Origin of the sequence: Alteromonas sp. C1M14 (genome assembly GCF_018860965.1) — a bacterium.
Classification (GTDB): Bacteria; Pseudomonadota; Gammaproteobacteria; order Enterobacterales; family Alteromonadaceae; genus Alteromonas.
The window spans coordinates 403,700-461,370 of the sequence record NZ_JAHKQF010000002.1 but is presented as its reverse complement, the minus strand read 5'-3'; the positions used below and the strand labels follow the sequence as shown (position 1 = coordinate 461,370).

Below are 57,671 nucleotides of genomic sequence, written 5' to 3'. Positions count from 1 at the left end.
TGTTTGCAACCTTTGATCCGGTAGCCAATAAAATAAATTATAGGCAACGCTTTGGGTATAAAGATAATTACTTTAAAGAAGAACTTAGCCCGACTACTTTTAATCGGTTAAGCGAAAAGTCCGACCTACAGCAGTTTAACCTCGATTATCCAATAACAAGAGAGCCATATTGGCCCACTGACTATAAAGATAGTGACAATACAGTTATGAATGCAAGAATATGGAAAGTTTCTCATAGCCCGAATTCGTTCAATGAAGACACCTTAAGTTGGCTTTCAAGTAACTGTCTCCTATCGGTGCATCAAGACACGGGAAATCGTAGCGCGGACTGCTTTAGGGCGATAAATATAGGAGATATCGTTAACCTTGGCCATGGAAATACTGTTTATCGGTTAGTCAGAGTGATTTCTGATATTGAGTATGTATCTGGCTCTGAGTTAGATGAGCAATGGATGATGCGCAGGTACGAAATCATTGAGAGTCTGGAGCAACCGGTCAAATATACTTACGAGGATAAGTACAAACGGTGGTCGCCGCGCTATAACGGCACATCTTGGGAAGTACCCGTCAAAGAGTATTCGTTGTTTGAGCAGGATATCTTAAGACGGTATTACGATTTAACGTTATCTGATTTGGGTATTGAAATGGAACATGCTAGCGATGAAACGCAAGAACCTACTGCTTCGAGCCAAAACTTGGACATGCCTTTAAACCAGATCTTGTTTGGTCCGCCTGGCACCGGCAAAACCTATCGAACAATAGAATTAGCAGTCAGAGCCGCTGAGCCTGACTTTACGCCACAAGGGCATAACCGAGATTTACAGCGTCAGTCCTTTAAAGAGAAATACGATGAATTGGTTTCGCAAGAACGCATTCGCTTTGTAACATTTCACCAAAGCTATGGGTACGAAGAGTTTGTTGAAGGCCTCAGCGCTAAAACTGAGGGGGATCAGATCAGTTATTACGAAAAAGACGGTGTATTTAAAGCCATTTGCGATGACGCCAAAAAATACCGCGTAGCTAATAGCACATCAGCTGTTGCAGAGTTTGAAGCGCGGTGGCAACAATTTTCAGATAAATTAGCAGAGTCTGAATCAGGAATAAAAATTAATAATCTAGGTGGCACAACTCATTTCACGATAACGGATGTAAGCAATAATACTATTCGTTTTGATAAGAACCGAGGGAGCTCTGTTCATTCATTATTCGTCAAATCCTTAAGGGCGCTTTACAACAATGAAAAAGAAATAAAGGGCGGATTGAAACCCTACTACGGGGCACTTATAAAATACCTTTCTGAGCTCTCGGTTGAATCTGTTGAAGGTAAAAGTGAGCGCAAAAACTTTGTTTTGGTCATCGATGAAATCAATCGTGGCAATATTTCTAAAGTCTTTGGAGAGTTAATAACCTTAATTGAGCCGTCAAAGCGACTAGGCCGCGATGAGCATATTAAAGTAACGCTGCCTTATTCTGGATATCCTTTCTCTGTACCCGACAACTTGTATTTGATTGGCACAATGAATACTGCAGACAGATCGTTGGCGTTAATGGATACTGCCCTGAGGCGTCGATTTGATTTCATAGAAATGATGCCCGATACCAGCGTTCTGGAAGATGAATCAGGGAACGCCTATTCAATCTTGGTTGATGGCAAACGGATCGATTTAGTAAAGCTTTTGAAAACACTTAACGAGCGTATAGCTGCGCTTTACGATAGAGAGCATACCCTCGGGCATGCTTTCTTTATGCCTGTGATTAACGCGATAAAGCTTAATGATCACGTTAGTGCATTAGCTGAGCTTGGAAAGACATTTCAGAATAAAATTATCCCGTTACTTGCTGAGTACTTCTTCGAAGACTGGCAGAAAATTCGTTTAGTGCTGGCTGATAACCAAAAAGAACAAATGGGCATCGAACCCATTATCCCAAGGCAGCCGGTCAACTACCATAATTTGTTTGGTGAAAAAGAAGAATTTGGTGAGTTTGACGATCAGCTTTACGAATATCAGGTAACCCCTGTTGGAGTACCAATATGGGATGAAGCGGAAACTTACACCGTAATGTATTCTAGTAATCAGGATGCAGGGTAATTTAACGTGGCGTTTGTAAAATCAAATCAGAAACGGCATAGCCTGACAGTGTTTGAATACGGTTTGATTAGTGCCAGTGATAAGGCAAACACAGTTGCTCGTGTACAAAAGATATCTTGCCAGGCTTTTGAATATTTAAAAAAGATCTGCTTAAGCGATGAAGTTGATTCTGCTTATTTGAAACTAAAAGTCGCTAATGGCATGGAAGTTTTGCAAATGCAGAACTACGCCGGAGTAATCATTTGTCCTGATGGTACTCAGATAGAAGTACTACCCAAAATCGCAAAATTGGATACGAATGCCGACAATGCTGAAGAGGCACGACTGTCGCTTTTAATGATGCTGAAAACCTTAAAGCACTTTCGTCATATCGAAACCGAAGTCGCCAGTATTAAAAAACAAAAAATGCCTTTGCTAGAGGTCTTTATCGCCCAATTCTTGGGTTCAGTGAACCTCCTTGTTAAAAAGGGCATTAAAAATGACTATGTTCGTGAACAGAATAATAGTGCTTTTTTGAAAGGCAAGTTACTTCACAGTCATCAACTTAAGCATAACTTTGTTAATCGGCATCGGTTTTATGTGGAATATGATGCGTACGAGGCGGATCAGCCTGCCAATAGGTTGATTCGCTCTGCGCTTCAAGCAGTATCAAAGTGGGCGGTAGTCAGTAAAAATAAAAAACTTGTGCAAGAGCTTTCTTTTGCTTTTGAAGCTGTGCCATACAGCTGCGATTATCATAGTGACTTCTCGGCAATTAAATTGCACCGGGGCATGCAGCATTACGATGTACCTCTTAAATGGGCAAGGCTGATTCTGGAAGGTTTTTCACCTCAGTCGATGACAGGCAGGCATGACGCTTATTCATTGTTGTTTCCCATGGAAGCAGTGTTTGAAAGTTTCGTTGCTAAATACCTGGCTAAACATGTTCCAAAATCAGCAAAACTCACCAGTCAAGTGCAAAGAGAATCATTAGTAAGTTATGGTGCACGGCAATATTTCCGCTTGAAACCGGATTTGTATTTAAAAAGCTCTGGTGGAACGGCAACCATAATGGATACGAAATGGAAGCTAATTGATCAGAGCAAAAGCTCAGGTTCTGATAAGTTTGGCTTATCGCAAAGTGATTTTTATCAAATGCTAGGGTACGGGTATAAGTACCTCAACAGTGAAGGTTTGCTTATCCTTATTTACCCGCGTACCGAGTCATTCCAAGCGCCATTGGAGCATTATTTTTCTTACGACCCAGAACATAAGTTAAGGCTGAAAGTCGTGCCTTTCGACGTAAGGCCAAACTGCCATGAACGTATCGCCTTTAATGAGCTGGGATTTATTTGAGCTCTGTTGTGGCAATTTTAGGGCGATAGAAAATTCCTTGTGTTGAACCTTTTCCTTTTAGTTTTGTCATTTCAAATATGGAAGATAATCCGGCGACCACACCGGTTACCTTGGCTGAGCCATAAGTACGTGGATCAAAATCGGGTTTAGCCCTCTTCAAAAAGCTACCAGCAGGACCTACGTTAACCCAGCCATCATCATTCTGATAAAGTTCCCACGCTTTTAAAAGAACTGGGATGAGTTCTTCTGCGCCATTGGCAGAAACAGCATTATCCGCCTTTGGTGTATCACTATTTGATACCGGTTCAGCGCCTAAGTTTTCGGTGAAGATGAAATCATCACAGGCATTACGAAACGATACCGGTGTTTTCTTCTCTCCCACACCAAACACAAACTTTTCCGACTCTCTTAAACGAGAGGCCAGCTTGGTAAAGTCGCTGTCACTGGAAACCAGTGCAAAGGCATCAATTCGGTCTGAATAAAGTAAGTCCATGGCATCAATAATCATCGATGCATCGGTAGAGTTCTTTCCGGTGGTATAGGCAAATTGTTGAATAGGCTGGATCGCCAGTTCATTAAGCGGCTTCTTCCAGTTCTTTAAGGTCTCGGCAGACCAATCACCGTAAGCCCGTTTTATTAGTACGTGACCGTGCGCTGATATTTCATCCAGTATGGGCGATAATTTGGTTAATTGTGCATTATCCGCATCAATCAGTACAGCCACTTTTTTATGAACATCCAGGTCTTTCATCTCTATCCTTGTTTACTCGGTATAACGGCATTTCGGAAAGTTGGAACACCCCCAAAACGTATTACCATTATTAGGGCCACGTTTCGCCGTTCTTTCTACTAACTCACCAGAACATTTTGGGCATACCTTGGGTTTTTCAATAGTCATTTGAGGTGAAACCTGCACATCATTTACCAGTGCTAATAGTTTAGGACCATCAATCAGCTCAATAGATTTGCCTGCTGCAAAGTCGATTGCTTGTTGGGTAAAGGTGCCAGAACTAATGATAATAAAGTGGTTAGCCTGATGCGCAGTCAGCACACCAAACATTTCCCGCACCACATTTACGCCAACCTTTTGCGTTTTCCATCGTTTGCATTGCACCAAGGTAAGGAGGTCACCTTTTCGAAGTTCTAAATCAATGCCGCCATCAGCACCATACCCGCCTTCAGTTACACTGTATCCTTGCCTGCGATAGGCTTCGGCCACCAACTCTTCAAAGTTACGCCAATGCAATTCACGCACACTTTGAATATTGCGCTGGGTATCCAGTTGTTTAGCCCTACGGCGAGCATTTAAAAACGCAAAGGGGGCGGCAAGCAATATCATGGCAGCAATATAAGGGGCGGGGATCACAAAGGCTTTAAATACCATGGAGGTGATTTGATTATCGGTTTGAATGGATGGCAACACATGCGCCATCATCACATAGGCAATGACGGATACCAGAACCGACATCCACCAGGGTAATTCTACCAGCAGGTCAATAAAAGTGGCTTTGTTTTTTGGCATTCACAAACATCCTTGTTTTAACTACCAAAAGTATACTATCTTGCGATGGTGAATAAGGTATAGATCTCTATTATGTAGTATAAGGCTACAGCCCCGCTGTTAGAAAAAATAAGCGTGTCTCGCAAGACCGCGTATTAGCTATAACCCATGTCAAATGTTGCGTAACGAAGTAGTTTACTTATGTGGAAAAGTATCTTTCTACGGTCACTTAAACCATAAATCGACCAGTCTTATCTGACGTTTTATTAATTTAGAATTATGTGTGATGAGAGGAAACAATGTCTCAATAATCAATTGCGCAAATTCAAAACATGGTTTGTATTGTTACACCGAATGTAAAGCCAACTACTATAAGTGCAGTAAATCAGCATCCTTTAAAGTAAACATAAAGACTAGGCAGTGTACTAGGATTTTGTGGTGCTGGCTAAACTATCGTGTAATTGCTTTTGTACTTCTTTTAATTTATCAGTTTTGTTGATTACTCCTCAATTTTCTCATACTCTAGCTCTGATCACAGTTAGAGAAAAAGTAATGAGTGACGAAATATTGACAATTCAAGAGCTTGCTAGCTATTTGAAGCTTAATGAAAAAACAGCTTATAGATTAGCCAGTGAAGGTAAACTACCTGGCTTTAAGGTAGGTGGGTCTTGGCGTTTTAAGAAAGAAGATATCGAACAATGGATACTGCTAAAAAAGCAAGAAAATAAGAATGTCAATTAGCATAACACCACATCAAGCGAAGTATTTCGCCCATGAATTAACCATTAGACATGCCGAGAACGGCGTGGACAAGCTATCGCAGTCTTTGTTTGATGCAAGTGTAGACTTAAACCCACATCAAATTCATGCAGCTCTTTTTGCGTTGAACAATCCTCTTAGTAAAGGGGTTGTCCTTGCAGATGAAGTTGGTTTAGGTAAAACAATCGAGGCTGGTTTAGTTCTTTCACAATATTGGGCTGAACGTAAACGTAGAATTTTGATTATTTGCCCAGCCTCCCTTAGACGACAATGGGCTCAAGAGCTTGCCGACAAATTTAATTTACCCTCGCAAGTGTTGGATGCAAAAACTTGGCGCAACTCAGTCAATCAAGGACAGCCGAACCCATTAGCCAATAGCCTAATTTCTATTATGTCGTATCATTATGCTTCTCGAATGGAAACGCAGCTCATGCTGGAACCATGGGATATAGTGGTTATCGACGAGGCGCATAAACTTCGTAATGCCCACCGTCCGAGTAATAAGATGGGGCAAGCTTTACGAGAAGCGCTAGAAGGAAGTAAAAAACTATTACTAACAGCAACGCCATTACAAAACTCCTTAATGGAGCTATTCGGCCTGTCTACAATCATTGACGAGCAAATTTTTGGCGACGAGCGAAGCTTTAAACAGCAATTTGTTAATAATGAAAAGGCGTTAGTTCATCTTAAGAAACGCTTGTCTGGCTTTATCCAACGAACATTAAGAAAAGATGTATTGGAATATGTTCGTTATACCCAACGACAAACAATCACCGTCCCGTTTCGCCCTTCATTAGCTGAAATAGAACTTTACGAAGGGATCAGTGCATTATTAGAAAAGGAGGAAAGCTACGCACTCCCGAGGAGTCAAAGACATCTAACAGGTCTGATATTAAGAAAGTTACTCGCTTCTAGTTCGTATGCTGTCCTTAACACTTTAGAAACAATTAAGCGAAGGCTTGTTGAGTTAAAAGTTCAATCAACATCAGAACTAAATCTCATTAATGAGCTTATAGATGGGGATGATTTAGACCAAGAATACAGCGAGTACTCTGATGATTCTGTTTTAAGCAGAGCTGAAAGTGATATTGATTTCGAATTGCTTGATGCTGAAATTAATGAGCTTGAACAGTATATAGAACAAGCCAAGAGCATAACTACGGATAGCAAAACAAACGCATTGCTCTCTGCGCTAACACAAGGTTTCAATAAGATGGAAACCTTAGGAGCTCCACGAAAAGCCATCATTTTTACAGAGTCAAAACGAACACAAGAGTATCTAGCTAGGTTTTTGGAAGCGAATGGTTTTGCTGACAAGCTGGTGACTTTTAGCGGTAGTAATAATCACCCTGAGGCCACGCGTATTTATCATCAGTGGTTAATTGAGAATCAAGAAAGTGATAAAATAACGGGCTCGCCTCAGGTCGATCGAAGAAGTGCGTTAATTGATTTTTTCCGTAATGAAGCGGAGATTATGATTGCAACCGAGGCTGCCGCAGAAGGTGTTAACTTACAGTTCTGTTCTTTGCTAATTAACTACGACCTACCCTGGAACCCACAACGGGTAGAACAAAGGATTGGGCGTTGCCATCGTTATGGACAACAATTTGATGTAGTTGTCATTAACTTTCTAAATGAAGCCAATAAAGCAGATCAACGCGTTTTAGAATTACTTACTGAAAAGTTCCATCTCTTTAACGGTGTATTTGGTGCTTCCGATGACATTTTAGGAAGTATTGAATCTGGCATCGACTTCGAAAAGCGCATCCAACGTATATATGAAACTTGTCGCCTCTCGGACGAAATCGAAGCAGCTTTTGATCAATTACAAAAAGAACTTGAAGCAGAAATAAACCAAAAGATGCGAGAAACCCAGCAATTACTTTTGGAAAACTTTGATGAAGACATTCATGACTTGTTAAAAATTCAACTGGATCAGGCTCAGCAAAGGTTGGATAAAGTTGGCCGATGGTTTTGGCAATTAACTTCCTTTGAGCTTTCAGACAAAGCAAAATTAAATGAAAATCTTCATAGTTTCGAGTTATTTGAACCTTGCAACGGTGTGGCTACTGGCCTCTATCAATTAGTAAGAAGAGGAGCGAATAGTAACGCAAACGATAAATTGCACAACGCTCACATATATCGCATCACCCACCCATTAGGTGAATGGGTTATCAATACAGCCTTAAATCGTAGCTTAGAGTCGGCAGATATCATATTTGATTATTCATCGCATCAAACAAAAATCAGTATGCTAGAGCCATTTATTGGGTGCTCTGGTGTATTGAGGCTACTTAAATTTAGTGTTGACTCTCTGGAGCGAAGTGAAGATCACCTATTATTCGCAACCATTGATAGCCAAGGTAATTCACTCCCTGCCGAAGTTGCGCAGAAACTAATGTTGTTGAGTGGGCAAATTATCACCGAAACAAGTGAAGCAGAGTTAAAAATTCAAAATTCAAAGCAGTATTCACAATTATCGTTGGAACTTGAAGAATCTCGCTTGGCTATAGAAAAACAGGTTAACGATCGCAACCTTACCTTTTTTGAGCAAGAGGTGAATAAGCTTGATACTTGGGCAGACGACTTAAAAGATGGTTTAGAGCAATCTATTAAAGAGCTTGACAAGCAAATCAAACAAGTTCGTCGTGAAGCTAAAATTGCACCAACTTTAGAAGAAAAGTTGAACTTACAAAAACAACAACGGCAGCTTGAAAGCTTAAGAAATAAAAGCAGGCGAGAGCTGTTCGACCGACAAGATGAAGTAGATGATAAAAGGGAGTCACTGATTACTACCCTAGAAGGGAAATTAAATAAAAAAACTTCCCAAGAAATATTATTTACGATTCACTGGAAACTTTTATAAGGAAATTTCAATTGGCAGCATTACAACCACAATTTATTATTCCGCTGAAAGAACTACTTCGGCAGCGCTATGTTCCGCATTTGCCACCATTGCTTGGGCAAGGTGGGCGGGAAGATCTACCCGAAAAGCAAATTGCACGTGCGTTCAGTGCGTATGTGTTGCAAACACGTTTTGGCATAGATGCAAAGCTGGCTGCGCAGTTAGTATTAGACGACTACAACGACCAAGGCATAGATGCGCTTTACTTTGACGAAAAAACACGTACCTTATTTATTGTGCAATCAAAGTTTAAGTCCCGCGAGCAATTTCTGTTACCTGAAGCCCAAACAATGATGACGGGCGTTGAATTATTGCTCGATAAAAACTTTGATGTATTCAATCAAAACTTTAACAATAAACACGAATATATTGAAAGTGCGCTAGATGAGTGCGATAGCATACAAGTACTGATTGCATATACGGGGAGTGGTATAGCGGGTACAGCAACCAATGAAATGCAACGCAAGCTTGCTGCATTAGTTGAGCGTGGTGAAGCGCAATTACAAATGCAGGTTGATGAGTTTTCTGCACAGGATGTTGAAGAAGCTTTGCGTGAAGAGCAAGCTATCTCAGCAGTAAATGAAAAAGTAGCAGTTTATAAATGCTCAACAACCACTGAACCTAGAAATGCAGTGTTTGGTGTAGCCAAAGTCAATGAGCTAGTCAGTCTACACCAAAAGCATGGCAAAGCACTTTACGAGAAAAATATTCGCTACTTCATCGGTGCTGGCCGACGTGGGGTCAACAGCGCAATCAAGCAAACATTGCTCGACAACCCAAAAGACTTCTTTTTTTTAAACAACGGTATCACTATGGTTGGTAACCATGTGGAACCAAAGCGTTTACAAAATAAAGGTGGTCCTCGGAACATTCATGTACTGGGACTATCCGTCGTTAACGGTGCACAAACAATAGCCAGTGCAGCGCAATTTATGCGTGAAAATCCAGATGCTGATATCAGCGAAGCCCAAGTGATGGTAACTATTATCAACACAGGTAACGATACATTTCATAAGCAAGTAACTAAAGCTCGTAACTTGCAAAATCCAGTCGATTTAGCCAACTTTGCTGCGCTGGATGATACCCAGGAACGTTTACGTCAAGAGATGAAAATGTTCGGTGTGGAATACCTTTACCGCCCACAGCAAATCGCAGCGGCCGGTATTCGTAGCATTGCTATTGATACTTTGTCAAAAGCATTAGCCTGTATGCAAGCCAATGTACGTGTGCCTTATCAACTAAAGGTTGAGCCAAGTAAGTTTACCAACCCAGAAAGTGCTGAATACCAGGCTATTTTTAGTTCAGATTTACAGGGATCTATCGCCATTAACGCAGTGAATTGCTACTTGGCGATACAAGGTTTATGCACTGCAGCAGAGCGCAGTAATCTAAGCCCTGAAAAATTGGTATACCGTCATTTTACCTACTGCATATCCACGCTATTAATGGCGCAGTTTAAAAACACAATTTCCGCTGTTGAAATTACCTCGCAAGAAGCATTTGAAAGATTAATTAGCCGAGCCTTTGATGAACTTCGTCAGCAATTCTTTGATAGTTTTAGGACATTAGCATTCGGTAGTGTGCCGCACGCTTATTTTAAACGCCTTAGCGATACCGCAAGGTTAATGCAAACAGTGTGGATTCTTCACTTAAACTTGGCAGAACACCGAGCAGTGATAGCAAAACAAGAGCGCCAAGACGCGAACGATCCACACAACCAGAATTTATTCAGTTTCTTAGCTGATAAGGCAAAGCGGCAGCAAGCCCAGCCGTCCGTAAGGCAAAGACAACCTGCTTAAAGTCGACATTCAAGGCTTAGAAAAATAAACGAGATTAAAGAAGATAATCAATGAGTAAAACAAAATTAGAACTCACATGGATTGGCAAAAACGAGCGTAAAAAGCTTGAACCACGCATTTTGTTAGAAAACCCTAACAAATCATATCATGCCAGCCAAAAAGTTACCGAAAACGATATTTTCGATAATAAACTGATTTTTGGCGATAACCTGTTAGCTTTAAAAGCTTTAGAGCAAGATTATGCCGGCAAAGTTAAATGTGTTTTTATCGACCCACCATACAATACGTTTAGTGCTTTTAATCATTACGATGACGGTGTTGAACATTCAATTTGGCTGAGCATGATGCGCGAGCGACTGGAATTACTCAGAGACTTGCTACAAGAAGATGGAGTTCTTTTTATTAGTATTGATGACAATGAATCACATTACTTAAAAGTTATTTGTGATGAATTGTTTGGCAGAAATTGCTTTGTAAGTAATATCGTTTGGAGAGCAGCAGATTCTTCAAATAATGATGCTAAACAGTTTTCAATTGATCACAATCACATACTTGTTTATTCAAAGAATCCCGGTTGGCTATCTTATGCTTTAGAACGCACTGAAGCTGCGAATGCCCACTATAAAAACCCAGATAATGATCCTAGAGGACCATGGTTCTCAGGTAATGTATCATCACCTAAACCGCGACCAAATTTAACTTATGACGTAACCTCACCGTCAGGAGAATCAATTTCACCGCCCAAGAATGGTTGGCGATGGAATAAAGAAAGAATGGCAGCAATGATTGAAACTGGTGAAATTTCATTTACGCCAGATGGAAAGAAACTGTTCAAAAAAACTTATTTAGCAGATCAAAAAGGGTTAGCGCCTTCATCTCTCTGGGATGAAATAGATGATACTGGTCACAATAGACAAGCTAAATATGAGTTGAAAAAACTTTTTCCTGATACAAAAACGTCTGATCTTTTTGCCACACCAAAACCAGAGCGCTTGATAAAAAAAATCCTCAATGTCGCCACTAGACCGGGGGATCTTGTTCTTGATTCCTTTGCCGGTTCTGGCACAACTGGTGCTGTCGCTCATAAAATGGGCCGGCGTTGGATCATGGTTGAATTAGGTAATCACTGCGATGATGTGATAATTCCAAGGTTAAAGCAGGTTCTGAACGGAACGGATCAAGGCGGTATTTCTAAGTCTGTAAACTGGCAAGGTGGAGGTGGCTTTCGTTACTACAAACTTGCACCGTCTTTGATTGTTAAAGACAAGTTTGGCTTGGAAGTGATCAATAAAGAGTATAACCCAGAAATGCTTGCCGAAGCAGTTTGTAAGTTGGAAGGCTTTACTTATGCTCCATCAGAAGTTGACTGGTGGGATCATGGTTACTCAACTGAGACAGATCATATTTACGTTACCACGCAGAGTCTGTCAGTTGAAAAGTTAGAAGGGCTTTCTGAAGAAGTAGGCAGTGACCGAACTTTACTCGTAATGTGTGGCGCATTTCGCTGCGAAGCGAATCGCTTTGCTAATTTAACTCTGAAAAAATTGCCTAAGACTATTTTAGCTAAGTGCGAATGGGGACGTGACGACTATTCTCTGAATGTTGAAAATTTAACCGATGATTCTTCAGCAGATGATAACGATCAAGAACAACATTAACTGCTTAAAGGATAGAAAAAATAATGATTATGGATTTATCAAGCCTCAAACCTGAACAGTTGCGCTCTATTAATGATGTGATTAGTCGCCTAAGTTTACGTAAACCTCAGCAAGACTCGATACGAGCTTTAGCCGTAGCAGTTGCCGCGTCTGAGCATAAGTTACTTGAACCTAGCCGTGATTTACCTGAAGTGCTTGAAACTTTAAAAGTTCAATTTCCAACACTCAGCGACTTTGAACGTGACTTTCCATCCTTGTGTTTTGCCTTAGCTACGGGTGTGGGCAAAACTCGCTTAATGGGAGCCTTTATTACCTATTTGTATCAAGTGCATGGCATACGCAATTATTTTGTTCTCGCACCTAACTTAACCATTTATGAAAAGCTGATTAAAGACTTCTCACCGGCATCACCCAAGTATGTTTTTAAAGGCATTAACGACTTTGTGTTAGCGCCGCCAGAAGTAATCACTGGTGACAACTATGAAAGCCGCGGCGCACAAGTGATGGGTGATTTTTTTGGCTCAGTACGGATTAACGTATTCAATATCGCCAAAATCAACACAGAGGTGCGTGGTGGTAAAGCTCCACGTATTAAACGCTTGGCCGAAACCTTAGGTGAAAGCTATTTTGAGTATCTATCGAATCTGACTGATTTAGTGCTGTTAATGGATGAGTCGCACCGCTACCGCGCGGATGCAGGTATGCGCGCGCTGAATGAACTTAATCCGCTATTCGCACTTGAGTTAACGGCGACACCGTTCACTGAATCCAACCGTGGCCCAGTGCATTTTAAGAATGTGGTTATTGATTATCCATTGGCCTGTGCAATGGATGATGGTTTTGTTAAAGAACCCGCAGTAGTCACTCAACGTAACTTTGATGCAAGTCAGTACGATAAAGACGAACTGGATACCATTAAATTGATGGATGGTATTCGTCTACACGAGCAAACCAAAGTAGATTTAACTACTTATGCTTATGAAAACGATACTAAGTTGGTTAAGCCTTTTATGTTGGTTATTGCGCGTGATACCACCCATGCAGCAGAACTTTTAAGCAAGCTCGAAAGTGTGTTTGATGGTCGTTACGCTGGCAAGGTCATTCAGGTTGATAGCAGTAAAAAAGAAGAAGAAACCATTCAAGCACTGCTCAACGTTGAGCATGTGGATGAGCCTACTGAGATTGTAATTCACGTAAACATGCTCAAAGAAGGATGGGACGTAACCAACCTGTACACCATAGTACCGCTGCGTGCTGCTAATGCACGAACCTTAATCGAACAATCGATTGGCCGTGGTTTGCGTTTGCCTTATGGTAAACGTACTGGTGTTGAAGCCGTCGATACCCTAAGTATCGTCGCACATGACAAGTTCCAAGAGATTATTGATGAGGCCAATGACCCGAACAACCCGCTTCGCTTGAAAACGCGTGAACTAGATCGCATAGAAGACGACGTTACCAAGCAAAGTGTCCAGGTGAAATCAAATTTAGAGCAACAACTTTCTGGTTCAGGCGTAACTGCAGCCGGACCAGATGGTAACCGTGATGTACAAGAACCTAAAGCAACCTATGCCACGCCGAACGAACAAGCTGTTGCCCGCACAGCATTGAACGTTATAAAGCAATATCAAACACGCCCTATCGATGCACCAACCAGCAAAGCTCTGATAACGACTGAGGTAAAGGCACAGATTACCGAGCATGTAAAAGCTCAGTTAACTCAAGAGCAACGGGAGTTATTTACCAAAGAATCACTGGATGTTGATGCGATTGTTGAGCAAGTCACCCAACTGACGGTTGATAACACCATAGATATTCCGCGTATTATTGTTTCACCATCAGGAGAAGTGCGCACCGGTTATCATCCGTTTGATTTAAACATTACAGTAATTAAAGACCTAAAGCCTATCGACCGAACGCTATTACAACATAGCTTGCAAGACAATCATCAAACTATTCGTGGAGAAGGGGATTCGGGTAACTACGAACCAGTAAAGCAGAACTACATTTTAAAGAAATTGTTCGACTACGACGATATCCCTTACGATGAGCAAGCTGAATTTTTGTTTGACCTAGCAACTCAAGCAGTCAATACACTGGCGTCTGAAAACGAGGAAGATGTAGTTGATAACATTCTGCAAAACCAAAGTGATGCAATTGCGAAGTTAATTCATGCGCAACTAAACAATCACTTCTTTGAAGAAGCAACCGAGTACGTCGTTGATGTGCGTAGTGGCTTCAGTACCTTACGAGACTGTGCGTACACTATAGCGCAAGATCAGCCGCTGCAAAACTACCGTGATACAGTGCGTGATGTTAGTCGCATCAAACAAATGCTCTTTAATGGTTTTAGCCGTTGTTTATACCCATTACAAAAGTTTGATTCAGACACTGAACGCCGCTTTGCAGTGATATTAGAACGTGATTGTGAAAAGTGGTTTAAACCAGCTAAAGGTCAGTTCAAGATGTACTACAAGCGTGGAAATGAGCACCCTGAATATGTGCCTGACTTCATTGCAGAAACAAGCGAGTATGTATTAATGATTGAGACTAAGAGTACTCAGCACCAAAACCAAGATGGAAGTTGGAATGAGGAAGTCACAGAAAAAGCACGTAGTGGTGTGAAATGGTGTAATCAGGCTAGTGATTATCTTGCCAAACATGGTGGTAAACCATGGAAGTACTTGTTAATTCCGCATGACTCAGTTAAAGAAGCTAACTCGCTAGACTATTTTATACAGCAATGTGGCTTTGAGGAATAAAAAAGGACTTAACTTCATCATTACAGGGAAGAATAATGAAAATGAATATAAGACAACAAATAGTTGACTGGTTGCATACAAAGCCATTTTGGCAACAGTGTGCAGCCGACATTATCTTAAGAAATAATGCAATAACTCCTGATGTGATAGCGCAACTCAAGGAGTTGGTAAAATCTGCAAGGGGGCAATCAACAGACTCTAGAGTCGATTTTTCTTTTTTTCACGGATACAGTGAGAATAATGATTTTGCTAAGATCAATTCAATAAGTGATGTTGAAGGAATAGATAATATTTCATCTTATCGCCCTCTAAAGTTTGGCCCAAATATGACTGTCGTATATGGCCATAATGGTTCGGGAAAATCTGGCTACACTAGGATTTTGAAGAAGCTCTGTGGACACCCTAGCGCATCAGAATTGAGGCCAAACATATACCAACCTTTACCTGCGGTAAGTAAATGCAAAGTAAGTCTAGCCCACGAAGGAAAAAACCATGAACTTGAATGGCAGGCGAACGAAAATCCAATCAAACTGCTTGAAGCTGTAGATATCTTTGATGCTGTATCTGGACAGTTTTATCTTGAACAAGAAAATGAAGTTTCTTATGTTCCATTGGATGTGTCGTTTTTTGAACAGCTCGTCGCATTATTTGATAGCGTAAAAGATGCCCTTGAATCGGAGAAGAAGCAGTTAAATTCCAATCTTCCGACTAAACCAAGTCAATACTCTGAAACAAAGCACGTTCAGGCGATGTATGGACGTTTACACAAAGACGCGGCCGAACAAAAGCTAGAAGACTTTTTTACTTTTACAGATGAAGATGAAAAGCTGAAAGGTGATTTAGAACAGCGTTTAAATACAGATCCTAAAAAGTTAGTTACTTCTAAAAATAATTTAATTAAACAGCTTGAAGTTACTCTGACAAAAATTAAAAAGGCTGCTGAATTAGTAAATACGCAAAGCTGCTCTTCATTCGTCAGCCTATACCAAGACAAAGAATTAAAGCGTAAAGTTGCATCAGAAGGGGCGCAGGCTGTTATAGATGGCTCTGATATCAAAGGTGTAGGAACTGCAACCTGGAAAGCGTTATGGCTAGCGGCAAGAGAATTTTCTACAGCTGAGGCTTATAAGAGCGATGAGTTTCCTTATGTTGATGATGATGCAAAATGTGTCTTATGCCACCAAAATTTAACAGCTGAAGCTAAACTCCGATTTCAGTCATTTGAATCATTCATAAAGGGAGCACTAGAAAAAGAGGCAGCCTTGTCCGATAAAGCTTTTTCTGATGTTGTGGCGTTGCTTCCCAAAGAAGCCAAAGCCGAAGAGCTTACGACTCAATTGAGCGCAGCAGGACTGAATGAAGAAAAATGGTTACCTATTTTTCGACAGACATGGAGCCTAATAACTAAGAGAAGCGAAGCTTTAATAAAAAGACCAAACGAAAACCTTGAACCGTTTGAATATGATTCCAATATTTTTAATGACCTTTATACATTAGTTGATAAGTTAAAAGCTGAAGTCGTTCAGCATGAAGAAGATGCAAGAAACTTTAACTCAATAGCCGTTCAGAGTGAATTAGTATCGCTAAAAGCAAAGCTCTGGTCATCAAGTTATTTACCGCAGATAAAACAGGAAGTTATCCGTTTACAAAAAATTGAAAACTACGGTCTATGGATAAAATTAACATCAACTATAGCGGTAACTCGTAAAGGTAATGAAGTAGCTGCAAAAATGATTACTGAGTCATACGTTTCAAGGTTCAACGATGAACTTAGCTTACTCGGAGCATCACAGATAAAAGTTGAATTAGTTAAAGGGAAAGGTGGTAAGGGCAAAGTTAAGCACAAATTACAACTCAGTGGTGTGACCCCACAATATTCAAGAAAGAAAACAAGTGAAATTTTAAGTGATGGTGAACAAAGGGTTGTTAGTTTGGCTGCTTTTTTTGCCGACGTAACAGGTAAACCCCATATGGCTCCATTCGTTTTTGACGATCCCATCTCTTCATTGGATGTAGATTATGAGTGGGAAGTTGCTCGCAGATTAGTTGAATTGTCTGATTCCAGGCAGGTGCTCGTGTTTAGTCATAGGCTATCGTTACTTGGAGCATTGGAAGAGTTAAGTAAGAAAGCGTGGAGTGATACTGATAGGAAAGTAAAATTTTCACAAGTATGTATTGAAAGTTTTAATGGAAAACATGGTTGTGTAGCAGAAATGGATGGCTTTTCTGTGAACACTAAAGCCGCCAACAATAAACTTATAAGCTCACTTGGTGAAACAAAGAGTGCATTTGAAAAGCACCAGGATCAGGCTGTATTTAAACTACAGATTCAAGGTATTTGTTCAGAGTTTAGAAAGTTGGTTGAACGCACAGTTGAAGACGATTTACTTGATCAAATCGTCAGAAGGCATAGACGAGGACTACAGACTGATAACAGACTAATTAAGTTACCCAGAATTGGCCTGGCCGATTGTCAGTTCCTTGATGGGCTAATGAGCAAGTATTCCTGCTATGAGCACAGCCATTCAAGAGAGGCTCCAAAGTTTCTCCCGTCGTTTGATGAACTAAATAAAGATTTAGAAATGTTGAAAAAATGGAGAGAGACATTTAAGAAGCGACTAGTTCACATGAACTAGCTCAGCTCAGGCCTGATCTTAAAAATCTCGAAAGTATTACTGTTTTTCCAAATGAATTGCCAGAGGTATATTCAGAAAACCATCATGTGAATTAGTAATACTTTAAGCTATCAAAGATTAAATATCTCTGATAAATATACCTCTCTTTGTAGCCTCATCAATATGATCACTCCAACATTGCATCATCTCTCATCTCTCATCTCTCATCTCTCATCTCTCATCTCTCATTTCTCATCTCTCATCTCTCGTCTCTGCCGAAGGTACGTAGCTCGGTTATAGGCAGCGCGAACTTCATTTGAGTCAGAATGGGCTAGTGCCGCTTCTACTATATCGTAATTAAAATCGCTTTCATTTAACGTCGTGCTTGCTAAGGCTCTTAAGCCGTGCGATACCAAGCGCCTCTCAAATCCCATGCGTTTAAGTGCAGAGTTGGCTGTTTGGGCATTAGTGTGCATTTTTCGGTTTCTATCTGCTGGGAATATGTATTTAAGTGTCCCACTAATTGGTTTAATCTCTGCTAATAGGCCTAACATTTGAGTAGAAAGTGGTACTGAATGCGGTTTCTTTTTCTTCATTCGTTCGGCTGGTATATTCCAAAGCTTTTCATCCCAGTCTATTTCTTCCCAGCGAGCACCGGCAGCTTCTGAAGGTCGTACCATCGTGTGTAACTGCCATTCAATCAAGTAGCGTGTTACTTTTTTAATGCTCGCTGAATGTATAGCTTTCATTAGCTCGGGAAGCTCTTCCGGTTTAAGCGTAAGCATGTGCTTTTTCTTAGGTGAGCTGAATGCTTCTTTTATGCCAGCCAGTGGATTAGCATCAATAAACCCTACATTCGTCGCATAGGTCATGATTTCATTAACCCGTTGGCACAAACGCTTGATTGTTTCTAAGTTACCTTTAGCAGCAATGGGGTTTAATACTTCTATTACCATTGGAGCTTTAAGTTTTCGAATAGGGCGCTTACCTAATTCCTTGAACAAGTGGTTTTCAAGCGAGCGCCAAATATCGTCACCGTAGTCTTGTGTTACTTGCGTTCTTTTAACTTCCATCCATTTAGCTGCAACCGACTCAAAAGTGTTTTCGAGCTCTGCCTTCTCTGACATGATAGTGTCGGCTCTGTGCTCTTGGGGATCAATGTCTTTGGCGAGTAACTCACGTGCTTGTGCAGCTTCTTTTCTGGCATCAGCAAGCGTAACGTCGGGATAGCTGCCTAGGCTTAAATTAGCGCGCTTTTTTGTGTAAGGGCGAGAGTAATTGAATAACCATAGTTTAGCGCCGCTGGGGCGCACTCGTAACTGTAAACCACCGCCATCGGCAAGGTTGTATTCTTTGTCTTTTGGACGTGCCTTTTTTATTTCTGTATCACTTAAGGGGCGGGTGGTTCTGGCCATTGTAACATTGTCTCCGTACACATGATTTTGTGTTACTAATAGTGTTACTAAAAAGCGTGGATTTTACAATATGTCCTCGGACGTAACGGGACTGAATTGGTGTTAAGTTACTGAATTTAGGCAATAAAAAAGACGTCCTAGGACGTCTTAGTATTTGAAAGTGGTGGAGCTGGCGGGATTTGAACCCGCGTCCAGAAAATGTCTACCTTTGGTACTACATGCTTAGTTTGTCTTTTCTTTAACTACTTTAGACCCCGACAAACAGGGTTCCTGGTAGCTGTCCTGATACTATTTCGCGGTTCAACCTCAGGAAAGTTTCCCTCGCTAGTCTACTTATATGACCTTCCAAAATCCTGGCTAGCAGACAGAGCTTAGGTGGAAGGGCCTATACCGGTTATTAAGCGGCTAGTGCGTAGTTTTCGTCGTTTGCGACTATTTAATGCGGCTTTTTTAAGAGGCCAGCCGCACCTCTGCATGCACCTCCGGCTTCCTAGATCCTGTCGAATCCTAATCAGCCCCTTGGGTGTTTCGTCTGTTACCAGACTAAGTAAAACCTACTGAATGGTTTACCCTATTCAATATTGGGCGGATTCTAACGCAATCAAGGGGGGATAACAAATTTATTAAAGGCTTGATGGAATAATTGCTTATTCTGTATCCAATCGTTGATGTAACGCATATTTGCGCAAAAAATTCGGTTATTTAACAAGATTCTGTTGACGATTTGGATTAAAGTAACCCTTGCATCACTGAAAGAAACGGACACATGCAACAGAATCAATCCGACATATATTCACCCTACACGCTACCTTGCGGAATAACGTTAAAAAATCGACTTGCAAAAGCGGCCATGGAAGAAAATATGGCAGGCATTAATATGCAGCCGGATCATGGGCTCTTTTCTTTATATCGATATTGGGCCCACGGTGGGTTAGGGATGATTATCACCGGCAATGTTATGGTGGATGATCGGGCGCTCACCGGGCCTGGTACCGTGGTAATGCCCTTGGTGGGGGAACTTGACGGCTTTAAGCGTTGGTCTTCGGTCATTAAGTCGGGTGGTGCCAAAGCCATTATGCAGCTTAATCATCCAGGTCGACAAATGCCCAAAAGCATTAGTTGCACAGCCTTAGCACCTTCGGCCATACCATTAAAGTTAGGTCGTTACAGTAAAGGTTTTGCTCGCCCCGTGGCGATGACCTGCGAACAAATTCATGATGTTACTCATCGATTTGCCCAAGCGGCGAAAAGAGCCAAAGAGGCAGGGTTTGACGGTGTCGAAATTCATGCTGCTCACGGCTATCTGTTGAGCCAATTTTTATCGCCGTTGTCCAATCAGCGCCAAGACGAGTGGGGCGGAAGCCTTAAAAACCGCGCACGGTTATTACTCAACGTGGTATGCCAAGTACGAGCCCAATGCGGTAATGATTTTATCGTCATGGTTAAACTTAATAGCGGTGATTTCCAGCGCGGAGGGTTAAGTCCAGATGAAGCCAGTGTTGTGGTTGATTTGCTCGATAAACTGAACGTGGATCTACTGGAATTATCCGGTGGCAATTACGAATCGCCGGCAATGCAGGGGCGGGGAGAAAAGGAATCCGAACTGGGTAAAAACGCTTATTTTTTGTCTTTTGCAAAGGAAATAAGTAGTCGTGTGACCATGCCGATCATGACCACCGGCGGCATTACTAGCAAACGAACGGCGCAGAAGGCCATCGCTGATGGCTGTGCAGTCGTTGGGATGGCGAGTGCCCTAGCTTTTACGCCCGATTTAGTGAAAAAATGGCAACAGAAAGAAGACTACCTAGGTGTGAACCCTACATGTAATTGGAAAGACGATACGTTGGCATCGTTGGTTGTTATGGCAAAAGTAAGAAGACAATTACGCCGACTTGGCAACGATTTAACCACCATGCGAAACCCCACTAACGTGTGGAGTTTATTGCTTGATATACTGCATCGACACAAAATGATTTCGCACTACAAAAAATACCTGCATAAACAAAATCATCAAGTGGCGATGCCGGCGCGTTCCGTTAAACGTTATGTTTCATCACACGCTGTTTCTGACGTTCCCAGTCGCGATCTTTAAGTGAGTCACGTTTATCGTGCTCTTGCTTACCTTTCGCAAGGTACATTTCCAGTTTAACCCAACATTTTTTCCAGTACATCGCAGTGGCCACAACAGAATAGCCCTGTCGCTCTCGTGCGCCGATGAGTTTATCGAGTTCCCGTTTATTAAGCAGAAGCTTTTTCGCTCGTTCCGGTTCGCAGACTACGTGGGTAGAGGCCTGATTAAGCGGCGTAATGCGACAGCCTACTAAATAAGCCTCGCCATTTTGCAAAATAACGTACGCATCGGTAATGTTAATTTTGCCTTGGCGAATACTTTTTAATTCCCAGCCTTGCAAGGATATCCCAGCTTCAAACTTTTCTTGAAGATGATAGTCGTGGCGCGCTTTTTTGTTAAGCGCGATTGTACCTGTGGTGTTTTGCTTTGATTTATTCTTTTTCATGCCCGCCATTATACATTTTGCAAAATGATTGTCTTTTACTTTCCGAGTGAGGAAGAAAAACCGTTGGTTACTGTAACCTGTGTTAACCGGTATATGGGGTAATTTGGGTAAACTTAAAGGGTAGGTGAGGATAAAGTCTCGTGATAAACTTATCTAATCAGATGTATAAATAACGTAAGTGATAATCTATGCCGAGTATCCAACGCAGCGCATTAGTGGCGCACAGCGCTCAGGCCATGTTTGATTTGGTCAATGACGTTGCGTCATACCCTGAATTTCTTCCTGGCTGTACAGATAGCAAAGTTCTGGAACAGCATGATGATAAAATGAAAGCCTCTTTGCTGGTATCGAAAGCAGGTGTGAAACAATGGTTTACCACGTTGAACACCTTACATGCGCCAAGTCGTATCGATATGCAGTTGGTTGATGGTCCTTTTAAGCATTTGAAAGGCGGTTGGACGTTTTCGCCACTCTCAGACACCGCGTGCAAAATCGAGCTACAACTCGATTTCGAATTCAATAATAAGTTAACCCAATTTGCTTTTGGTAAGATTTTCAGCGGCCTTGCATCAAGCATGGTCAAAGCCTTCACCGAGCGCGCCAAGCAGGTGTATTAATGGAAAAGTTGTTAACGGTGGAAGTGGCTTATGCATTACCTCATAAGCAATCATTAATCGAAGTGGCAATAGGTGACGGTGCAACGGTGGAAGAGACCATTAATGCATCAGATATTTTGACACTGTATCCCGATATTGATTTATCGAAAACCAAGGTAGGGGTGTGGAATCGGGTGGCTCGGCTGACTGAGCAAGTCAAAGATGGCGATCGTATAGAGATTTATCGCCCCTTAATTGCCGACCCGAAAGAGATAAGAAAACGGCGGGCAGAAAAAGCGGTGGAAGAAGGCCGCGCTGATAAAGTAACCGGCGGCCGTCCTAACGCGCTTAAAAGTAAGAAGTAAAAGCTAGCGGTCTCGTAACGACCCCACTTCAAGGAACGGAGCCGCGTCGATATCTTCAGCATCCATCATCGCTGCAATGCGCTGCATTGTAGCGACCATCTGGCTTTGCTCCCAGTCTTTCATATTATTAAAGCGATCTATGAAATGTTCCTGAAGTGGACGAGGGGCATTTTCTAACGAGGCTTCCCCTTTCTCGGTAAGATAGACACCCACCTTTCGTTTGTCCGTGGTACTGCGTATACGGGTTACCAACTCACGAGCTTCAATGCGATCTAATATATTGGTAATTGTGGCCGGGCTCAAATTGATGCTGTCGGCAATTTCGCGCACCATAATACCCGGTCGTTCTTGAATGTTCTGCATTACCAACAGCTGTGGCCCGGTCAGGCCCACATCTTTGCTCAATTGTTTGCTTCGTAAATCTACCGCACGTATTACTTTACGTAGGGCAACGAGCAACTCTTCTTCTTTTCTCATCGCGGGTTCCGTCATATAAAATCAGGTTACACTAACCTGTGTAAAAAATGCTGATGCTTATGATAATGATCAATAACGTCATTAATAACGGCCAACTTCGACCAACCCATAATGTCGTATCCCTGACCACCTTCACTCAGGTGCACATCGGCGCGATAGTACGTGTCATCTTCCTCTGTGTCTAGCGTACCGTTGAGATCCGGCTGCGATGTTGGGGTTAAATGTACAGCATATATAAAATCGGGCTGATCATTAATGCGCACAGTAAGAATCAAGGCTTGATCGAGCTGCGTAATATCCACAGTAAATTGTAATTGCTCAAACTCAGCTTTTACATCATTAAATGCAGGCTTTACCGTGGTGTCAATAAAACGACTGACACTTTTACGGTTAGGAAAGGAAACAATGTTTTCTAACCGGGTTCGCCAGTTTTTATCGCCTTCGCCCTGAGGTGACTGTAAGGCACTGATTTGTAGACTTTCTCGCTTATAATCTTCAACGCGTAATGCTTTTAGCAAGCCATAAATAGCAACTAACAATATGATGGAAAAGGGTAGCGCAGCCACAATAGTCATGGTCTGTAAGGCGTCTAAACCGCCAGCAAATAACAGTACAGCAGCCACCACTCCAACGGCTACAGCCCAATAAATTCGCTGCCATAAGGGGGTGTCGTTGCGCCCATTAGAGCACAACATATCCACCACCATGGCGCCAGAGTCACATGAGGTAACGAAAAAGATAATTACCATCAGTACAGCAAGTAGGGTGAGCACCTCACTGAATGGGAAATATTCAAGAAAAACGAACAAAGCAACGGAGGTATCTTTGTCCACCATCGTGGCGAGCCCAATTTTACCCTGCACCAGTATTAAATCGATAGCTGAGTTTCCAAATACCGTCATCCACAATAAGGTAAACACAGTCGGTATAAGTAGCACTCCAATCACGAATTCACGGATGGTTCTGCCATAAGATATCCGCGCTATGAATAAACCAACAAACGGTGCCCACGCCAGCCACCAACCCCAATAAAAGATGGTCCAGCCACCAATCCAGTCGGTTTTTTCGTAAGCGAAGAGATTTAAGGTGTTGCGCACTATGTCTGACACATAAGCGCCCATATTTTGAATATAGGCTTGCAACAAAAAGACCGTAGGGCCAAGAACAAGTATAAAGATTACTAACGATACCGCTAACAGCAAATTGGCCTCTGACAATCGGCGTATGCCTTTATCTAGCCCGGTGGTGACAGACACAATTGCAATGGCTACCACGCCCATCATAAGCAGTATTTGCACCGTGGTGTTTGAAGGAATATGAAATACATAGGCCAGCCCCGCGTTAATTTGCGCAGCGCCAAAGCCTAGGGACGTCGAGACCCCGAAAATGGTAGACGTCACGGCAAAAATATCCACCAAATGGCCAGGCCAACCATAAATCTTGTCACCAATGATTGGATACAGTGCCGAACGCAGGGTCAAAGGCAGTTGATGCCGATATGAAAAATACCCAAGTACCAGTGCCACCGCGGCATAAATTCCCCAGGGGTGCACACCCCAATGGAAAAACGTGGTTTTCATGGCTTCTTTTACCGCCGCAATACTGCCGGGATCTGCCGTTGGCGGAGCAAGGAAATGCATTACTGGTTCTGCCACACCAAAAAACATCAAGCCGATCCCCATTCCAGCTGCAAACAACATGGATAGCCAGGTGAAACGACTAAACTCAGGCGTGGCATGGTCGGGGCCAAGACGAATGTCGCCGTAGCGTGAGAAGCCTAATATCACTACAGTGAGCAAGATAATGGCAACAGTGAGTATATAAAACCATCCACCGTTCTCGGTTACTGATGCCTGCATAGATTGGAAAAATGCATTTGCCGTTTCAGGAAATAAGGCGGCAAAAATCAGGATGATAAGAATAGTAATAGACGATGTGATAAATACCGGTTTATTCAACATGGCTTTATCGGCCGTGTTTTGAGTCACTGTGTATCCCCTTGTAAAGAAATTTACCTATCGTACTAAAGTACCATCATTACGTAGAAAAAAATCATGATGTTGATAGATAATAAATACTGCTATAATAATTAGAGTTGAACGTTATTTTTCGGTATTTTTGTACGCTTATCGCTCTTGATACCTGAAATATTTAACAAATAAAAGAACAAAATTGTTAGAAGCAAAGTATATCTTCTTGTTGGGTCTAAATAAACGACCTGAAAATAGCTCCACCTAAAATATTTACTCATCGAAGTAAAAAATTGTTTAACAAAGGAACACACATGCAAAAAACTCATTTAAGCTGTGCCATTTTAGCGGCACTGGCTTCTTCTTCGGTATATGCCCAAGAAGAACAAAGCAAAGCGAAGATTGAGACCATTGAAGTTACTGCAACTAAACGTACTGAATCTATTCAAGACGTGCCAGTGGCAGTAAGTGCTCTTAATGGTGACACTCTAGAAAACTTAGGTATAGACAGTTTTCAAGATTACGTCGAATTTCTCCCTAATGTTGTATTCCAAGGTACCGGTCCTGGACAAAACGAAATTTACATTCGTGGTGCAGCAACCACCCAATCGAACATTATGTTGTCGTCTGTTCAGGCCTTACAGCCCTCGGTTGCTTTTTATGTTGATGAACAGCCTGTTTCCATGGCGGGGCGTAATTTAGATGTATACGCCACCGATATCCAGCGGGTAGAGGTATTACCTGGACCCCAAGGCACATTATTTGGTGCCAGTTCCCAAGCGGGTACGGTTCGTATGATCACCAAGAAGCCGGATCACAATGCATTTGCTGCTGGCTTTGATACCAATATTGGCTTTACCCGTGGCGGTGAGATGAGTAATGCGGTGGAAGCCTATTTCAATATGCCGATTACTGATGACTTAGCGGTACGTGTTGCCGCTTACAACGACCGCCAAGGTGGTTGGATAGACAATGTACTCAATGTACCAGGGGAAGGTGGGTATATAGGTAGTGCTCAGGTTATCAGCAGAATTTCAGGTGGTGTATTAAGTGATCCGGTGGCGATGGATGCTAACCGAATTACTAACCCTGATATCTCTACTGCTGCGCAGGCTGATGTGGTATCTCCAAAAAATGATGCACTGGTTGAAGATGATTATAACGATGCGCTGTACGCCGGTGCCCGTTTTGGTTTGTCATATCATATCAATGATGACTGGGATTTGTTGGTACAGCATACGCAACAAACCCTAGAGACCGAGGGTGTGTTTGCTTATGATCCCACCCTTGAAGGGCAAAGCTCCACAACCCGTTTCCAACCTGAAGAAAATACCGATGAATTTGGTTTAACCACTTGGACCCTTGAAGGCCGTTTGGAGAAGCTGGATGTTGTTTACACCGGTGGCTATCTTGACAGAGAAATTGATACCCTAGCCGATTACACGGGCTACACCAACGGTGGTCTGTTTTCTGCGTATTACGTGTGTAACTACAATTCAGGGGATCCTGAGTCGGAAGACCGTTGTTTAGATCCTACTAAATTTTATCAAGAAGACACCACTACCACGCGGATGACCCATGAACTGCGGTTTAATACCACCATGGATGAACCATGGCGTGTTACTGCTGGGTTATTTTATGACGATCAAGAAGTGGCGACCATTGGCCAGTTCAACATTGCCAGCACTGAAAAATTCGATAATTTAAGCACCACCTTAGTGGGGACAGAAGGCATTAATAGTGATGGCGGCCCATTCCCATCAGATATTAGCTTCGTTAACGATATTACCCACACCATCGAACAGATTGCCGTGTTTGGTCAATTTGAGTACGACATTACCGACACCTTAACAGCAAGTATTGGTGCCCGTTGGTATCAAATTGATGACGAATACAAGGGCTCAACGTCTACTGTAGACGTTTCCCGTCGAGTGAAAGCCTTTGGTTCTTTAGATGCCGATGAGCTTACCGCTGTGGGTGAAGATCCTGCGTTAGTTGCAGAAGCGATTGCAAATAACCAACTTGAAGTTGGCTTGCTTGACTCTGACGGAGTCTTGACCGTAGACGATACCATCTTCAAATTCTCCTTAGATTGGAAAGTTCATGAAGATATCTTGTTGTTTGCTAATTACTCAGAGGGCTTCCGTCCACCGGTAACAAACCGTGTAGGGGGTGGTCTAGCCTCTAATCAGTCGGGTAAATTTGAAAATTTCCGTATTCCCGTTTATTCCACTACAGATACACTGGATAACTACGAAATTGGTATGAAAGGTGATTTCTTCGATGGTCAAGTTCGTGTGAACGCCACCGCTTATTATTCTGAAATCACAGATTTACAAACGTCCCGTTTCGACCCCACTAATATTTCCTTCTTGGTGTTTACCGATAACGTAGGTGATGCTGAAATTCGTGGGTTAGATGCCGACATCATGTGGCTGGCTTCGGATAATTTGGTCATAAGCAGTGCCTTTAGCCTCTTGGATACCGAGCTAACACGGGTTAACTCAGAGCTTGAAGGTATTTCTTCAGGGGTAGGGTCTGAATTGCCGTATTCTGCTAAGTTCTCAGGAAATATTAACGCCCGCTATTTCTTTGAAGTAGCCGGTGGTAAGCAGGGTTATGTGAATGCCTCTGTAAGTTACACGGGTGATCGTCTTGCCGGCATGGTAATGGACGCTTATGTAATGGAAGATGCTACGCAACTTATTTATGGCACAGGTTCAGGGCTTGAAATTGAAGACGAAGCTGCGGTCTACGAAGGTGTGACTTACACCGATGCAGACGGTGAAAGCTTCCGTGGTGGTCGTTATGTCCAAGAGGCCTATGTGCTGACTAACATTGCCGTGGGTGTGACCAACGACGAATGGAAAGCGGAACTGTACGTGGATAACGTGTTTGATGAAAATGCGATATTAAACATCGACACCCAACAGTTTACACCTAAGGTGGTGACAAACCGACCTCGTACCATTGGTATGCGATTCTCTTACGATTACTATTAATCGTTACTTTGCATAACCATACAACGGCAAGCTTTCGAGTTTGCCGTTTTTTTCGTTTTGGGGCATGCTCATACAATGACAGAAAATACCTCTTCTTTACTTAATGATGCTAAGCAGGCATTAATGCAATCGCGGTTTAGCGATGCCATCAACTTATGCGAACGTATCTGCGCATTACCAGACACCCATTCCCATCATAAAGATGCTCTTTATTTGAAAGCGGTGGCCCAGCGCTTAAATCGGCAGATCGGACAGGCGCTAACAACCCTAACGGCGTTATTGGATCGCTATCCAGATTATGGTCGAGGGTATCAAGAGCAAGGATATTGTTTTAAACAATGTGGCGAAGAACGCAACATGGCATCGGCTTTTTATCGTGCAACCCGTTTCAACCCAGCGTTACTGCCAGCATGGCGAGAACTAGAAGGCTTTTATCAGCGTAATAAACAATCCCAAGCGCTCACCCTTGCCAAACAACATATCGCCCATTTAGCGTCTCTTCCCAAACCCCTTTTAGGTGCATTAGATCTTATGCACGACGGCCAAGTTCACAAAGCAGAAAAGGTGTGTCGAGATTTTCTTAAACAGCATAAGCATCATCCTGATGCCATGATGTTATTAGCAGAAATTGGACTAAAACTAAAAGTTTACCATGATGCTGAATTTCTTTTGGAAAGCTGTGTGGCGTTGTACCCCGACAACGATGCCGCGGCGACCGCCTATCAAAGTATGTTAGGGAAATTGGGTAAATATCCTCAAGGGGTGGCATTAGCCCGCCGCAGGTTAGCAAAGAATAAAGACAGTGTGGCCATTCAAGGGGCCTTGGCTAATGCATTAGTCGGCCTTGGCGAGTTAGATGAGGCGGTGGCACTTTACCGTACCATCATTAAAAAGCAGCCGAGTCATATCGCGCTAAGAGTACAACTTGGTCATGCACTAAAGGCAAAAGGTGACAGCGCCGAAGCGATTGATGCCTATGAGCAAGCGGTAGCCTTGGAACCTGACTATGGCGATGCGTACTGGAGTTTAGCCAATACCAAAACGTATTTATTTGACGAATCGATGATTGCGCAGATGAAGCATTATGAAAGCGCCCAAACCACTTCATTAGATGCCCAGATTCATCTGTGCTTTGCGTTAGGTAAGGCCTACGAAGACCATCAGGATCATGCTTCCTCTTTTCATTATTATGAAAAAGGCAATGGCCTAAAACACCGTACACAACAATTTGATATTAAACGCACAGAACAGGCCATACAGGCGCAAAAAGACGCCTGTACGCAAAAAATGTTTACCCATAAATTGGGGTGCCAGGCACAAGATCCTATCTTTATCGTCGGTTTGCCTCGGGCGGGGTCCACCTTACTAGAGCAAATTTTAGCTTCCCATTCCCAGGTAGATGGCACCATGGAATTGCATGATATTTTGTCTATTGCGTCCAGCCTAAGTAACCAGTCTGTGCCATACCCGTTTAATTTGGCTTCATTAAGTGATGAAACCTGCGCGGCACTAGGCAAACAATATATTGAGCAAACAAAAGCCTATCGTGGCTCTGCGCCCTTTTTTATCGATAAAATGCCAAATAACTTTATTCATATTGGATTAATTAAACGCATTTTGCCTAATGCGAAAATTATCGATGCACGTCGAGATCCTAAGGCCTGTTGCTTTAGCGGTTTTAAGCAGCTTTTTTTCGATGGCCAAGAGTTCAGTTACTCGCTCACCGACATCGGTCGTTACTACAACAGTTATGTTTCACTGATGGAGCACTGGCATAACCTATTTCCCCAACAGATTTTAACGGTACAGCATGAAGCGGTTATCGACGATCTGGAAGGGCAGGTGAGGCGTATTCTTGATTATTGTCAGTTACCGTTTGAGCCGGCGTGCTTAGCGTTTTACAACACCCGTAGAGTGATCAAAACGCCCAGTTCCGAGCAAGTTAGACAACCAATTTATCGCTCTGGTATGACCCAATGGGAAGGGTATAAACCCTTCCTCGGGCCGTTACTCACGATCATTGATAACAACGAAAGTACCTAGTATTTGCGTCGTTGTAAGCCCGTTTCGGCCAAGATCTTGGCCGAAATTTCTTCAATGGAATAGCGGGTTGAATTTAAAAAGGGGATCTTTTCTCGCCGATAAAGGTTTTCCACTTCTCGTAACTCCATGCGACACTGCTTAATAGACGCGTAGCGGCTATTGGCTTTGCGTTCAGAACGGATTTGACTAAGACGCTCGGGTTCGATGGTAAGACCAAATAACTTGCGTTTAAACTGCCTCAACGCCGGTGGCATTTTAAGAATGTCGCCGATGTCTTCTTCGGTAAATGGGTAATTTGCGGCTTTAATACCGTACTGTAATGCCAAATATAAGCTGGTAGGGGTTTTGCCAGAGCGAGAAACACCCACCAAAATAATGTCGGCTTCATCATAGTTTCGAATACTACTACCATCATCGTTAGCTAACGCGTAATTTACCGCTTCAATACGAATATCATAGGTCTTCTCATGAATACTGTGAGTGCGGTGCTTCTCGGGTTTAGACGGCACACCGAGCACTTTTTCCACGGGCGCAACAAATTGATCGAGAAAATTATAATTAATTCCCACCGAACGGGCGATAATTTTCCTAATTTCCACATTCACAATTGTATAAAAAACGAGCGGCCTCTCTCCGGTATCTTGAAAACTTTCAGATATTTTTTCTAAAACCTTATAGGCCTGTTCTTCGTTTTCAACGAAGGGGATCGTGGTGTGGTTGAACTGGATGGGGAATAGAGACAGCAAGGCGTGGCCGAAGACTTCGGCAGTGATGGCAGTACCGTCTGAAATATAATATGCCGTGCGCAAAACAGATCCTTAATTTTGTAGTAATTTTCTTACGAAATGAAGAAAGATTTTACTTTCAATTTTTCCCCATTCTAAGATGAAACAGTCGAAAAGCTAGTCTGCTTTGAACCAAGTAGCAGCATCCTCGGCAACTAACATAACGGGTCTGGGTAAACTAGGCCACATGAATTTAGAAAAAGCTGGAGGCTTTGCGGTGCAAGAATATGTACTTTGGTATCAAGAATTGGGGATGCATGATGTAGGTCGCGTTGGCGGCAAGAATGCATCGTTGGGTGAAATGATTTCAAACTTAGCAAACGCAGGTGTTCAAGTACCGGGCGGATTTGCAACCACTGCTGAGGCCTTCAATGAGTTTCTTGATCAAAGTGGCTTAGAAGCGCGCATTCATGAAGTATTGGATTCACTGGATGTAGACGACGTTAATGCCTTGGCCGAAGCTGGTAAAGAAATTCGTCAGTGGATCATTGATACGCCGTTTCAGAGCGAATTAGAAAATGCTATCCGTGGTGCGTTTGAAAGTTTACAAGGCGACGCAGGTAACGAGGCCTCTTTTGCTGTGCGCTCTTCAGCGACCGCAGAAGATATGCCAGATGCGTCATTTGCAGGGCAGCAAGAAACCTTTCTTAATGTAAAAGGTTACGAGTCCGTTCTGGTTGCCATTAAGCACGTTTTCGCTTCCTTGTTTAACGACCGAGCCATTTCTTATCGTGTACACCAAGGTTACGATCACAAGGGTGTGGCCTTATCAGCAGGCATACAGCGCATGGTGCGCAGTGATGTGGCCTCTTCTGGTGTCATGTTCACCATCGATACTGAATCAGGTTTCGACGATGTGGTGTTCATTACCAGTTCTTTCGGATTGGGTGAAATGGTGGTCCAAGGAGCCGTTAACCCCGATGAATTTTATGTCCACAAGCCTACGTTAGACAAAGGTAACCCAGCCATACTACGCCGCAATTTAGGCAGTAAGCTGATCAAGATGATTTATTCTGATGATCAAGCCCACGGTAAACAGGTTTCCATTGTGGATATCGATAAAGCTGACAGTATGCGTTTCTCATTAAACGATGAGGAAGTGCAAGAGTTGGCTAAACAAGCCATGATCATCGAAAAGCACTACAAGCGTCCAATGGATATTGAATGGGCGAAGGATGGGACTGACGGTAAACTGTATATCGTGCAGGCCAGACCCGAAACCGTACGTAGTCGAGAAGACAGCCAATCTATTGAGCGCTACCAGCTAAAAGACAATGGTAGCATCGTGTGTGAAGGTCGTGCTATCGGACATAAAATTGGCTCAGGCGAAGCGAAGGTTTTAGGTTCCATTGAAGAAATGGACAAGATCCAAGCTGGTGATGTGCTAGTCACAGACATGACGGATCCAGATTGGGAACCTATCATGAAAAAAGCCTCTGCGATTGTGACCAACCGAGGAGGACGTACCTGTCATGCTGCTATTATTGCCCGTGAATTGGGGATCCCAGCGGTTGTAGGTTGTGGCAACGCCACCGACTCCATTAGCAACGGCGATAAGGTGACGGTTTCTTGTGCTCAAGGCGACACTGGGTACATCTATAGCAACGAGCTGGAATTTGATGTGGTGACATCTCGTATTGATGCCATGCCTGATTTACCGTTAAAAGTAATGATGAACGTGGGTAATCCAGATCGGGCATTTGATTTCGCTCGCTTGCCGAGTGCTGGCGTCGGCTTGGCCCGTCTTGAGTTTATCATCAACCGAATGATCGGCGTTCACCCTAAAGCGTTGTTGAATTTTGATGATCAAGCTGAAGAGTTAAAAGAAGAAATCAGTGAAATGATTGCGGGTTACGAATCGCCCAAAGAATACTACATTCAGAAGCTTGTAGAAGGGATTGCCACCATTGGTGCGGCGTTCTCGCCGAAAAAAGTTATCGTACGTATGTCCGATTTCAAATCCAATGAATACTTTAATTTGGTCGGCGGTCACCAATACGAGCCAGACGAAGAAAACCCTATGTTAGGTTTCCGTGGTGCTAGCCGCTATATTTCTGAAGACTTCCGTGATTGTTTTGCCCTTGAGTGCGAAGCGGTAAAACGGGTAAGAAATATAATGGGCCTCACTAACGTAGAAATTATGATCCCCTTTGTACGTACTCTTGAAGAAGGTCGTCAAGTTATAGAGCTACTAAGAGAAGAAGGGTTGGTGCAGGGCGAAAATGGCCTTCGGGTTATTATGATGTGTGAATTACCGTCAAATGCCTTACTCGCAGACCAGTTCCTTGACATCTTTGATGGCTTCTCCATTGGCTCGAACGACTTAACCCAGTTAACGTTAGGTCTTGATCGTGATTCAGGGGTGATTGCCCACTTGTTTGATGAACGAGATGAAGCAGTAAAAGCGTTACTGTCAATGGCCATTAGAACGGCGAAGAAACGGGGCAAGTATGTAGGAATATGTGGTCAGGGACCGTCTGATCACGAAGATTTTGCCGCATGGTTAGTGGAAGAAGGTATCGATTCCGTATCCCTTAACCCAGACACAGTGGTTGAAACTTGGTTATACCTTGCTGAAAAGCATGGATAAAGACTAAAAACTAAAAAAGCCGCTTCATTGAAGCGGCTTTTTTTTATCGTAATTTGCGAGCTAAAAGAAAACTATCGAGCTTGCGCGCACCGCGCTGCATGCCCGTTTGCACGTGTTTTAACCAAACTCTAGCACGGGGGATATCGTAGCTAAGTACCACCAGACCAGCCAAGACTAACAAGGTGGAGCCTGGAATGACCGTCAGTACAACGCCTGCCAAAGCGAGAATGGCACCCAAGGTAATGCGTAGCGGTTTTAACATAACGGTGTCCTATTTCATCAGTTACGTCTAGAATAGGGGATCTAGAATAAAAACCAAGTATAAACCTGTAAGAAAGTGTAAAGTATGACAGAACAAAACTCTCAAGAAATCTCCGAGCAAGCCCGCGGCGACTGGGTTAGAAGCCAGTTGCAACATGCCAGTAAACATCTGGCTGAAAACGGCGTTGTCGTCAATTCAGTGGATCATGGAAAGAGCCGCTATCTCATGCCGTATTTTGCAATATGGCATGTTAAATCATTAGAAAATAAAGCTTATTGGGCGCTAAGCGGCGATTTACCCGCTGACTTTATTGCGGGTGATAATGCCAATACTGCCCAAGATGCGTTGCGTCATTTTGCCTTAAGTTGGCAGATAAAAGCAGAGAATATTGAACGCTCCAATGTGGCAGATGAAACCCAATTGAAGTTTGCCGGTATCTTACGTAATCGGGCGGAAAAAATGCACGACTTTGCTGAGCACGATAAATTGTGGCAGGCCTCGTAAGGCCCGCCGCATTAATGGGGTACGAAATAAAACTAAGAGATCATTTCCCAGTACCCCTTATTAATGAGTAATGCCAGTATACTCAGCAATGATTCTTGCTCTTCGCTGTTGCCAAGCCAGGCTTCATCTATTGGCGCTCCCCGTAGAATTTCCCACATCACCTGCTCAAGAACCTTTGGGGTATGAAATGCCTCGCCGTTAACGTAGAAAGTAAAATTTGTACTATTTTGGTTTTCATTAAACACGGGTTTACAGCCGAGAAGTCGGATAATTTCGCCGCCATTTTCAAGCAAAGTACGTACTTCGTCAGTTGTAACAGGCACAGGTGTATCGCTTTCTGGCAGGTGCTGCATGCTAAGCAAACTCATAAGCGCGTGGTCACTGTCTGGTGAGCTAATAAGGTCAATTATCATTTCACGTAGCGTACTGACTTCTGTGGGTGAAATCATACCCGGGTGACGGGGTTGGGTTAGGTTTGGATCGCTGTACCTAACGGGCTGACAGTGTGCCGCGGTCAATTCATCGGTGACGTGCTGTAATATCTGGTGCTGATCCGGTGCGCGAAAGCCAACGGAATAGGTCAAACAATCTTCTAAAGCCTGGCCATCGTGAGGCCAGCCCGGAGGGATATACAGAATATCGCCGGGCTCTAATACCACGTCTATTTGTGGGGCAAACCCCGCGATTTGTTGTAGATCCTTATGGGGATAACGAGGGGTGTAGTTGCCGGGTGCCCCCACTTGCCACGCCCGTTTTCCTTTCCCTTGAATAAGAAAAACATCGTATTGGTCGGTGTGAGGTCCCACGCCAGCCCCTTTAACGGCGTAGCTTATCATCACATCATCCATTCGCCAGTATGGAATAAAGTTAAATGCTTCCATCAGCCCGTTGATGTCGTCACTGTAACGGTCGACACCTTGCACTAGCAATGTCCACTTACCCTGACAAACAGTGTTGTAGTCATCGAAGGGGCCATGATAAACGTGCCATTGTTCGTCGTCATGAACACTGACAATACGACTATCTACGTCGTCTTCTTGAGCTAGCCCTGCTAAGTCGTTTTCGTCTATGGGATCAGAAAAGGCGGTTAATCCTTGGCGAATAACCAATGGTTTTTTTTGCCAATATTCGTTAAGAAATGTGGCAATATCAAAGTCTGACGATAATGTATACATGATGCGTTTAAGATGGTTCCATTAGGAGTGTGTGGGCAACGAGGTTATCGCCCACAACGAAGCTCTCAGAAAATGCGAGGGAATCGGTTTTACTATCTAGAATTTGTCCCCGGGTTCTTGCGCATACCGAAATGGTGCCGGGGGTACTGGCTTGTTCAAGCCGAGACGCGCGGTTAACGGTTTTACCCCATATATCAAAATGGGGTTTATGTGCGCCAATAATACCTCCGGTTACCGATCCGGTGGCAATGCCAATACGAATATTACAGCCGAGGTTTCTTTTTTCTACCAATGAGTTAAAACTGCGTAGTAGCGCTTTTGCAAATAAACACATGGTAACGGTTTGGTCGGTGTTTTCCTCAGGGGTGTGTAAATAGGTGAGCGGCACGCCGATGGCTGCCATGTATTCATCACCGTTAGTTTTGATTTTTTCTATCCCAAGGCGCAGTGCATGGGCATCGAATAAATGATAGATATCATCGAGAATGCGCACGATATCAGCATCATCATAAGTCTCACTCAGAGTGGTATAGCCTTGTAAATCAGCAAACAATACCGATACGTTATCGATTTTCTCGGTATGGCCTAGCGGCCAATGCTCGTTAGGCGAACCAGGGGCACTGGGTAACATACTTCGTAATAATGCACGGTTTCTTTTTTCAGATAGCATTAAAGCTTCGGCTTGGCGTTCTATTTTACCCCGCACTAGTCGCAGCATGATGATGCCACTGACTACAAGGATCACCCCATTGGCTAGCCGCAAGGTTGCGAAAGTATGAGTGGTATTAAAAACGATCATGGCTTCAACCATGAGGTATAGAGCGGCATAACTGTATTCTGCTATTCGACGGGCGTTTTTTTCATGGCGTGAAAACAGAAAACCACTGGTGATCATACCCACGAGTAAAAACTGTTGTAGCCCGGTGTCTTGATGCCAAAGTAACGATAAGAGGGTAAAGAGCGCCATACAACTGCCCACAAAAATAAACCGCGCCGATTTCGCTGCATACGGGTTTTTTTGATAGGTAAGAATAAGAATACTGATGAAAAGTAAGCCGTGGGTGGCAATTAAAACCAAGATAGAAAAGGAGAAATCTTTAAGTAGAAAGACAACCGCTAGGGTATAGAGCACCAAACTAGCCACAATGGCTGCCGATAACCGTCTTATAAGTTTGATAACTGTTTGATTCGCGATTTCTTTAAATGTATTCACACAATCCCTGGGCGAAAATGACGAAGGCTGCGTTGGCAGCCTTCATATTAGAAATACCTGTTGGTAAATCATATACCCTGAGAATTAATCCGGCAACTGGTCTACTAAACGGATTGCATCGCCAATATAGTTGGCAGGGGTCAAGGTTTTCAATTCCGCTTTTATATTATCAGGCAGGGCGAGGCCATCAATAAATTCTGCAATAACGTGAGCGTTAACCTTTTTACCACGGGTGAGTTCTTTTAGTTTTTCGTATGGTTTCTCAATACCATAGCGACGCATTACCGTTTGGATTGGCTCTGCTAGCAACTCCCAGTTATTATCCAACTCGCGGGCTAAACTGGCTTCGTTTACTTCAAGTTTACTGATGCCTTTTAAGGTGGCTTGATAGGCAATAACTGCATAGCCAACCCCCACGCCTAGGTTTCGCAATACGGTGGAGTCTGTTAAATCTCGTTGCCAACGGGAAACCGGTAATTTTGCTGCAAGGTGATTAAAGATTGCGTTGGCTAAACCTAAGTTACCTTCAGAGTTTTCAAAATCAATGGGGTTCACTTTATGAGGCATGGTTGATGAACCGATTTCCCCAGCAATGGTTTTTTGTTTAAAGTGTCCCAAGGCAATATAGCCCCAAACATCACGGTCGAAATCTAACAAGATGGTATTAAAGCGAGCGACGGCGTCAAACAATTCAGCAATATAGTCATGGGGTTCAATTTGCGTGGTGTATGGGTTCCACGTTAGGCCTAAACTCGTCACAAATTGTTCTGCCACGCTGTGCCAATCGGTTTGCGAATAAGCAGAAAGGTGGGCGTTATAGTTACCCACAGCACCATTAATTTTACCTAGCAGGGTAACGGCGGCTATTTGATCACGCTGACGAATCAAACGCATGGCAACGTTGGCCATTTCTTTACCCATGGTGGTAGGACTGGCTGGCTGACCGTGAGTTCGGGCCATCATAGGAATGGTTTTATATGCTTTTGCTAGTCGGGTTAGTTCACTTATTAGCTTGTCGCAATAGGGCAGAATAACCTGGTCACGGGCTTCAGTTAGCATCAGGCCATGGGACAGATTATTGATATCTTCAGAAGTACAAGCAAAATGGATGAATTCACTGACTGCGTTTAGCTCGGCGTTATCTGCCACTTGTTCTTTTAAGAAATACTCCACCGCCTTAACATCATGGTTGGTGGTGCGTTCGATTTCTTTGATGCGCATGGCTTCATCCACACCAAAAGACGCAACAATATTATCAAGTACGGCGTTGGCCTTTTCGCTAAACCCAGGAACTTCGTCAATGGCCTGATGTTTCGACAACATCTGTAACCAGCGAACCTCAACTTGGACACGGTATTTTAATAATCCGTACTCGCTAAATATGCTACGCAATTCAGTGCTTTTGCTTGCGTAACGTCCATCCACAGGGGAAATTGCGGTTAACTGAGTCAGTTCCACCTTTAGCTCCTCAACTAATTAATTAATCTCAATGCCATTGTGGCACTGTGTAAAATTTGTTTACGACTAAACAGAATTTGGCGACGACGGCCACCCATTTGACGCCACATTACCCCAGCTCTAACGCCGGCTAGTAAAAGGGCTCTTACCCGTTGCTGATTAAGCGGTCGGCTAAGATACTCGGTATTTCCAGCAACCTGAATTTTGGGGGCCAATGGGCTGATTATATCGCTGTAAATGCTGGCCAATGCGCCGATGATCTGTGTGTTATCAAATTCCACATGAGCAAGTTGCCGTTGCACATGGGAGATACGTTGGCTGAGTTCTGCTAATGCATCGGTTTTAGCACTGAGTTTACGTTCAAGACTTAACAGGCTTGCCACATAACGGGTAAGTTCAGCGTCTTTATTACTGCTGCGACCAGATAATTGGGTTACGATTGAACGGTAGCCCACGGTGAGGTTACTCAGACGTCCAAAAACATGCTGTGGCGATTCCGGTTCGGTAACCAAGATACTGGATAGACTAGCTTCACAAGCTTCTGCATCCACGTTACCGGTTCGAGCAACCTGCTGGACCAATGCAGCTGCCTGACAAACGCCCGCAAGCGCGATATGTTGCTCTATTTTAGGATCTAACATCAGCGCTGATAACTCTCTATTATGCCACCACCGAGACAGACTTCTCGCTGATAAAATACCGCAGATTGGCCTGGCGTGACGGCTTTTTGTGGGGTGTCGAAAATGACCTCAATATGATCATCGTCTAACGGCGTAATGGTACAAGGAATATCCTGCTGACGATATCGGGTTTTTACAACCGCTCGCATGGGGGCTGTGACATTTTGACGATCTACCCAGTGCAGTTGCTTCGCTACTAACCCTTTTGAATAGAGGCGAGGGTGGTCAGCACCTTGGCCCACAATCAATACGTTACGTGCGACATCTTTGTCTACCACATACCATGGGTCGTCACCATAGTCGGCCAAACCACCAATATGGAGCCCTTTGCGTTGCCCTAAAGTGTGGTACATGAGCCCTTCGTGTTCACCGATAACATCACCATCGGCAGTTTCTATTATGCCAGGTTGAGCGGGGAGGTATCGCGACAGGAAGTCTTTGAATTTACGTTCACCGATAAAACAAATGCCCGTGGAGTCTTTTTTATCTGCGGTCACTAGGCCTTGTTCTTCGGCGATTTCCCGTACTCGAGGTTTTTCTAGCTCCCCAACCGGGAACAGGGTTTTGGCGATATGCTCTTCACCCAGGGTGTAAAGAAAATAACTTTGGTCTTTGTTGCCGTCTAAGCCCCGAAGCATTTGCCAGTGACCATCGGTGAACCGACGGCGTACGTAATGGCCTGTGGCAATAAAGTCTGCACCTAGATCTTCGGCAGCAAACTCAAGAAAGGCTTTGAATTTGATTTCTTTATTACACATGATGTCGGGATTAGGGGTGCGTCCCGCTTTATATTCTTGCAAAAAGTACTTAAACACATTATCCCAGTACTCAGCTGCAAAATTAATGGTGTGTAACTCGATACCCAGTTTGTCAGCCACTGCCTGTGCGTCAGCTAAATCCTCTGCGGCAGAGCAATACTCATCATCATCATCCTCTTCCCAGTTTTTCATGAAAAGGCCTTCTACCTGATACCCTTGCTGCTGCAATAAATACGCAGAAACCGACGAGTCCACACCGCCTGACATACCAACGATGACTTTTTGTGAAGCAGGAGATTGTTTTTCAACTGATGACATAGCTACTCTTTACCGGGTTTTAGTTTAAGTCTGAACAATGAAACAGGGCGCGGATTCTATCAGATATCAATACATATGGCACGGCGGATCATAGGGTTATCTGTTCTAATATGTACTGTTTTTTTATGCTTGATAACCGTGCTGAATCACAGGCATGGGTGGCTTAAAGCGTGATGTACTCACCGTTTCCAATTCCGTCTATGGTCCAGCTACCTATTCGATAACGAATGAGCCGCAGGGTAGGGTAACCAACATGGGCTGTCATGCGACGCACTTGGCGGTTTTTACCTTCCGTTAGGGTAATAGACAACCAAGTGGTCGGAATATGTTGCCTGAAACGGACAGGCGGTGTGCGAGGCCACACAGACGGCGTCTCGATAACAGAGACTTTAGCTGGCCGAGTAAGGCCGTCTTTCAGTGTTACCCCGTGGCGCAGCGCGTCAAGAGCCTTGGCGTCGGGCGTGCCTTCTACCTGAACCCAATAGGTTTTTGAGGTTTTTTGCTTTGGGTTTGCTAATCGGTGTTGTAGTTTGCCATCGTCAGTTAGTACCAGTAGCCCTTCGGAGTCGCGATCTAAGCGTCCTGCGGCATAAACACCGGGCACAGGAATATAATCTTTGAGGGTTTGCCTGCCAGCTTGATCCGTAAATTGGGTAAGCACGTTGAAGGGCTTATTAAACAGAATTACTGTGCTGTTGGCTTTCACGGAAGACTCCTAAATATCGGGGCGTTTTACCAATTTGGTAGATGCATATACAAAGCAGTGCTTATAAGGTTTTTTTTAATAAAAGCAACAAAGGCGCAAAAAAAATCACCAAAAACCCGCTTTTTTAGATGGATCTTTATAGGTAATACGATGGTATGACTTGTAACTCATACGTTCGACCCTATACTATTGTGCGCGGTAATTCTGCATTTATATGCATTTATAAGCATAAAGCAGAGGTAATCTCACATAATCAGTCGAGATCGTGGGCGAGGGATCTCGAAAGACGCGCACTATAACCGTGTTTGTGATGGTTACACTTTTACCGAGATGTTCAGCGCACTGCGTAGCTGAGCGAAATGGATTAAATCTGGTAGCTCTTTACCGACAACTTTGAGGTATATAATGACCAAAGCTAAGTCGACTATCATCTATACCAAGACTGATGAAGCGCCAATGCTGGCGACATACTCTTTCCTGCCAATCATTGAGAAATTTACTGGTGCAGCTGGCATTGACATTGAACTGAGTGATATTTCTCTGGCCGGGCGAATCCTTGCCGCTTTCCCCGACTATTTGAACGACGATCAAAAAGTAACTGATGCGTTGTCTGAGTTAGGTGCGCTTACACAGAACCCTGATGCGAATATCATCAAGTTGCCTAACGTTAGTGCGTCTATTCCTCAGTTGCGTGCAGCAATTAAAGAATTGAATGCCAAAGGTTTTAATGTTCCTCCGTTTCCGGAAGATCCGAAAACTGACGAAGAAAAAGAGATTCGCGAGCGCTATGGAAAAATCCTTGGCTCTGCGGTAAACCCTGTATTGCGCGAAGGTAATTCAGATCGTCGTGCACCTACGGCGGTAAAGAATTTTGCTCGTAAACACCCGCATTCAATGGGTGCCTGGAGCCAGGCTTCTCAGTCTCACGTAGCGCACATGCGTGAAGGGGATTTCTACTCAAGTGAAAAGTCTACTACTGTGGATAAAGACGGTTACGTCAGCATTGAATTCACAGGTAAAGATGGTACTAAGAAAACCTTAAAACCACGGGTTGATTTACTCGCCGGCGAAGTTATCGACGGTATGTACATGAGTAAAAAAGCCTTGTGTAAGTTTTTTGAAGAACAGATAGAAGATGCGAAAAACACTGGCATCCTATTTTCTTTGCACGTAAAAGCCACCATGATGAAGGTGTCTCACCCCATCGTATTCGGTCACTGTGTAAAAGTATTCTATAAAGAACTCTTCGAAAAATATGGTGATTTGTTTAAAGAGTTGGGTGTAAACCCCAACAACGGTTTAGGTAGCGTGTACGATAAAATCTCCACATTGCCTGAATCTCAGCGTTCTGAAATTGAGCGTGACATCAACGCGTGCTATGCGGATCGTCCTCCCATTGCGATGGTAAATTCAGACAAGGGTATCTCTAACCTTCACGTTCCTTCAGACGTTATCGTTGATGCCTCTATGCCTGCAATGATCAGAAACAGTGGGCAAATGTGGGGACCGGATGGAAAATCTCATGACACCAAAGCGGTGATCCCTGAGTCTACTTACGCCACCATTTATCAAGAAGCCATTAACTTCTGTAAGACGCACGGTGCGTTTGACCCAACCACGATGGGAACTGTACCTAACGTTGGTTTGATGGCGCAAAAAGCAGAAGAATACGGTTCCCATGACAAAACTTTCGAAATAGAAAGCGATGGTAAAGTGGAAATTGTTGATCAGGACGGCAATGTACTGATTGAACATGAAGTGGAAGAGGGTGATATCTGGCGTATGTGTCAGGCCAAAGATGCCCCGATTCAAGATTGGGTGAAACTGGCGGTAACCCGCGCCCGTCAATCAGGTATGCCAGCGATTTTCTGGTTAGATGAAGAACGTGCTCATGACGCCCAATTGATTTTGAAAGTTGAAAAATACTTAAAAGATCACGATACCAATGGTTTGAATATTCAAATCATGTCCCCTGTACGAGCGATTCGTTACAGCATGGAACGGGCGATTCGTGGATTAGACACCATTTCTGTGACAGGTAACGTATTACGTGATTACCTCACCGACTTGTTCCCAATTCTTGAATTAGGCACCAGTGCAAAAATGTTGTCTGTAGTGCCATTAATGGCAGGCGGCGGTCTGTATGAAACCGGTGCCGGTGGTTCAGCGCCTAAGCACGTGCAACAATTCGTAGAAGAAGGGCATTTACGTTGGGATTCACTGGGTGAGTTCTTAGCGTTGGCAGTTTCGTTGGAAGATATGGCTATCAAGCATGACAATCCAAAAGCGAAAGTCATTGCCACGGCATTAGATAAAGCCACTGAAAAACTGCTTAATACCGGTAAGTCGCCACAGCGTAAAGCGGGCCAACTGGATAACCGTGGAAGTCATGTATGGTTAGCGCTGTACTGGGCAGAAGAAATGGTTAACCAAACTGATGATGCTGATCTTGCTGCACAATTTAAAGCGACCCATGAAGCATTGGTGGCTAACGTAGACAAGATTGTTGCAGAAATCGATGCGACCCAAGGCAAAGCAACGGATATCGGTGGTTATTATCTTCCTGATGAAGAGAAATTGGCCGCTGCAATGTCACCTAGCGAAACCTTGCGTGAAGTGTTAGCAAAATAAGTTTGACGCTTTTAATAAAAAAACCGGCCTTGGGCCGGTTTTTTTTTACCTAAATTAGGGTGTTTCTTTATATTGTAGAAAATAAAAAGGGCCTTGTACTGCAATCAGTAAAGGCCCTGGAGTATCAGGTATAAATTTTAACGTTCTGGTTCGTCTACAACCCCGATGTTTTCAGCGTGAAGGCCTTTAGGGCCTTGCTGTACATCGAAGGTTACTTCCTGGCCAGCCTTGAGGGACCGATACCCTTCCATTTGAATGGTTGAGTAGTGTGCGAAGATATCTTCACCACCGTCTTCAGGAACGATAAATCCGAATCCTTTTGCGTTGTTAAACCATTTAACTTTACCTACCGCCATACTTCGACTTCCTCTTAATCCTTGAACTCATAATACTATGCCCCCACAATAGAATTATTGGGAGCACGATGGCTATGTGCGTCACTCACATGGCCATAGTAAAACTGTAGATATTTTAACCATTGCATGTCAAGCCTATTTTGCAGATTATTTAAAATTAAAAAATGCTGCGATTCGGCGCTAAGGCACTATTATTGTATTATGAGTAGAGACAACGCCATTAGTATTGATAAAGAAAAACAGAAACAGGCAGAGCGTCAAAAGACGCAACCGCCTCCTATGTATAAAGTGTTTTTGAACAATGACGACTACACGCCAATGGATTTTGTGGTAGAAGTACTCATGCATTTTTTTACCATGGATGCAGAGAAAGCCAATCAAACTATGCTAACTGTTCATTACCAAGGCCGTGCCGTTTGTGGCATATTCACTGCTGAGATAGCAGAAACCAAGGTGATGCAGGTCAATCAGTATGCACGTAAGCATCAACACCCGCTTATGTGTACGATGGAACAGGCATAAGTCTAATAACAGAGGGCGAGCGATATGTTGAATAAAGAATTAGAGCAAACGTTGAACGAAGCTTTCGTGTTTGCCAGAGAACACCGTCATGAGTTTATGACAGTGGAACATTTGTTACTGGCGCTCATGGACAATTCCGCTGCCCGTGAAGCCATGAAGGCATGTGGCGCGAATATCGATTTGATAAAAAGCGAATTGATAGAGTTTGTGAAAGACACAACGCCACTGATTATGGACGATCAAACCAACGAGCGGGAAACCCAGCCTACCTTGGGCTTTCAACGTGTTCTACAAAGAGCAGTTTTTCACGTACAGTCGTCTGGCAAAGACGAAGTGACCGGCGCCAATGTATTAGTCGCTATTTTCTCTGAGCAAGAGTCCCATGCGGTTTATATTCTCAAGAAAGCCGATGTGACCCGCCTCGACGTGGTGAATTTCATCAGTCATGGTGTTAGTAAAAACGAAGATGAAAGTCCGGCAAGTGGCGAAAGCGTAGAAGAAAGTGCCGAGGGCGAAGAGTCTGGTTCTGCATTAAGTAAATATTCCACAGACCTAAATCGTCAAGCTAAAGAAGGGAAGATTGATCCCCTTATTGGTCGCGATTCGGAAGTAGAACGCACCATTCAAATATTATGTCGTCGACGTAAGAATAACCCATTGTTAGTGGGTGAAGCCGGGGTGGGTAAAACCGCCATCGCTGAAGGGCTTGCCTATCGTATTGTGAATCAAGATGTTCCTGAGGTTATTGCCAACAGTACCGTTTATTCACTGGATCTTGGCGGATTGCTGGCCGGTACCAAATACCGGGGTGATTTTGAAAAACGATTAAAAGCGATTTTAAAAGAACTTAGCAAAGACGAAGATGCGATTTTATTCATTGATGAAATTCATACCATCATTGGAGCAGGTGCAGCTTCGGGGGGAGTGATGGATGCTTCCAACTTACTCAAGCCTAAACTCAGTTCCGGTGAACTGCGTTGTATCGGTTCAACGACGTACCAAGAATACCAAGGCATTTTTGAAAAAGATCGGGCCCTCGCTCGTCGATTCCAAAAAGTCGACGTGGTGGAGCCCTCAGTGAGCGATACGACGAAAATCCTGCAAGGGTTGAAGTCACGGTATGAAGAACATCACAGTGTTCGGTTTACCCAAAAAGCGTTGCAAGCGGCAGCGGAATTGTCTGCTAAGTATATCAACGAACGCCATCTACCGGATAAAGCCATTGATGTAATGGATGAAGCCGGGGCAAGTCAGCGCTTGTTGCCGATTTCTAAACGTAAGAAAACCATCAATGTGGGTGATATAGAGCAAATCATTGCCAAAATGGCGCGGATCCCTGAAAAATCGGTTTCTGCTTCTGATCGCGAAGCCCTTAAGCATTTAGGCCGAGATTTGAAAATGATGGTATTTGGCCAAGATAAAGCCATAGAAACCCTCACCGATGCCATTCACTTATCACGGGCGGGCTTAGGCACAGAAGAAAAACCCATCGGTAGTTTCTTGTTTGCCGGACCTACGGGTGTTGGAAAGACAGAAGTGACTCAGCAACTAGCGAAAATTATGGGCGTAGAGCTTGTCCGCTTTGATATGTCTGAATACATGGAGCGACACGCTGTTAGTCGTCTTATCGGTGCACCACCGGGCTATGTGGGCTTCGAACAGGGTGGTTTGCTTACTGATGCTGTTATCAAAAATCCGTACTCTGTAGTGCTGCTTGATGAAATTGAAAAAGCGCACAGCGATATCTACAACATTTTGTTGCAGGTTATGGATCACGGTACATTAACTGACAACAATGGGCGTAAAGTCGATTTTCGTAACGTGGTTGTGGTGATGACCACCAATGCCGGTGTGCAAGAAACCGTGCGTAAATCAATCGGCTTTAAACAGCAAGACCACAGTCACGATGCGTTATCGGAAATTAATAAGGTCTTTTCACCTGAGTTCCGCAACCGTCTTGACGGCATCATTTGGTTTAACCACCTCGATACAGACGTGATCTTGCAAGTGGTCGATAAGTTTATTATTGAATTGCAGGCCCAGTTGGACACCAAAGGCGTTTCACTTGAAGTAACGGCTGCCGCTCGCGCTTACCTAGCGGAAAAAGGCTACGATAAATCCATGGGCGCTAGACCCATGTCTCGCTTAATTAAAGAGGAAATCAAAAAAGAGTTGGCCAATGAATTATTGTTTGGCGAATTAAACAAAGGTGGAAATGTGAAAGTGGATCTCGGTGAGAATAAACTTGAGTTTTCCTTTTTCGGTATAGAATCTCAGAATAAAGAAGCTGAGTCTAACTAAGCTGATTGATAGAAAGTTAATGGAAACGAAAAAGCCCGGTTTGTCCGGGCTTTTTTGAGATTCTAACTTTCTACTGAGTGTTATCTCGCGCGATACACGATACGACCTTTAGATAGATCATAGGGTGTCATCTCTACTGTCACCTTATCGCCAGTCAGAATACGAATATAGTTCTTTCGCATTTTGCCGGATATATGGGCTGTCACTACGTGACCATTTTCAAGTTCAACGCGGAATTGTGTACTAGGAAGGGTATCTACAACCGTTCCTTCCATTTCGATAGAATCTTCTTTTGCCATGAAAAGCAATTACCTCAGTAAGTCAAAATTTTGCCGCGCAGACATTAACCAATAATTAGGCTTGTGTAAAGTACTGAATATCAATTCGACGGGTTTTTTTGCCATTTATTTTGCAAAAAGCGTTCGTGGGGCAAAAATTTGGTTTTGTAGTTCATTTTTTGACACGCATCGACCTGATAGCCTAAATACAAAAAGTCATAATTTTTTGCTTGGCCATGGGTGATTTGTTGCAGGATCATCCAAGTGCCCATAGAAGCGTGGGCCAGTTCTGGGGCAAAAAAGGTATACAGTGCGGAGAAGGCCCGTTCACCCCCTTCTTGTTCGATATGGTCGGTGATGGCCACGGCGACCAGTTCGTTATCAAGATAGGCTTCAATAAAAATGGGAGGCTTCCAAGCACATTCAATTAACCCTTTATATTGCTCGACACTAGCAGGATACATGCTGCCGTCTTGATGCCGAGTGTTGATATAGCGTTCATATAATGGGTAGTACTTGTCGTTGGTGGTGTAACTAAGCTGGGTATTAAGGTGTTTATTCTTGTTTAAAAGCCTTCGCTGACTGCGAGATGGCGAAAAATCCTTAATAGGAATGCGTATAGACTGGCAGGCATCGCAGGACGGACAGTGGGGACGATAAATTAAATTGCCGCTGCGGCGAAAGCCCGCGCGAATGAGCTGACTATAGCGAGTGGCCAGATCTTGCTCTCTTTCAGTATACACGAGTAATTGTTCTTCTTTTTCCGGAAGATAACTGCAATTAAAGCTTTGGGTTAGGCCAAATTTCATGGCGTTATAATTCCGCTTTCCCAACATTGCTGATAGCGCGCAGAGAGTTTTCCATCTTCCGCAAGGGTTACATTGTGTTGGTGTAAACGAGGGATAAACTCATCTCGAGCAAGGGATTTCGCACCCAAAGAACTTAAATGTTCGGTGGGTAATTGACAATCAATGAAAGCAAGGCCGTGCCGTTTCATATGCTGAACGAGTGCAAACATGGCAAGTTTTGACGTGTTTGGTGCCAAATGAAACATGGATTCACCACAAAATACCTCACCCACAGCCACACCATACAAGCCGCCAACCAAGGTGCCGTCTACATGACACACTTCCACCGAGTGAGCGAGTCCTGCTTGATGTAGTTGACAATAGGCTTGGATCATATCTTCTGTTATCCAAGTCTCGTTGCTCATGGTTTGCTGTTCAGGGTGACGCCGAGGAATGGATGAACACGCTCTGATCACATTGGTAAACTGACGATTTAAGGACACCACGTATTGCCCTTGCCGGGCTAGCTTTCTTAAGCTTCGAGAAGCGTGAAATTCATCAAGTTCGATAATGGCGCGAGGGTCTGGGGACCACCACAATATAGGCTCATCTTCACTAAACCAGGGGAAAATCCCGTTTGAATAGGCTTGGAATAACATGGGAACACTTAAGGTCCCTCCGTACGCCAGCAACCCATTTGGGTCTTGTAAAGCGTTTGCTACGTCGGGGAAGGGCGTGGTCTCAGATAAATAGGGTAGCGTAGTCATACATAGGGTGGGCAGAAACCTGCCCACATTACCTCGTGTTAGCCTTGTTCTGGACGAAGTCCATCAAGGAATTTTTCTGCATCTAGAGCTGCCATACATCCGGTTCCTGCTGATGTGATAGCTTGGCGATAAACGTGGTCGCTCACATCTCCTGCGGCAAAAATACCTTCTACAGAGGTTTGAGTCGCGTTACCCTGTAAGCCACTTTGCACCGTGATGTAACCATCTTTCATGGCTAGCTGATCAGCAAAAATATCGGTGTTAGGTTTGTGACCGATGGCAATAAATAAGCCCATTACATCAATGTCTTCTTTATTTCCGCTTTCAGTATCGGCAACACGTATGCCCGTAACACCCATTTCATCGCCGAGCACTTCATCAAGGGTGCGATTTAAATGGAGTACGACATTTCCGTTTGCAGCTTTTTCCCGTAAACGTTGTTCTAGTATTTTCTCACTTCTGAAGGTATCACGGCGATGTATTACATGAACTTCTGAGGCGATATTAGACAAGTAGAGGGCTTCTTCAACTGCGGTATTACCGCCGCCTACCACCGCGACTTTTTGATTGCGATAGAAAAAACCGTCACAGGTGGCGCAGGCTGATACTCCCTTGCCTTTGAAGGCATCTTCGGAGGGTAGCCCTAAATACTTGGCTGACGCGCCAGTGGCGATGATTAAAGCATCACAGGTATAAGTGCCTGAATCTCCGAATAGCGTATAAGGGCGCTTAGAAAAATCGACTTTATTTACATGGTCAAAAATAATTTCAGTGTTAAATTTTTCTGCGTGCTTTTGCATGCGCACCATGAGGTCAGGGCCGGTAAGTCCTTCTGGATCACCAGGCCAGTTTTCTACTTCAGTGGTGGTGGTTAACTGTCCGCCTTGCTGTATACCGGTAAGAAGCACCGGTTCTAGATTTGCCCTGGCGGCATAAACGGCAGCAGAATAACCTGCTGGTCCGGAACCAAGGATAAGAAGACGTACGTGTCTGCTTTCTGCCATTATTTTCTCCAATATGAATGTCTGACAACACTGCCAGCTAAATTGTGTATTGTCCTTAACATAGGGCTGTATATCCCATATTCAAGCTATTTGGTTACTTCCTTTTTTGCATGCTAAATGGGGTTGCAGGGTTATTTCCCTTGTTTAGTGAGCTATAATCATCATTATACGGTATTATGAGTAATAGATTCGCAGGGGTAAATGGCCATCCTGTGATTTATTTTTGTTACAAAGGGCATTTCTGGCATACCCGGGAGATTCACTATGTCGCAATCGGTATTCACACTTTTTCGAGACGGGCAAGAGTATATGAAAACTTGGCCTGTAAAGCGGGAACTCTACGGTTTTTTTCCTGAATGCCGTGTGGTCAGTGCCACCAAATTAGCTATCAAGGTGATGCCGCCGTTAGCTGTACTTGCCTGCACAACGATGTTCAATACCCTTGGCGATACCTACCTTCCTCAAATTATTGCGATTGGTTTGTTTTTTATCAGCCTTCCATTACAAGGATTACTGTGGCTTGGACACCGCTCTAACCAGCTGTTGCCTCCCCAGTTAAAAAGCTGGTATCAAGAAGTGCATAGTAAAATGCGGGCAGAGGGTTGCCAACTTCAGTCTATGAGGTCTAAGCCTCAATACAAAGAGTTAGCCGTAACCCTTAAAACCGCGTTTACTGAGCTCGATAAAGTTTTTACGCAAAAGTGGTTTGATTAACTATCAAGATCATCTAGAGCAGGGGCTTAGGGTTTTAATACTAGGGTGTTGTTACACCGGCGACATAAATAGCGAGCACCCCTGAGTACTTTATTATGCCGTCGTAGGGTAAGAGGCACGTCCCCACATTCACATTGATACATCATCGTATTTGTTTGTACATTGGTTAGATCAAAACTGTGTGTAGTTTTGGCTGGCACATGAAATACATCCTGCATAATAAGCTGCCATTCTCGGCCATGGGGTTTTACCCGGCCAAATAATTGATAGGTTAAGAGGTGACTGATTTCATGGGGGATCACGTCGTCGAAGAACCCTTGCCGGTTTTCAACAAATAAAATGGGATGTAGATTTATACGGTTTTGCTGTAAAAACGCGGTACCGGCATTCCTGCCGCTTCTTCGGTAACTAACAGCGGGTAGGGGGAAGCTTTTGTTAAAATATTCCTGTGCTACACGATAAAGGCGGCAGACTAGTTGGTCTACCGCCTCTTTATCTTTGTCTGAGACCGGACTGCTCAGCTTATTCCACTCCACATGCCAAGCATAAGGAATAGACACCTTGAGGATCGTTTAGTCGCGTAGCCGTTTTGGCCTCTGACATAACTTGCTCAACCATTTTAATAAGCGGGCTGTCACTGTCTGCAAATTGTGCTTTTGCACCCCATACCATAGCTTGCCCGAAAAACTCCTGCCAAAATTGCTCTTGAGCAGACATAGGTTGCTGGACATAGTAGGTTTCATAATCGTCGATTTTTGCTAATTGGGCGGCAGAAGCGATTGCGTCATCAAGATCACCGAGTTCATCAACAAGGCCAATTTCTTTTGCTTGACTACCTATCCATACCCGGCCTTGGCCAATTTTATCTACCTGTGCTGGCGTCATATTACGGCCCTCAGCAACAATATTGATAAACTGCTGATAGGTGTTTTCCACGTTCCGTTGCAATATATCTCCGAAACGGGGGTCGAGTTTACGCAGAGGAGACATGCCGGCTATGTCCGTAGATGCCACACCATCTGTGTTGATCCCAAGGTATCCTAGGCTATCTTCGAATGTGAAAAACATGCCAAACACACCGATAGAGCCTGTGATCGTGCTTTGTGATGCAAAAATCTTATCAGCCGCGGCTGAAATAAGATAACCACCGGATGCCGCGTATGTGCTCATGGATACCACCACGGGTTTTCCTGCCTTTTGCAATTCAAGCACTTCCTGGCGAATGATCTCAGAGGCAAATGCACTACCTCCTGGAGAGTCAACCTGCATGACAACGGCTTTAACTGTGCTGTCTAAACGAGCTTCACGGAGTAAACGTGCGGTGCTGTCACCGCCAATGGTGCCCGCTTTTTGTTCGCCATTTAATATCTCACCTTTGGCCACAACAATGGCGATTTTGTCCTGCTGGGAAGGTAAATGTGGAAGAGGAGGGTTCACCACGTGTAGATAGGTACTAAAGGGCGTGACGTTGTATCCTTTCCCGCTTTCGTCGGTTCCCACTAAAGCGGTGATCTCTTTACGCACATCTTCACGGGTTTTTAATGCGTCAACCCATCCATTGTCCAATGCATAGTTCGCAAAATTCGCACCGGACTGTTCAAATTTCTCAAGCAACACATCTAAGCTTTCATCAAAATTATCAACATTGATGCCTCTGGCTTTTGCCACATCACTTTTATAAGAGTTCCAGTAAGCATCAAGCCAAGCACGATTAGCGATTTTTGCCTCTTCAGACATATCATTGCGTATAAAAGGTTCTACCGCCGATTTATAGGTGCCAACGCGGAAGATATGGGTGGTGACTTTTAGCTTTTCTAGTGCATCTTTGAAGTACATACCAAAGCGACCATAGCCCTCAAACATGACACCGCCCATAGGGTTAAGGTAGATGTGATCAGCATGGGCTGCGAGGTAATATTGATTTTGGCTAAAATAATCACCAATTGCATAGATGGGTTTCACGGTTTTGAAATCGTCTAATGCTTTGCCTACAGTGCGCATTTTATCAAGGCCACCGCCCTGCAAACCAGACAAGTCGAGGATCATGGCCTTGATACGACTATCTTCTTTCGCATTCTCTATAACTTTAACCACATCCCGGACGAGTAGTTCGGGGTTCTCTGGTTTTTCATTAAAGGCATTTTGCATAAACTCTGCAAAAGGATCGACATGTTCTTTTTCAATTACCAGGTTGCCATCTAATTGCAGAAGTAATGCGCTATTATTTTTGACGGCAACGGGTGATTCACTGCTTGCGATTGCCACGATAATGGCGATAAGAATAAAAAGAAAAATCAGGTTAAAAAATAACTTTCTGGAAAAGTTTAAAACTGTCCATAGCCCTACAAACAACGATTTCGTCCAGCTTCCATTTGCCGCCATACCATTAATACCTCTAACAACGTTTTATAACATGTTAACCAAACCACTGAAGAACGCTAAGTAAATTTGTAATGAAATGTAATTGCTTGGCGTTTTCTACTGGTTATTAGTCGTAGATTGAATCAAGCATACAGTAAAGACTGTGTGTCATCATCTGTACCATCGTCGGGCTTTAACGACTCCGGTGCAAGTATGCTGTCGGTATAACGCCATTCAAATACGGCGATTGGCGCGTGTTTTAATTTACGCGGGCTTTGCTTGCCACCATCGTTGCTATCTAATTAATTATACTTGCTGGCGTTGCGCAAAAATTTTGCTATTTCCTGCACATTAATATTGCCGTTAGCCTATAGCATTTTAGGATTGTGCTACGTAGGATAATACTTTGATATTATGAAAGGAGAGCGGCATTGGACGCACTGGAATTATTATTGAATCGTCGGTCTCATCCTAGACTGAAAGCACCCGCACCGTCGGGGCGGGCTTTGGACAATATTCTGCAGGCGGCGCTACGAGCACCGGATCACGCCAGTTTATCACCCTGGCGGTTTATTGTGTGCGAAGGCGACGGGCTGGTTAAACTTGGCGCGCTATTTGAACAGTCTGCCATTGGGCACCAAAAGCCGGATAAAGAAATAGAGAGGGCACCTAAGTTACCATTGCGCGCACCTATGGTTATTGTGGCAATCACTGAGTACAAAGCCCATGAAAAAGTCCCTCGCGAAGAGCAGTTAGCGTCAACCGCCTGCGCGGTCATGGCCATGCAGATGGCGGCTCAGGCTCAAGGGTTTAATGGTATATGGCGAACGGGGGCTTATGCCCATTGCCCAATGGTACGAGAAGCCTTGGGATTGGCTTTGGAAGATGAGATTACCGGTTTCTTATATTTAGGCACCCCCATGTTTGAAACACCAGAGAAGGCCCCTTTAGATAGCCGTGAATTTGTCACTTTTTGGCAATAGCTAAAACCTGAACTGACGCGGTTAACCGCGTCAGTTCTGTTAGTGGTGCAAGTTAGTCAACTTGCACAATCTTCATCGCGTTAGTCGCCCCAATTTTCTCCATTTCATCGCCATAGGTCATAATGACGCTATCACCTTGTGACACGACGCCAATGGCTTTAAGTGCCGCCATAGTGTCATGCTTTAATTGGCCCGGTTCGCTGTTGCGAGAATCGAAGAACACCGGTTGCACACCACGGTAGAGAGCCATGATATTTAGCGTGGCATGATGACGAGACATGGCAATAATGGGTAGAGAGGTGGTAATACGAGACATCAATTTCGGTGTATTTCCGCTTTCCGTTAACGCAACAATGGCTTTAATGCTTGGAAGGTGATTTGCGGCATATACGGCGGACAATGCCGTTGTTTCACTCACGGTAGAGAAAACATCGTCCATTCTGTGTTTAGACAGTTTGATACTAGGGTGAGTTTCTGCGCCTTCACACACTCTCGCCATTGCTTGTACGGTTTCTACTGGGAAGCTACCCGCCGCTGTTTCTGCGGACAGCATAACCGCATCGGTACCATCTAAAACCGCGTTTGCCACATCCATTACTTCGGCACGGGTAGGCATGGGGCTGTTTATCATCGATTCCATCATTTGGGTGGCGGTGATCACCACTTTGTTCAATTGACGAGAGCGGGAAATCAGTTTCTTTTGCTTGCCCACTAATTCGGCGTCACCAATCTCTACACCAAGATCACCCCGGGCCACCATTACCGCATCGGAGGCACTGATAATATCGTCGATGGCTTCGTCGGTGGCAACGGCTTCTGCGCGTTCAACCTTTGCGCAAATTAAAGCGCGGCAGCCTGCTTCTCTGGCCAGTTCTCGGGCGTAATTTAAATCTGCACCACAGCGAGGGAAAGAAACCGCTAAGTAATCCACATCTATCTTTGCAGCGGTTTTAATATCTTGCTTGTCTTTTTCGGTCAGGGCCTCGGCTGAAAGCCCACCGCCTTGGCGGTTAATGCCTTTATTATTCGACAACTTACCGCCTACCGTCACTTGGGTATGGACTTTTCTGCCTACCACATCCGTGACTTTAAGTTGGATTCGGCCGTCATCAAGAAGAAGAATGTCGCCGGCTTCCACATCATCAGGTAGCGCTTTGTAGTCAATGCCCACGGCGTGGATGTTGCCTTTATCTTTATCCATTTCTGCATCAAGCACAAATGGCGCGCCAACATCAAGATGAATGGCTCCCTCTTCAAATCGGGCAACCCGTATTTTCGGCCCTTGAAGATCACCTAAAATGGCGACGTATTTGTTTAGGTTTTTCGCTGCCTGACGAACTTTGTTCGCTCGTTCGATATGATCTTGGGCCTGACCATGGGAAAAATTCATGCGTACCACATTGGCGCCAGCAGCAATAACTGCCTCGATGGTTTCTAAGGTATCAGTGGCTGGACCTAGGGTGGCAAGTATCTTTGTTCTTCTAGTCATAATTATAAATCACTTAATCTTCGTCGTTATAGGATTAGCGTTATTGTTCGACAACATTGTTGAAAAAACGTTCTAATCTCGTTGCTGTAATAGGTTTACGTAATTTTATTACAGAATAGTAGTTCAATTTGACAAAAATGTGAATGCAAAGCGCTTTATTTGTTGCTGGCCTTACCAGTTGAAAAGGGGTAGGTGCCGCTCGAAAAAGCGGCACGAAATGGCTTAATCTCGTTTGTCGAACCGTGAACCCCGTAATGTATCTTTTACTCGTTTGAGGTTTTCTCTGAACTTATTACCTCTGCGCAACGTAAAGCCAGTAGCAAGAACATCAATTAACGTTAACTGTGCAATGCGAGATGCCATGGGCATATACATGTCAGTATCTTCCGGTACTTCCAAAGACAGTACATGAGTAGACTCTCTTGCTAACGGACTATCCGCTGATGTGATGCCAACCACAGTGGCGTCATTATTTTTCGCGATTTGTGCAATTTCTACAAGGCTTTTGGTACGGCCTGTGTGAGAGATAAGCACCACCACATCTCCGGCTGAACAATTCATGCAGCTCATACGTTGCATTAATATGTCTTCAAAGTAGACCACAGGAACGTTGAAACGGAAAAACTTGTTTAACGCATCGTGGGCAACTGAAGCAGAAGCGCCGAGCCCAAAGAAGGAAATTTTCTGGGCTTGGGTGAGTAGGTCGACTACGCGGTTGACGGTGGCAACATCGATGGATTGCTTTGCCACTTCCAGTGAGGCCATGGTGGATTCAAAGATCTTGTTGGTGTATTCACCAGGGCCATCGCTTTCATCCACATGTCGGTTAACGTATGGTGTACCATTAGCTAGGCTTTGAGCTAAATGCAGTTTAAAATCTGGGTAGCCTTTGGTGTCAAGTCGGCGACAAAATCGGTTGACCGTCGGCTCACTGACATCCGACATTTTTGCCAAAGTTGCTATACTCGAATGAATCGCCGTTTGTGGATTAGCAAGTATAACCTCTGCGACTTTTCGTTCTGATTTGCTGAACACAGCTTTGTTTTGAGTTATTTTTTCAAGAATATTCATACAGATATAAAAAAGTAGGGTAAAATTGATGTCATTAATTCCCTCTATACTACCCGTTGTGTACCGGGTGACAAGAAAAATGTAATTTTTTGACAATTAAAGCGGTTAAATGGTGGGTATTCAGGTAAAAAATACCACTCTCGTGGTGCGTGGCTTACAAAAGTTGTAATTTTACTACATTTGGTGTTAACTATGTGCCTCAAAATCGGGAACAGTGAACGGATGTTGCCTGTCTGAATACTTGTTCTTTCAAATTATCATTAAGAAAGGTCGACGAATATGGTAATGGATAATTCCTTTGAACCCTGTGATTTTGTGCTTTTTGGCACCCTCGGGGATCTCTCACGACGGAAACTATTGCCGTCCTTATACCAGCTTGAAAAAGCTGAACTCATTCATCCTGAAACTACCATCATTGGAGTAGCTCGCCAGGAAATGGAAATTGAGGACTACAAAAAAGAAGTCCGTAAAAATATTGAAAAGTTTGGTGAAAAAAGTATCTGTGAAGAAACATGGAAACGTTTAGAAGCCCGACTTAACTATGCATGCGTTGATATGAAAGCCATCGAAACCTATTGTGTGTTTGATGGCTTGGTGGATTCTAATCGCACCATGGTTTGCTACCTTGCTACGCCGCCTTCTATTTATGGCGATATTTGTCGTGGCTTGCACAACTGTAACATTATCGACAGCTCTGTTCGGGTGGTGCTTGAAAAGCCCATCGGGCACGATTTACATTCTTCAAAAACCATCAATGATCAGGTTTCAGAATATTTCCACGAATCCCAAATTTATCGTATAGACCATTATCTGGGTAAAGAAACGGTTCTGAATCTTATTTCTCTTCGTTTCGCAAACTCTATTTTTGCCACCAATTGGGATCACAATTCCATCGATCATGTACAGATTAGTGTTGCTGAATCTGTGGGCATTGAAGGTCGCTGGGGCTACTTTGACGATGCGGGACAAATGCGCGATATGGTGCAAAACCATCTGTTGCAAATTTTGAGTTTGGTTGCCATGGAGCCGCCCGCAACATTAGATGCCGATAGCATTCGTGATGAAAAACTTAAAGTACTCAAAGCCCTGCGCCCCATTAATGTGACCAATATTAATGATGCCACGGTAAGAGGCCAGTACACCGCCGGGTTTGTTAAAGGTCAGGAAGTACCTGGGTATCTGGAAGAAGAAGATGCCAACACCAAAAGCCGCACCGAGACTTTTGTGGCAATCAAAGCCGATATCGACAACTGGCGTTGGGCAGGTGTGCCTTTCTACTTGCGTACCGGTAAACGTTTACCGACTAAAGTGTCTGAGGTTGTTATTTATTTCAAACGTCAGCCTCATAATTTATTTAGTGACAGTTTTCAGAATTTGCCACCTAACAAATTAGTGATTCGTTTACAGCCTGATGAAGGTGTAGAAATCACAGTGATGAATAAGGTGCCAGGATTAACCAGTTCAGGCTCGATGGATTTGCAAAAATCCAAACTGGATTTGAGCTTCTCTGATGCATTTGGTGATGAGCGTATCCCTGATGCCTATGAAAAACTGTTGTTGGAAGTCATGTTGGGTAACCAAGCACTCTTCGTACGCCGTGATGAAATTGAACAGGCGTGGACTTGGGTCGATTCAATTTTAGAGGCATGGAAACACAACAATGAACCTCCTGAACCGTATCAGGCAGGAACATGGGGGCCTGTGGCGTCTATTGGTCTGTTAGCCCGGGCAAACCGTAGTTGGTATGAAAGTAAAATAACCCGGAAGAAAAAATAACATGGCATTGATTACAGAAGCATTTGATACACCCGAGGGGTTAACTGACAGCTTCGCATCAACCTTGATTGCTCTGCTTGAAGCCGCGATAGAAGCCCGAGGTCGGGCGAGCTTGGTGGTGAGCGGTGGTCGTACGCCGATTGCTTTATTTAAACAACTTAGCCTTAGTGATATTCCTTGGAGTCAGGTGGATATTACCCTCGCTGATGAACGCTGGGTTGATGAAGAAGATGACGCAAGCAATACAAAGTTAGTGAAAGCGCATTTGCTGCAAAATTATGCGAGTAAAGCGAATTTCGTTACTTTAAAAACCGCAGATAAAGACGCTAACGAGGGTATCTCGGAAGCGGAAAGCCGCTTGTCTAGTCTTTCC

At 43.8% G+C, this 57,671-nt stretch carries 45 protein-coding genes and 1 other RNA gene (2 of these 46 running past the window's edge); 22 read left to right on the top strand and 24 right to left on the bottom strand.

Features of this window, described 5'->3' with window-relative positions:
• Both KO501_RS18265 and KO501_RS02535 read left to right on the top strand, forming a co-directional pair.
• On the top strand, window positions 1-2,090 hold the 3' portion of the coding sequence (locus KO501_RS18265) for an AAA family ATPase (protein ID WP_252728062.1). Its footprint begins 574 nt before the window's first position; the window shows 2,090 of its 2,664 coding nt (coding positions 575-2,664); its start codon lies beyond the left edge, outside the window; it ends in the stop codon at window positions 2,088-2,090.
• A 6-nt stretch (window positions 2,091-2,096) separates the two neighbouring features.
• Entirely contained in the window at window positions 2,097-3,425 is a 1,329-nt protein-coding gene (locus KO501_RS02535) for an McrC family protein (protein ID WP_354667798.1), read from the top strand.
• Here KO501_RS02535 and KO501_RS02530 read toward each other — a convergent pair.
• Both KO501_RS02530 and KO501_RS02525 read right to left on the bottom strand, forming a co-directional pair.
• Window positions 3,418-4,176, bottom strand: coding sequence for an NYN domain-containing protein (locus KO501_RS02530; protein ID WP_216028063.1), 759 nt, complete (start codon window positions 4,174-4,176; stop codon window positions 3,418-3,420). The genes KO501_RS02535 and KO501_RS02530 overlap by 8 nt on opposite strands.
• 12 nt (window positions 4,177-4,188) lie before the next feature.
• Entirely contained in the window at window positions 4,189-4,947 is a 759-nt protein-coding gene (locus tag KO501_RS02525) for a DUF2034 domain-containing protein (protein WP_216028062.1), read from the bottom strand.
• 531 nt (window positions 4,948-5,478) lie between these two features.
• On the opposite strand from KO501_RS02525, the gene KO501_RS02520 reads away from it, so the two are divergent.
• Genes KO501_RS02520 through KO501_RS02495 form a run of 6 tightly spaced genes read left to right on the top strand, consistent with a single transcriptional unit; the run spans window position 5,479 to window position 17,445 of the window.
• Window positions 5,479-5,667 carry a helix-turn-helix domain-containing protein gene (locus KO501_RS02520; RefSeq protein WP_216028061.1) on the top strand — a complete coding sequence of 63 codons (189 nt, stop codon included), beginning with the start codon at window positions 5,479-5,481 and terminating at the stop codon, window positions 5,665-5,667.
• Complete coding sequence (locus KO501_RS02515; RefSeq protein ID WP_216028060.1) at window positions 5,657-8,551, top strand: SNF2-related protein; 2,895 nt, start codon at window positions 5,657-5,659, stop codon at window positions 8,549-8,551. Before KO501_RS02520 ends, KO501_RS02515 begins: the two co-directional genes overlap by 11 nt.
• 11 nt (window positions 8,552-8,562) lie before the next feature.
• Window positions 8,563-10,389 (top strand): AIPR family protein, encoded by a 1,827-nt coding sequence (locus KO501_RS02510; RefSeq protein ID WP_216028059.1) that lies wholly within the window; start codon window positions 8,563-8,565, stop codon window positions 10,387-10,389.
• Window positions 10,390-10,439: 50 nt separating this feature from the next.
• On the top strand, window positions 10,440-12,047 hold the full coding sequence (locus tag KO501_RS02505) for a site-specific DNA-methyltransferase (protein ID WP_216028058.1): 1,608 nt from the start codon (window positions 10,440-10,442) through the stop codon (window positions 12,045-12,047).
• A 23-nt stretch (window positions 12,048-12,070) separates the two neighbouring features.
• Window positions 12,071-14,809: a DEAD/DEAH box helicase family protein gene (locus tag KO501_RS02500; protein WP_252728061.1), complete on the top strand. Its 2,739-nt coding sequence runs from the start codon at window positions 12,071-12,073 to the stop codon at window positions 14,807-14,809.
• A 35-nt stretch (window positions 14,810-14,844) separates the two neighbouring features.
• Window positions 14,845-17,445 carry a hypothetical protein gene (locus tag KO501_RS02495; RefSeq protein WP_216028057.1) on the top strand — a complete coding sequence of 867 codons (2,601 nt, stop codon included), beginning with the start codon at window positions 14,845-14,847 and terminating at the stop codon, window positions 17,443-17,445.
• A 224-nt stretch (window positions 17,446-17,669) separates the two neighbouring features.
• On the opposite strand, the gene KO501_RS02490 is transcribed toward KO501_RS02495, so the two are convergent.
• Window positions 17,670-18,839: an integrase domain-containing protein gene (locus KO501_RS02490; RefSeq protein WP_216028056.1), complete on the bottom strand. Its 1,170-nt coding sequence runs from the start codon at window positions 18,837-18,839 to the stop codon at window positions 17,670-17,672.
• 161 nt (window positions 18,840-19,000) lie between these two features.
• Window positions 19,001-19,358, bottom strand: a transfer-messenger RNA (tmRNA) gene (gene ssrA, locus KO501_RS02485).
• Between the two features lie 247 nt (window positions 19,359-19,605).
• Here ssrA and KO501_RS02480 point away from each other — a divergent pair.
• A complete protein-coding gene (locus KO501_RS02480) occupies window positions 19,606-20,931 on the top strand; it encodes an NADH:flavin oxidoreductase/NADH oxidase family protein (RefSeq protein ID WP_216028055.1) in 1,326 nt (441 codons plus the stop codon).
• Here KO501_RS02480 and smpB read toward each other — a convergent pair.
• Window positions 20,876-21,355, bottom strand: coding sequence for an SsrA-binding protein SmpB (smpB, locus tag KO501_RS02475; protein ID WP_216028054.1), 480 nt, complete (start codon window positions 21,353-21,355; stop codon window positions 20,876-20,878). The two genes, KO501_RS02480 and smpB, sit on opposite strands and share 56 nt — an antisense overlap.
• 188 nt (window positions 21,356-21,543) lie before the next feature.
• On the opposite strand from smpB, the gene KO501_RS02470 reads away from it, so the two are divergent.
• A complete protein-coding gene (locus KO501_RS02470) occupies window positions 21,544-21,972 on the top strand; it encodes a type II toxin-antitoxin system RatA family toxin (protein ID WP_216028053.1) in 429 nt (142 codons plus the stop codon).
• Window positions 21,972-22,316 carry an RnfH family protein gene (locus tag KO501_RS02465; protein WP_216028052.1) on the top strand — a complete coding sequence of 115 codons (345 nt, stop codon included), beginning with the start codon at window positions 21,972-21,974 and terminating at the stop codon, window positions 22,314-22,316. The genes KO501_RS02470 and KO501_RS02465 overlap by 1 nt, the downstream gene beginning before the upstream one ends.
• 3 nt (window positions 22,317-22,319) lie before the next feature.
• Here KO501_RS02465 and KO501_RS02460 read toward each other — a convergent pair whose 3' ends face one another.
• Entirely contained in the window at window positions 22,320-22,793 is a 474-nt protein-coding gene (locus KO501_RS02460) for a MarR family transcriptional regulator (RefSeq protein ID WP_216028051.1), read from the bottom strand.
• A 26-nt stretch (window positions 22,794-22,819) separates the two neighbouring features.
• Window positions 22,820-24,781 carry a choline BCCT transporter BetT gene (gene betT, locus KO501_RS02455; protein WP_216028050.1) on the bottom strand — a complete coding sequence of 654 codons (1,962 nt, stop codon included), beginning with the start codon at window positions 24,779-24,781 and terminating at the stop codon, window positions 22,820-22,822.
• Window positions 24,782-25,077: 296 nt separating this feature from the next.
• Between betT and KO501_RS02450 the strand changes: the two genes are divergently transcribed.
• A complete protein-coding gene (locus KO501_RS02450) occupies window positions 25,078-27,765 on the top strand; it encodes a TonB-dependent receptor (protein ID WP_216028049.1) in 2,688 nt (895 codons plus the stop codon).
• Between the two features lie 75 nt (window positions 27,766-27,840).
• Complete coding sequence (locus KO501_RS02445; RefSeq protein ID WP_216028048.1) at window positions 27,841-29,808, top strand: tetratricopeptide repeat-containing sulfotransferase family protein; 1,968 nt, start codon at window positions 27,841-27,843, stop codon at window positions 29,806-29,808.
• On the opposite strand, the gene KO501_RS02440 is transcribed toward KO501_RS02445, so the two are convergent.
• Window positions 29,805-30,617, bottom strand: coding sequence for a pyruvate, water dikinase regulatory protein (locus KO501_RS02440; protein ID WP_216028047.1), 813 nt, complete (start codon window positions 30,615-30,617; stop codon window positions 29,805-29,807). The genes KO501_RS02445 and KO501_RS02440 overlap by 4 nt on opposite strands.
• Window positions 30,618-30,810: 193 nt before the next feature.
• Between KO501_RS02440 and ppsA the strand changes: the two genes are divergently transcribed.
• Window positions 30,811-33,183 (top strand): phosphoenolpyruvate synthase, encoded by a 2,373-nt coding sequence (ppsA, locus tag KO501_RS02435; protein ID WP_216028191.1) that lies wholly within the window; start codon window positions 30,811-30,813, stop codon window positions 33,181-33,183.
• Between the two features lie 43 nt (window positions 33,184-33,226).
• On the opposite strand, the gene KO501_RS02430 is transcribed toward ppsA, so the two are convergent.
• Window positions 33,227-33,445: a PGPGW domain-containing protein gene (locus KO501_RS02430; RefSeq protein ID WP_216028046.1), complete on the bottom strand. Its 219-nt coding sequence runs from the start codon at window positions 33,443-33,445 to the stop codon at window positions 33,227-33,229.
• A gap of 84 nt (window positions 33,446-33,529) precedes the next feature.
• Here KO501_RS02430 and KO501_RS02425 point away from each other — a divergent pair, with 84 nt between their 5' ends.
• Complete coding sequence (locus KO501_RS02425; RefSeq protein WP_216028045.1) at window positions 33,530-33,949, top strand: DUF4826 family protein; 420 nt, start codon at window positions 33,530-33,532, stop codon at window positions 33,947-33,949.
• Between the two features lie 32 nt (window positions 33,950-33,981).
• Here KO501_RS02425 and KO501_RS02420 read toward each other — a convergent pair whose 3' ends face one another.
• The 6 genes from KO501_RS02420 to KO501_RS02395 all read right to left on the bottom strand — a co-directional run bounded on the left by KO501_RS02420 (window position 33,982) and on the right by KO501_RS02395 (window position 40,257).
• Window positions 33,982-35,124 carry a cupin domain-containing protein gene (locus tag KO501_RS02420; protein ID WP_216028044.1) on the bottom strand — a complete coding sequence of 381 codons (1,143 nt, stop codon included), beginning with the start codon at window positions 35,122-35,124 and terminating at the stop codon, window positions 33,982-33,984.
• 7 nt (window positions 35,125-35,131) lie between these two features.
• The gene (locus KO501_RS18520; RefSeq protein WP_216028043.1) at window positions 35,132-36,337 is read right to left on the bottom strand and encodes an adenylate/guanylate cyclase domain-containing protein; all 1,206 of its coding nucleotides are present in this window, start codon (window positions 36,335-36,337) and stop codon (window positions 35,132-35,134) included.
• 84 nt (window positions 36,338-36,421) lie between these two features.
• Window positions 36,422-37,795 (bottom strand): adenylosuccinate lyase, encoded by a 1,374-nt coding sequence (gene purB / locus KO501_RS02410; RefSeq protein ID WP_216028042.1) that lies wholly within the window; start codon window positions 37,793-37,795, stop codon window positions 36,422-36,424.
• 14 nt (window positions 37,796-37,809) lie between these two features.
• Window positions 37,810-38,436, bottom strand: a complete 627-nt coding sequence (hflD, locus tag KO501_RS02405) for a high frequency lysogenization protein HflD (protein ID WP_216028041.1) — start codon at window positions 38,434-38,436, stop codon at window positions 37,810-37,812.
• On the bottom strand, window positions 38,436-39,551 hold the full coding sequence (gene mnmA / locus KO501_RS02400) for a tRNA 2-thiouridine(34) synthase MnmA (protein ID WP_216028040.1): 1,116 nt from the start codon (window positions 39,549-39,551) through the stop codon (window positions 38,436-38,438). The genes hflD and mnmA overlap by 1 nt, the downstream gene beginning before the upstream one ends.
• 163 nt (window positions 39,552-39,714) lie before the next feature.
• Window positions 39,715-40,257 (bottom strand): pseudouridine synthase, encoded by a 543-nt coding sequence (locus KO501_RS02395; RefSeq protein WP_216028039.1) that lies wholly within the window; start codon window positions 40,255-40,257, stop codon window positions 39,715-39,717.
• Between the two features lie 405 nt (window positions 40,258-40,662).
• On the opposite strand from KO501_RS02395, the gene KO501_RS02390 reads away from it, so the two are divergent.
• The gene (locus KO501_RS02390) at window positions 40,663-42,888 is read left to right on the top strand and encodes an NADP-dependent isocitrate dehydrogenase (RefSeq protein ID WP_216028038.1); all 2,226 of its coding nucleotides are present in this window, start codon (window positions 40,663-40,665) and stop codon (window positions 42,886-42,888) included.
• Between the two features lie 137 nt (window positions 42,889-43,025).
• Here the strand turns inward: KO501_RS02390 and cspD are convergent, their stop codons facing one another.
• The gene (gene cspD / locus KO501_RS02385; RefSeq protein WP_216028037.1) at window positions 43,026-43,244 is read right to left on the bottom strand and encodes a cold shock domain-containing protein CspD; all 219 of its coding nucleotides are present in this window, start codon (window positions 43,242-43,244) and stop codon (window positions 43,026-43,028) included.
• Between the two features lie 201 nt (window positions 43,245-43,445).
• On the opposite strand from cspD, the gene clpS reads away from it, so the two are divergent.
• Together clpS and clpA are read left to right on the top strand one after the other, a co-directional pair.
• The gene (gene clpS, locus KO501_RS02380) at window positions 43,446-43,766 is read left to right on the top strand and encodes an ATP-dependent Clp protease adapter ClpS (protein ID WP_216028036.1); all 321 of its coding nucleotides are present in this window, start codon (window positions 43,446-43,448) and stop codon (window positions 43,764-43,766) included.
• A gap of 24 nt (window positions 43,767-43,790) precedes the next feature.
• The gene (gene clpA, locus KO501_RS02375) at window positions 43,791-46,067 is read left to right on the top strand and encodes an ATP-dependent Clp protease ATP-binding subunit ClpA (RefSeq protein ID WP_216028035.1); all 2,277 of its coding nucleotides are present in this window, start codon (window positions 43,791-43,793) and stop codon (window positions 46,065-46,067) included.
• An 80-nt stretch (window positions 46,068-46,147) separates the two neighbouring features.
• On the opposite strand, the gene infA is transcribed toward clpA, so the two are convergent.
• From infA to trxB, 4 genes are all read right to left on the bottom strand, one after another.
• The gene (gene infA / locus KO501_RS02370; protein WP_216028034.1) at window positions 46,148-46,366 is read right to left on the bottom strand and encodes a translation initiation factor IF-1; all 219 of its coding nucleotides are present in this window, start codon (window positions 46,364-46,366) and stop codon (window positions 46,148-46,150) included.
• Between the two features lie 80 nt (window positions 46,367-46,446).
• Window positions 46,447-47,154: an arginyltransferase gene (locus KO501_RS02365; RefSeq protein WP_216028033.1), complete on the bottom strand. Its 708-nt coding sequence runs from the start codon at window positions 47,152-47,154 to the stop codon at window positions 46,447-46,449.
• On the bottom strand, window positions 47,151-47,900 hold the full coding sequence (gene aat, locus KO501_RS02360) for a leucyl/phenylalanyl-tRNA--protein transferase (protein ID WP_216028190.1): 750 nt from the start codon (window positions 47,898-47,900) through the stop codon (window positions 47,151-47,153). Before aat ends, KO501_RS02365 begins: the two co-directional genes overlap by 4 nt.
• 38 nt (window positions 47,901-47,938) lie before the next feature.
• The gene (gene trxB / locus KO501_RS02355) at window positions 47,939-48,904 is read right to left on the bottom strand and encodes a thioredoxin-disulfide reductase (protein ID WP_216028032.1); all 966 of its coding nucleotides are present in this window, start codon (window positions 48,902-48,904) and stop codon (window positions 47,939-47,941) included.
• Window positions 48,905-49,168: 264 nt separating this feature from the next.
• Here trxB and yfbV point away from each other — a divergent pair, with 264 nt between their 5' ends.
• Window positions 49,169-49,618, top strand: coding sequence for a terminus macrodomain insulation protein YfbV (gene yfbV, locus KO501_RS02350; RefSeq protein ID WP_216028031.1), 450 nt, complete (start codon window positions 49,169-49,171; stop codon window positions 49,616-49,618).
• 26 nt (window positions 49,619-49,644) lie between these two features.
• Here yfbV and KO501_RS02345 read toward each other — a convergent pair whose 3' ends face one another.
• Window positions 49,645-50,178 carry a SprT family zinc-dependent metalloprotease gene (locus KO501_RS02345; protein WP_354667797.1) on the bottom strand — a complete coding sequence of 178 codons (534 nt, stop codon included), beginning with the start codon at window positions 50,176-50,178 and terminating at the stop codon, window positions 49,645-49,647.
• A complete protein-coding gene (sppA, locus tag KO501_RS02340) occupies window positions 50,141-52,000 on the bottom strand; it encodes a signal peptide peptidase SppA (RefSeq protein ID WP_216028030.1) in 1,860 nt (619 codons plus the stop codon). Before sppA ends, KO501_RS02345 begins: the two co-directional genes overlap by 38 nt.
• Before the next feature lie 410 nt (window positions 52,001-52,410).
• On the opposite strand from sppA, the gene KO501_RS02335 reads away from it, so the two are divergent.
• Window positions 52,411-52,962: an NAD(P)H nitroreductase gene (locus tag KO501_RS02335; protein WP_216028029.1), complete on the top strand. Its 552-nt coding sequence runs from the start codon at window positions 52,411-52,413 to the stop codon at window positions 52,960-52,962.
• A 52-nt stretch (window positions 52,963-53,014) separates the two neighbouring features.
• Here the strand turns inward: KO501_RS02335 and pyk are convergent, their stop codons facing one another.
• Together pyk and KO501_RS02325 are read right to left on the bottom strand one after the other, a co-directional pair.
• Window positions 53,015-54,451 (bottom strand): pyruvate kinase, encoded by a 1,437-nt coding sequence (gene pyk, locus KO501_RS02330; RefSeq protein ID WP_216028028.1) that lies wholly within the window; start codon window positions 54,449-54,451, stop codon window positions 53,015-53,017.
• 222 nt (window positions 54,452-54,673) lie between these two features.
• Window positions 54,674-55,522, bottom strand: coding sequence for a MurR/RpiR family transcriptional regulator (locus tag KO501_RS02325; RefSeq protein WP_216028027.1), 849 nt, complete (start codon window positions 55,520-55,522; stop codon window positions 54,674-54,676).
• 279 nt (window positions 55,523-55,801) lie between these two features.
• On the opposite strand from KO501_RS02325, the gene zwf reads away from it, so the two are divergent.
• Together zwf and pgl are read left to right on the top strand one after the other, a co-directional pair.
• A complete protein-coding gene (gene zwf / locus KO501_RS02320; RefSeq protein ID WP_216028026.1) occupies window positions 55,802-57,298 on the top strand; it encodes a glucose-6-phosphate dehydrogenase in 1,497 nt (498 codons plus the stop codon).
• A gap of 1 nt (window position 57,299) precedes the next feature.
• Window positions 57,300-57,671, top strand: the 5' portion of a protein-coding gene (gene pgl / locus KO501_RS02315; protein ID WP_216028025.1) for a 6-phosphogluconolactonase. It continues 321 nt past the right edge of the window; only the first 372 of its 693 coding nucleotides appear in the window; its start codon is at window positions 57,300-57,302; the stop codon falls past the right edge of the window.

Bases quoted from the DNA above. Each gene is read 5' to 3' on its own strand.
- KO501_RS02530 (WP_216028063.1), bottom strand. From the start codon at position 4,176: ATGAAAGACCTGGATGTTCATAAAAAAGTGGCTGTACTGATTGATGCG.
- KO501_RS02525 (WP_216028062.1), bottom strand. From the start codon at position 4,947: ATGCCAAAAAACAAAGCCACTTTTATTGACCTGCTGGTAGAATTACCC.
- KO501_RS02520 (WP_216028061.1), top strand. From the start codon at position 5,479: ATGAGTGACGAAATATTGACAATTCAAGAGCTTGCTAGCTATTTGAAG.
- KO501_RS02515 (WP_216028060.1), top strand. From the start codon at position 5,657: ATGTCAATTAGCATAACACCACATCAAGCGAAGTATTTCGCCCATGAA.
- KO501_RS02505 (WP_216028058.1), top strand. From the start codon at position 10,440: ATGAGTAAAACAAAATTAGAACTCACATGGATTGGCAAAAACGAGCGT.
- KO501_RS02500 (WP_252728061.1), top strand. From the start codon at position 12,071: ATGATTATGGATTTATCAAGCCTCAAACCTGAACAGTTGCGCTCTATT.
- KO501_RS02495 (WP_216028057.1), top strand. From the start codon at position 14,845: ATGAAAATGAATATAAGACAACAAATAGTTGACTGGTTGCATACAAAG.
- KO501_RS02490 (WP_216028056.1), bottom strand. From the start codon at position 18,839: ATGGCCAGAACCACCCGCCCCTTAAGTGATACAGAAATAAAAAAGGCA.
- KO501_RS02480 (WP_216028055.1), top strand. From the start codon at position 19,606: ATGCAACAGAATCAATCCGACATATATTCACCCTACACGCTACCTTGC.
- smpB (WP_216028054.1), bottom strand. From the start codon at position 21,355: ATGAAAAAGAATAAATCAAAGCAAAACACCACAGGTACAATCGCGCTT.
- KO501_RS02470 (WP_216028053.1), top strand. From the start codon at position 21,544: ATGCCGAGTATCCAACGCAGCGCATTAGTGGCGCACAGCGCTCAGGCC.
- KO501_RS02465 (WP_216028052.1), top strand. From the start codon at position 21,972: ATGGAAAAGTTGTTAACGGTGGAAGTGGCTTATGCATTACCTCATAAG.
- KO501_RS02460 (WP_216028051.1), bottom strand. From the start codon at position 22,793: ATGAGAAAAGAAGAAGAGTTGCTCGTTGCCCTACGTAAAGTAATACGT.
- KO501_RS02450 (WP_216028049.1), top strand. From the start codon at position 25,078: ATGCAAAAAACTCATTTAAGCTGTGCCATTTTAGCGGCACTGGCTTCT.
- KO501_RS02445 (WP_216028048.1), top strand. From the start codon at position 27,841: ATGACAGAAAATACCTCTTCTTTACTTAATGATGCTAAGCAGGCATTA.
- KO501_RS02430 (WP_216028046.1), bottom strand. From the start codon at position 33,445: ATGTTAAAACCGCTACGCATTACCTTGGGTGCCATTCTCGCTTTGGCA.
- KO501_RS02425 (WP_216028045.1), top strand. From the start codon at position 33,530: ATGACAGAACAAAACTCTCAAGAAATCTCCGAGCAAGCCCGCGGCGAC.
- KO501_RS02420 (WP_216028044.1), bottom strand. From the start codon at position 35,124: ATGTATACATTATCGTCAGACTTTGATATTGCCACATTTCTTAACGAA.
- hflD (WP_216028041.1), bottom strand. From the start codon at position 38,436: ATGTTAGATCCTAAAATAGAGCAACATATCGCGCTTGCGGGCGTTTGT.
- mnmA (WP_216028040.1), bottom strand. From the start codon at position 39,551: ATGTCATCAGTTGAAAAACAATCTCCTGCTTCACAAAAAGTCATCGTT.
- KO501_RS02390 (WP_216028038.1), top strand. From the start codon at position 40,663: ATGACCAAAGCTAAGTCGACTATCATCTATACCAAGACTGATGAAGCG.
- cspD (WP_216028037.1), bottom strand. From the start codon at position 43,244: ATGGCGGTAGGTAAAGTTAAATGGTTTAACAACGCAAAAGGATTCGGA.
- clpS (WP_216028036.1), top strand. From the start codon at position 43,446: ATGAGTAGAGACAACGCCATTAGTATTGATAAAGAAAAACAGAAACAG.
- clpA (WP_216028035.1), top strand. From the start codon at position 43,791: ATGTTGAATAAAGAATTAGAGCAAACGTTGAACGAAGCTTTCGTGTTT.
- infA (WP_216028034.1), bottom strand. From the start codon at position 46,366: ATGGCAAAAGAAGATTCTATCGAAATGGAAGGAACGGTTGTAGATACC.
- KO501_RS02365 (WP_216028033.1), bottom strand. From the start codon at position 47,154: ATGAAATTTGGCCTAACCCAAAGCTTTAATTGCAGTTATCTTCCGGAA.
- aat (WP_216028190.1), bottom strand. From the start codon at position 47,900: ATGACTACGCTACCCTATTTATCTGAGACCACGCCCTTCCCCGACGTA.
- trxB (WP_216028032.1), bottom strand. From the start codon at position 48,904: ATGGCAGAAAGCAGACACGTACGTCTTCTTATCCTTGGTTCCGGACCA.
- yfbV (WP_216028031.1), top strand. From the start codon at position 49,169: ATGTCGCAATCGGTATTCACACTTTTTCGAGACGGGCAAGAGTATATG.
- sppA (WP_216028030.1), bottom strand. From the start codon at position 52,000: ATGGCGGCAAATGGAAGCTGGACGAAATCGTTGTTTGTAGGGCTATGG.
- pyk (WP_216028028.1), bottom strand. From the start codon at position 54,451: ATGACTAGAAGAACAAAGATACTTGCCACCCTAGGTCCAGCCACTGAT.
- KO501_RS02325 (WP_216028027.1), bottom strand. From the start codon at position 55,522: ATGAATATTCTTGAAAAAATAACTCAAAACAAAGCTGTGTTCAGCAAA.
- zwf (WP_216028026.1), top strand. From the start codon at position 55,802: ATGGTAATGGATAATTCCTTTGAACCCTGTGATTTTGTGCTTTTTGGC.